The following is a 48,793-nucleotide window of genomic DNA, read 5'->3' as shown; positions in this document are numbered from 1 at the left end:
ACCCTGCTCAGCCACGACGAGGAACTGCGCGTCATCGTGCGCGACCCCGCCAAACTCCCCGACGCGGTCCGCGGCCGCGTCGACATCGTGACCGGATCGCACGGCGATCCCGAGGTCGTCGGCAAGGCCTTCGCCGACACCGACGCGGTCTTCTGGATCGTCCCGCCGGACAGTCAGGCGGTCAGCCTGGAGGCGGCGTTCTCCGGATTCACCCGGGCCGCGGCGGACGCGTTCACCAGCTCCGGCGTCACTCACGTCGTCGGCGTCTCCGCCCTCGGTCGCGGTACGCCGGTCGCCGGCAGCGCGGGACTCGTCACGGCATCGCTGGCCATGGACGACCTCATCGGCGGTACCGGCGTCGCGTACCGCGCACTCGCCAACCCCTCCTTCATGGACAACCTGTTGCGCCAGGTCAGCTCGATCCGGGACCACGGCGTCTTCACCGACACCGTCGCTCCGGACCGGCTGGCTCCGTCCGCCTCCACCGGGGACATCGCTGCCGTCGCGGCCCGCCTCCTGCTCGACCGGTCGTGGACCGGCGTGGACAGCGTGCCGGTGCTCGGGCCCGAGGACATCTCCGCGGCCGACATGGCCCGGATCATGTCCGACGTACTCGGCCGGCCGATCCGGTACGAGCGCGAGACCCTCGAGACCCTGGGCGCCCGGCTGACCGGCTTCGGCCTCGGCGACGCCTTCGTCGGCGGCATGGTCGACATGATGCGCGCCAAGGAGAACGGCCTGGACGACGGCGTCGCTCGCACCGTGGAGAACTCGACGCCGACCACCTTCCGGCAGTGGTGCGAGCACGTGCTCAAGCCTGCCGTCAACGCCTGATCTTCTGGAGAACCTGTGAGTAGAACCGCCCTCATCATCGGCGCGTCCCGCACCCTCGGGCTCGCACTGGCGGCCGAATACCTGCGCCTGGGCTGGGACGTGATCGGTACCGTCCGCGGCGCCGAACGAACCAAGCTGCACGAATTGGCCGACTCCTCCGACGGCCGGCTCGTCGTCGAGTCGCTCGACATCACCTCACCCGAGCAGACCGCTGCCCTACGCGACCGGCTCGCGGATCGTGAACTCGACCTCCTCTTCGTCAACGCCGGCGTCACCCGAGGCAACCTCCCGATCGCCGACGTACCGATGGAGATGTTCACCGAGGTCCTGGTGACCAATGCCCTCAGCCCGTTGCGCGTGATCGAGTCCCTGCGCTCACTCGTCGCCCCAACCGGAACCATCGGCGTCATGTCATCGCGCCAAGGCAGCATCACCTCGAACACGAACGGCGGCCAGGACGCCTACCGGGCCAGCAAATCGGCGCTCAACCAGCTGATGCGCTGCTACGCCGCCCGGTACGCCGATGCCGCCCACACCCTGCTGCTCATGAACCCCGGCTGGGTCAAGACCGACCTCGGCGGACCCGGCGCCCTCCTCACCATCGAGGAGAGCATCCCCGGCGTCGCGGCCACTATCAACGCGCAGTCCGGGAAGCCCGGCCTGCAGTTCCTCGACTACCAAGGCGAGACCGTCCCCTGGTAGATCCCCGCTACTTGAAGGTCTCGGCTGCCTGTTGAAGTTCGGCGAAGTAGGCGGACCAGCCGGCCTCGTCGAGCATGTCGGCGTCGGGGCCGCCGGTGCCGTCGATGAGTTCGCGGATGATGTCGGCGTGGCCCGCGTGGTGGGCGGTCTCGTCGACCATCCGGATCAGCAGCACGCCGAGGGTGGTCTCGCGGCCACCCTCGGGCCAGTGGGCGACGGAGGCGGGTGCGTCGAGGTCGAGCGAGGTGATCGTCTCGTCGGCGAAGGCGCAGGCGCGTTGGTACAGGCCGATCAGATCGTCGCTGGACTCCGACGGGAGCGCCCACATGTCGGCGCCGTCCCAGATCGTGCCGTCCTCCACCCAGGCCAGCTTCTCCGGTGGGGTGCGGCCGAGGGCTTCGCCCAGGTACGTGTACTCCAGGCCGGCCAGGTGTTTCACCAGGCCGAGCAGGTTCGTGCCGGACGGGACGAGCGGGCGGCGCCGGTCGTACTCACCGATGCCTTCCAGCTTGGCCAGCAGGACGGCGCGGGTGGTCTGGAGTTTCTGATGCAGCTCGTTTTTGAGGTCCACGAGAAGGACGCTAGATCAGGGCGCCGACAGTTTTGGAGCACCCGGCGGTACGAACTCGAGGTCCGCGGGAGTGCCGGATTCGATCAGGGCCAGCAGGGCTGCGGTGTCGAGGTGCTCGTCGATGGCGTCGGCCAGCAGATCGAGGCGGGCTTCGCGCTGGGCGGCGAACGAGACGGAGCCGTCGGGAGCGGGCTTGCCGGTCAGTGCGGCGATCTCGGCCAGGAAGGCGTGGCGGGCGGTGTCGTCGTCGAGCAGGCCGTGCCAGATGGTCCCCCAGACGACTCCCGAGCGGCAGCCCCCGGGGAACTCCGACGCCGAGCCCGTCACGGTGACGACGCCGTGGTGGATCTCGTAGGCCGTGGGCGCGGGACGGGCGAGCACCTTCTCGACGGCGAAGGTGGTTGCTACTGGCAACAACCCGAGGCCGGTGTGGTTGCCGCCACCTTCGACGCCCTGGGGATCCGAGATCTCGCCGCCGAGGAGTTGGTAGCCGCCGCAGATCCCCAGCACCGGGCGGCCGTCGGCCACCCGCGAGGCGACGGCGTCGGCCAGGCCGGTCTCGCGGAGCCAGGCCAGGTCCGAGGTGGTTGCGCGCGAGCCGGGCAGTACGACCAGGTCGGCGTCGCGGACCTCCGCAGGGCTTGCGGTGAAGAAGACGCTCGTGGTCGGTTCGACAGCGAGTGCGTCGAGGTCGGTGAAGTTGCTGATCCGCGGGAACCGCACCACGGCGATGGTCAGCACGGACGAGTCCTGGGAGAGCCGCCTGGCCGGAACGTCGAGCGCGTCCTCGGAGTCGAGCCAAAGACCGGGGAGCCAGGGCAGTACGCCGTACGTCGGCCGACCGGTCACCGAGCTCAGCATGTCGATCCCGGGCTGGAGCAGACTCACGTCACCGCGGAACTTGTTGACCACGAAGCCGCTGATCAGTCGCTGGTCGGCCGCGTCGAGCAACGCGACGGTGCCGAACATCGATGCGAACACCCCGCCCCGGTCGATGTCGCCGACAACCACTACCGGTGCCTTCGTGTGTTGCGCGAGGCCCATGTTGACGTAGTCGGATTGGCGCAGGTTGATCTCGGTGGGGCTGCCGGCACCCTCACTGATCACTACGTCGTAGCGCGAGGCGAGGTCGTCATACGCCGCGAATGCTGCCTTTGCCAGCTCAGCCCGCTCCGTGAGGAACCCACGAGCGGTCAACTCGCCCCATGGCTCCCCCATCAGTACTACGTGGCTGCGCCGATCACTGCCGGGCTTGAGCAGCACTGGGTTCATGGCCGCTTCGGGCTCCGCACCGGCAGCCACTGCCTGGATCCACTGGGCACGGCCGATCTCGGCACCGTCCGCGCAGACCATGGAGTTGTTGGACATGTTCTGAGCCTTGTACGGCGCAACACGGACCCCCTGGCGCGCCAACCAACGGCAGAGCCCGGTCACCACGGTCGTCTTGCCCGCGTCGGACGTAGTACCGGCTACTAGGAGGGAACCCACGAGGGTCGATCCTAGTAGCCGGCACTGCGCGACTAACGATCCTGTACGTCGTCAGGCGGTGGCGGTTGCTGGGACTCCGGTACCACCGGAGTGATCCGCCGCCCCTGCGCATCCGTACTGGGCAACCGCGGCGCCGTCCCCTGGAACCGCGTCGCGCCCGCGGCCTCACGGGCCGACAGTGGCTTGGCGATGTTCTCCAGCGACTGCCCTTCCGCGTTGACCCCGAAGAACCACGCGATCAGGCCACCGATCAGCATGACGGCCGCGCCGATGATGTAGCCCACCGTCAGCGGCCCGCGCGGCGGGTTGTCGCCCTCACCGATGAGCGAGGCGAACAGGAACGGCGCGATCACACCACCGGTCAGCTGCGAGATCGCGAAGAAGAACGAGATCGCCTGCCCGCGCAGCTCGATCGGGAAGATCTCGCTCACCGTCAGGTACGCCGACGACGCGCCCGCCGAGGCGAAGAAGAACACCACGCACCACAGCGCCGTCAGCCCGGCCGCGTTCAGCGAACCCGCGTTGAACAGCAGCGCGGTGACGAACAGCACGATGGCCGAGATCGAGTACGTCGCCAGGATCATCTTGCGGCGGCCGATGGTGTCGAACCAGTGGCCGAGCAGCAACGGACCCGCCAGGTTCCCGATCGCGAACGGGAAGAAGTACAGGGCGACGCCGGAGTCGGACAACCCGAAGTACGACTTCAGCACCAGTGCGTAGGTGAAGAAGATCGCGTTGTAGAGGAAGGCCTGGGTGACCATCATCGAGAAGCCGAGGAACGATCTGCTCCGGTAGTCCCGCAACATGATCCGGGCGATCTCGCGATACGTCACCGGCGGGTAGTCGACGACGTTGATCGCCTCGTCGTCGGTCACCGCGCGCAGCTCGCCGCCTTGCCGCCGTACCGTCTCCTCGATCGAGTCGACGGTCCGCTCGGCCTCCTCGACCCGGCCGTGCGTCATCAGCCAGCGCGGGCTCTCCGGAATGTGCCGTCGCAGGTAGATGATCATCAGCCCCATCACCGGACCGACCAGGAAGCACAGCCGCCAGCCCCACTCGACCGGGATGATGTCCTTGTCCAGGAAGACCAGGCCGACCGCGGAGCCGATCAGCGCACCCGCCCAGTACGTCCCGTTGACGCCGATGTCGACGCGGCCCCGGTACTTCGACGGGATCAGCTCGTCGATCGCCGAGTTGATCGCGGCGTACTCACCGCCGATGCCCATCCCGGCCACGAACCGGCACAGCGCGAGCGACCAGAAGTCCCAGGTCAGACCCGCGGCGCCGGAGGCGACCAGATAGACCACCAGGGTGATGATGAACAGGCTCTTGCGACCGAACTTGTCGGTCATCCGCCCGAAGAACAGCGCGCCTACCACTTCACCAGCGAGGTAGATGGACGCCAGCAGACCGACCTCTTTGGTGCTCAGCCCGAGGGTCGCGCCTTCTTTCAGGGTGTTGCCGACCAGGGAGACCAGCTGGATCTCCAGGCCGTCCAGAATCCAGGAGACGCCGAGACCGACGACGATCATCCAGTGGAACCGGGTCCACGGCAATCGGTCCATCCGGGCGGGTACCAGACTCGGTATCGCCTTGCCCTCGTCCAAGGCATGCTCGCTGCTCATTCGCACTCCTCCCGGCCGGCGTCACAGAACAGTCCGTCAGAGCCCGTACCCCCGCAGTCACACCCTCCAAACCCACCAGCACGGCACAAGCTTCGGGAGGCTGGATACAGTGGCTGGCATGGAGAACGAGATCGCGATCACGGACGCCACCGACGCGAGCCGGTACGAGGCGCGCGATGCCGACGGCAACCTGATGGGGTTCGTCGACTACAAGCGGTTCGGCTCGGTGATCGCCTTCCGGCATGCGGAAACGCTGCCCGAGTACCAGGGCCGTGGAGTAGCCGGCAAGATCGCGACCAAGTCGCTCGACGACGCCCGCGCCGCGGGGCTGCGGGTCCGCCCGGCATGCCCGTACTACCAGGACTTCCTGAAGAAGCACACCGAGTACGCCGACCTCGTGGACGCCGAGTGAGTGCGCCCGTGCTCGGCAAGCTGGAGTGGCGGGCGGCCTCCGAAGTACCGGAGTTGCTGGCCGAGCCCGTGCGGGCTGCTCTCGGTGACCTGCCCGCGTGGGCGGTGGCGATCGACCCGACGCTGGCCGACACGGCCGCGTTCTGCGCGGAGTACGACGTACCGATGGCCGCGTCGGCGAACTGCGTGATCGTGCACGGCAAGCGGGCCGGCGAGTCGACCTATGCCGCGGTGATGGTGCTGGCCACCCACCGGGCCGATGTCAACGGCATCGTGCGCAAGCACCTCGGCGTCCGGAAGATCTCCTTCGCGGCGCAGGACGACGCGGTCGGCTCGACCGGGATGGAGTACGGCGGCATCACGCCGATCGGCGTACCGGCTGCTTGGCCGGTACTCGTTGACGAGGCAGTGGCTCAGGCCGGGCTGGTCGTGATCGGCAGCGGGATCCGTGGCTCGAAGCTGCTCGTCGACGGCGCGGACCTGGCCAAGCTCCCGAGCGCCACGGTGCTCGAACTCGCGACTCCCGCCTGAACTCCGGCTAGCATGCTGGGGTGACGGTGGCGGGTGGTGAAGGTGGGCCGACCGCGCTCCGCATCATGCTCGGCGGTCATCTGCGCCGGATGCGCGAGGCCGCGGGGATCAGCCGCGCCGATGCGGGCTGGCAGATCCGCGCCTCGGAGTCCAAGGTCAGCCGGATGGAACTCGGCCGGGTCGGGTTCAAAGAACGCGACGTGAACGACCTGCTCGACCTGTACGAGATGAAGGACGCGCAGGAACGCGAGCGGCTGATGGAGCTGGCCCGCGCCGCGAACAACCCCGGCTGGTGGTCGCGGTACGGCGACGTGATGCCGAGCTGGTTCGGCAACTACGTCGGGCTCGAGGTCGCGGCCAAGCTGATCCGGACGTACGAGCTGCTCTTCGTACCTGGGCTGCTGCAGACCGAGGACTACGCCCGGGCCGTCGTCCAGCTCGGCAAGGCGTACCTGCCGTCCGAGGAGATCAACCAGCGGGTGGCGCTGCGGGTGACCCGGCAGCAGATCCTCACCCGGCCCGATCCGGTCCGCTTGTGGGTCGTGCTCGACGAGGCGGCGCTGCACCGGCCGGTCGGTGGGCGGGACACGATGCGCGAGCAGATCCAGTACCTGATCGAGGCCTCGCAGAAGCCGAACATCACCCTGCAGATCATGCCGTTCAGCAGCGTCGGCTATCCCGACGCCGGTGGCGCGTTCAGCATCCTGCGGTTCCCCGAGGGCGATCTGCCGGACGTCGTCTACATCGAGCACGCGGCCAGCGCGCTCTACCTCGACAAGCTCGAGGACCTGGACGAGTACGCCGCGATCATGGAGGCACTCACGATCGCGGCGGCGCCGGTCAGTGCCACCCCTGCCCTGCTCGCGGAAGCCCTCGAGCGGATGAGCTGAACCTGGGCGGCACCGGCCGGTGACTGGTTGGTGGTTCAGGCGACGCTGAGGTCGACCTTGATGTTGCCGCGGGTCGCGTTGGAGTACGGGCAGACCTGGTGGGCCTGGGCGACGAGTGCCTCGGCCTCGGCGCGCTCCAGGTTCGGCAGGGAGACGACGAGCTCGACCTCGAGGCCGTAGCCGGCGCCGCCGTTGATCGGGCCGATACCGACGGCCGCGGTGACGGTCGAGTCGTCGACGTTCTGCTTGGTCTTACGGGCGACCGTCTTCATCGCGCTGTGGAAGCAGGACGCGTAACCGGCCGCGAAGAGCTGCTCCGGGTTGGTGCCGTCGCCGCTGCCGCCCATCTCCTTCGGCGGCGCGAGGGTGACGTCCAGCTTGCCGTCGTCGCTCGCGGTGTGACCCTGGCGGCCGCCCTCCGCGGTGGCGCGGGCGGTGTACAGAACCTTCTCTACTGCGATGGTCATCTTCGATGTCTCCTAGCGGGTGTTTCAGCGAGTGGGGTCGAGCACGAGCTTGCCGACGGTCCGGCGGGCCCGCATGTCTTCGTGGGCGGTGACGATCTCGGACAGGGCGTAGTCGCCGCCGAGGATCGAGCGCAGCTTGCCGTCCTGGACCAGCCCGAACAGCTCGGTGAGCGGGTCGCCCAGCAGCGCCGGGGTCTTGAAGCAGTCGGCCAGCCAGAAGCCGGCGATGGTCTTCGAGCCCTTCATCAAGCGGGCCGGCGCGATCGGCTCGGCCATCTGACGCGACGCCGCACCAAAGGTGACGAGCCGGCCGAAGGTCGCCAGCGCGTCGAAGGACTCGTTCAGGGTCGGTCCGCCGACCATCTCCAGCACGATGTCGACGGGCTTGCCGTCGTTCGCCTCGATGATCCGGTCCTTCAGGCCCTCGGGCTCGCCGTCGATCGCGGCGTCCGCACCGAGCTCGAGGATCTGCTTGCGCTTCTCCTCGGTGGAGGCGGTTGCGATGACGCGTCCGGCGCCCCACAGCTTGGCGAGCTGGATGGCCAGCGAGCCGACTCCACCAGCGCCGGCGTGGATCAGTACGGACTCCCCTGGCTGCATGTGGGTCGAAGTCTTCAACAGGTGCCACGCGCTCGTGCCCTGCACGATCAGCGCCAGTGCATCGGCGTCACTGACGCCTTCCGGTACGTCGAACGCGGCCTGCGCGTAACCGACCGCCTTCTCCGCATAACCGCCGGAGCCGACCAGCGCGACGACCCGGCGGCCGTCCTCGGTGTGACCGACGACCTCGCCACCCGGCGTCAGCGGCAGCTTCGCCTTGGACAGGTAGCTGTTCTCCACCTGGTGGGTGTCGGCGTAGTTCACGCCCGCGCGGTCCACGGTGATCAGGATCTGACCGTCACCCGGCACCGGCTCCGCGATGTCCACCACCTCGAGAACCTCTGGTCCACCGAACTCGCTGATCTGTACCGCTCGCACTGTAGCGCTCCTTCCGGTTGCTTCCTCTACGCTGTACTATACACCGTACGTTATAGAGCCGCACTGTGATCCGGGAGACAGCCAGATGCCAGCCAGCAGCAGAGCCAGGACGCCGCGGAACACGCTCAGCCCCGAGCTGATCGTGCGGACCGCGCTCGACCTGATGGAGGCCAAGGGTCTTCACGCCTTCAGCTTGCGCGGCGTGGCCGGTGAGTTGGGTGTCGGCCCGATGGCGCTCTACACCTACTTCCGTAACAAGGACGACCTGTACGACGCGATCCGCGACCACCTGATGGCCCTGGTGCCCGATGTGCCGCAGGACCTCCCCTGGCTCGACCAGGTCCGCTTCGTCTGCCGCGGCCTGCGCGCCCTGATGCTGCAGCACCCTTGCCTTGCGCAACTACTCGCGAGCCGCCCGTTGAGCGGCAAGGAGACCGCCCGGGTGGCCGAAGGCCTGCTCGGCGTACTCCGCGCGGCCGGCCTCGAGCCCGAAGCCGCCGCCCGGACGCACACGACCCTGTTCACCTATGTGCTCGGCGCAACGACCTGGGAGATCCAGATGGCCTCCGAGCGCCTCGACCCGGATGCGTGGCGCCGGTTGCGGACGTCGATGGAGTCGCTGTCGGCCCACGAGTTCCCCACCGTCGTCGAGCTCGCGCCGGAGCTCGCCCGGACGTCGGGTGGCGACGAGCAGTTCGACTACGGGCTGGATCTGTTGCTGGCCGGGCTAGCGTCCTGAGCCGGAAGTTCGCGCATACAGCTCCGGTGGTCAGGTGCGTGCATCGCGGTGCTGGAGGAGCGTCCTCGATGCGGAGCATCGTGGATGCTTCGCCAGTGCCGCGAGGTGCGTGCCTGGGCGCCGGAGATGTGCGCGAACTTCCGGCTCAGGACGCTCAGGTCAGAAGACCATCGTGACGATGGCGACGATGCCGATCACGACGATGAGCACGCGCAGGCCGGTCGGCGGCAGCTTGCGGCCGTAGCGGGCGCCGACGAAACCGCCGATGGTGGAGCCGACCGCGATCAGCGCGGCGGCCAGCCAGTCGACATCCGCGACGATGATGAACAGGATCGCGGCGATGCCGTTGACGACCGTGGCGAGCACGTTCTTCAGGCCGTTCATCCGTTGCAGGTTCGCGTCCATGCCGATGCCGAGAATCGCCATCAGGAGGACGCCCTGGGCCGCGCCGAAGTACCCGCCATAGATGCCGGTGAGGAAGACAGCCGGGATCACCCACCAGGCGCCGCGGTGGGTGTGGGTGGGGAGGCTGATCCGCTTGGACAGCCACGGTTGCAGGGCGACCAGGATGCAGCCGAGCAGGATCAGGCCGGGGACGACGGCTTTGAAGGCCGAGCCGGGGAGTTTCAGCAGCAGGACGGCGCCGACGATGCCGCCGAGGAGCGAGGCGGGGATCAGGCGGAGGAGCCGGCCGCGCTGGCCTTCGAGTTCACGCCGGTAGCCGATCGCGCCGGCCGCCGTACCGGGTGACAGGCCGATGTTGTTGCTGACGTTCGCCAGGACCGGTGGGATGCCGACAGCAAGCAACGTGGGGAAGGTCAGCAACGTGCCGGACCCCACCACCGCGTTGATCGTGCCCGCGCCCATACCCGCCACCAGGACGAACAGCGCCTCGAACCATGTCATCGTCGCAAGACTCTACGCACCTGATAGCGATTTCCGATCATCAGTCCGCTCGCTGAACAGGTTTTTGCCGCCAACGTCACACGGCCCCGGCTCATCCTGCGAGCCGGGGCCGTGTGACGTTGCGTAGTACTGAGTCCTACCGCTCCAGCGGCGGACCGTCCTGGACCGGGGAGGTCTGCTCGGGTGCCGAGGTGACTGCCGGGGGTGCCTGCTGGGCAGCGCGGTTGCCGACGGCTGCGTTCTGCGCGGCCGCGATAGCTTCCTGGACCGCGTTGTCGGCCTCGACGACGGCTGCGTCCGGCGTGGCCGCCGACCCGAGACCGCTGTCGACGGACACCGCCTGCGAGTCGCCCAGGTCGGGCTCCGGGAACGGACCCTCGGCCTTCTGGGTGATGCCGGCGATCTGGCCGACGGCGCTGCCGAGGCCTTCCATCGCCTTGCCGATCTCACTCGGGATGATCCAGAGCTTGTTCGAGTCGCCCTGCGCGATCGACGGCAGCATCTGCAGGTACTGGTAGGCGAGCAGGCCCTGGTCGGGCTTGCCGGCGTGGATCGCGTTGAAGACGGTGGTGATGGCCTGCGCCTCACCCTGCGCCTTCAGGATCCGCGCCTCCCGCTCGGCCTGGGCGCGCAGGATCCGGGACTCCCGGTCGCCCTGCGCGGTCAGGATCGCGGACTGCTTCTGGCCCTCGGCCGACAGGACGGCCGACTGGCGCATACCTTCGGCGGTCAGGATCGCGGCGCGCTTGTCGCGGTCCGCGCGCATCTGCTTCTCCATCGAGTCCTGGATCGACGGCGGCGGGTCGATCGAGCGGAGCTCGACCCGGTTGACCCGGATGCCCCACTTGCCGGTCGCCTCGTCCAGGACGTACCGGAGCTTCTCGTTGATCTCCTCGCGCGACGTCAGCGTCTGCTCGAGGTCCATTCCACCGATGATGTTTCGCAGCGTGGTCATCGTCAGCTGCTCGATGGCCTGGATGTAGTTGGAGATCTCGTAGGTCGCCCGGACCGGGTCGTTGACCTGGAAGTAGATGACGGAGTCGATCGACACCATCAGGTTGTCCTCGGTGATGACGCCCTGCGGCGGGAACGCGACCACCTGCTCACGCATGTCGATCGTGTAGCGGACCTTGTCGACGAACGGGGTCAGCAGGTTCAGGCCCGGCTGCAAGCCGACCTTGAACTTCCCGAACCGTTCCACGATGCCCACGGTCTGCTGCTGCACGACCCGAACAGATTTGATCAGTGTGACGACCACCAGTAAGGCGACCAATGCCAGCACTATGAGGAACGCGGTCACGTGACCCTCCCACTCGAAGAACCCTCAGGACGAACAGTCTTTCCTATCGACGGGCCACCGTGTGCAACGGTTCCCTCACGATCGGACCTGCCCATGAAACCGACAGTACTTCGAGCCCGGCGCCGCGCAACCGCGCCACACCACGGCATTGGTCGGCATGTGGCGGCTACCGGGCAAGGGCCCCGATTCGCCTGGCCCTAGCAGCTTATCGGGCCGCTGACGTGAAGCATCAGGCCAGCCGCACGAAAACCCGCCGGCGAACACCGTTTCTTCGGCGACTGACTCTCCACAGCGCGCCAGCCGCCGAACAACCCGCCGGCCGACGCCGGGACGGGCCCATTTCGGCTGAATTTGGGCGGTTCGTCGCGGCGCAACAGCACCGTCCCCGCCGAGGCGCCTGTCTCGCCAAGCCGGCCGGGGGTTGGGGAGGATTTTCTGGAGACCGGGGAGGAAATTGCGCCGATTCGGGGGCAATACCCTCCCTAAACCCCTTATCCCAAAGGGATTTCCCTCCCCAACCGCCTACCCGGCAACTCCCGTCATCACCACGCGAACCGGCCGACTTTGCCATCATCACCCGCGACCCGCCCCGCCTTGCAGTCGTCACCCCGCGACCCGACCGGCTTTGCCAAGGTGACCCTCTGCCTCATACCCCTCCGCGGGATCCGTGTAGCTGCGTCACAGCCGTCCCTGCGTGGCTGCCGGTCAGCGGGGTGGTTCGGAGTCCTTGGGTTCGGTCTTCTCCGGGCCGCGGAGCTCTGGGAGGGTGTGGTCGATGGGCTGGCCGATCGGGTAGACGACGGCGGTGGCGCCGTCGATGGACATCACCTCGACGCGGGTGCCGGGCTGGATGGTGGAGACGTCGTCGTAGGGGCGGGCGGTCCACAGTTCGCCGTTGAGTTTGATCGAGCCGCCGCCGTCGGGGTGGATCTCCTTGACGACGACACCGCTGCGGCCGATCACGTGGGCCGAACCGGTCTTCAGCTCGCCGGTGTGGTGCATCTTGCGGACCAGGAGCGGGCGGATGGCGCCCAGCATCGCGGCGGCCGTCACCAGGCCGACGACGATCTGCAACCAGAGCAGGTGCGGGAACAAGGCGCCTACGCCGGCCGCGGTGATCGCCCCCGCGGCGAGCATCAGCAAGGTGAAGTCGAGCGAAGCCAGCTCCGCCAGACCGAGCACGACGGCGATCCCGAGCCACGCCGCCCAGACGTTGTCCCGCAGCCAATCCATCATCTGCCAACTCTATCCGCGTTCGGGACCTCAGGCAGGTCCATCTGCAGTGTGACGCGGAGAAACAGCTTCTGGATTCAGAGTGCGCGGGCGAAGTACCGGCCGTCGCGGTGGTCGAGGCTGAGGGCGAGGTCGAAGGTGTCACTCAAAGTCTCGGCCGTCAGGGCCTGGTCGATCGGTCCGGCCGAGATCACCCGGCCTTGCTTCAGCAACAACGCATGCGTGAAGCCCGGCGGGATCTCCTCGACGTGGTGCGTGACGAGGACCATCGCCGGAGCGCCTTCGGCGGTCGCGATCGAGCTGAGGGACCGTACCAACTGTTCACGACCCGTAAGGTCCAGCCCGGCCGCCGGCTCGTCCAGCAGCATCAGCTCGGGATCGGTCATCAGCGCGCGGGCGATCTGGACCCGCTTGCGCTCCCCCTCGGACAGCGTCCCGAAGGTGCGGTCGCTCAGGTGGCCGATGCCGAGCTCGGTCAGCAACTCCTTGGCCCGCTGGTGGTCCAGCTCGTCGTACTCCTCACGCCAGCGGCCGAGTACGGCGTACGACGCCGAGACCACCACGTCGGACACCCGCTCCGACTTCGGCAGCCGATCGGCGAGCGCGGCGCTGGTCAGCCCGATCCGCGGCCGCAGTTCGAACACGTCGACCGCGCCGAGCACCTCGCCGAGCAGCCCGACCACACCGGTCGTCGGGTGCATCTGCGCCGCGAGGATCTGCAGCATCGTCGTCTTGCCGGCCCCGTTCGGGCCGATCACGACCCACCGATCGGTCTCCTCGATGGACCAGTCGACGGCGTCCAACAGAACCGCGCCACCGCGCACGATCGAGACACCGGCCAGCTCCGCTACTGCAGTCATAGGACCAAAACTTACGGGGTGGGCCAGCGCGACTCGCGACGGGCCTGCCCGAGTCAGACCGTGGTCGCCCGGATGGGACAATGGGAGGTGTGCTGACCACTGCCGCCTCGGTGCGTTTCACCGTCTGGACCAACGCCATGCTGACCGGCGCCTGCGATCCGGACACCGCCGCGCACCAGATCCTCGGTGAGGACGTCGGGCACCACGTGTCCGGCCTCGCCGCGCACCCCGAGCCGGCCACGTTGCCGGTGGCCCTCAACCTGTTGCGCGCGGCCGGCGCGACCCAGGCGCACCTCGCGCTGCCCATCCCGGGTGACCCGATCGGACTGGCCGGGCCGCCGACCTTCAACGAGGCTGCGTTGGAGACGGGCGAGGCCGTAGTACTGACTGGAGCAGAGATCGGGCTCGTACCTTCGTACGTCGGCCCAGCGGTGCAGTGGACCGTCTTGCCGGCGACCAGTCCGCTGCCGGCCGACTTCGGTGAGGCCGACCGTGGGTTGCGGGCCGCGCTGATCGAGGCGGCCGAGTCGCTCGCCAAGCTCGACGTCGCCAAGTGGAAGCCCGAAGTCGCCGACGCGCTGATCGACATCCGGCGGATCGGGTCGGGCAAGGGCGACGACCTTGCCCCCGGCTACGAAGCTCGCGCGGTCAAGACAGCCGCCACCGCTCGCCGCTGTCTCGCCATCGCGGACGCCGCTCTCGAGGACGACGGCGCGGCCATCACCGGCGCGGAGGCGGATGCTCGTCGCCGTGCGCTCACCGATCTGGCCGCCGCTGCCAGGCGGGCGCTTGTTGCGGCATGTGGACCGCCAACCTCCCGTTAACAATTCATCGGTAGCCTGGGGCCTTGAGATGACAGGACAGGCTGAGCACGAGACGTCGATAGCAGACCGCCCCACGCTGCTGGTCACTTTGACCGGTACCGACCGGCCGGGCCTGACTTCCGCAGTACTGTCGATGCTCGCGTTGCGCGGGCTCGACGTGATCGACGCCGAGCAGGTGGTACTCCGGGGCCGGCTGGTGCTCGGTGTGCTGTTGTCGGCGCCGCGCGACCACAAGGAACTCAAGAAGGAGCTCAAGGCGCTCGCCGAGAACCTCGAGGTCGACATCAGCCTGAAGAAGGGCTTCGGCGACAACGAGCCGCGGCGCAAGGGCCGGACCCAGGTCACGGTGATCGGCAGCCCGCTGACCGCGCAGGGCTTCGCCGCGATCGCCGGCCGGATCGCCGACACCGGCGCCAACATCGACCGGATCAGCCGGATGGCGCGCTATCCGGTGACCGCGATGGAGATCGCCGTCTCGGGTGCCGATCCGGACTCACTGCGGACGGTGCTCGCCCTCGAAGGTGTACGGCAGGGACTGGACGTCGCAGTACAGCCTGGTGGGCTGTACCGGCGGGCCAAGCGGCTGATCGTGATGGACGTCGACTCGACCCTGATCCAGGGCGAGGTGATCGAGATGCTCGCCTCGCACGCCGGCCGGCTCGAAGAGGTCGCGGCGGTCACCGAGCAGGCGATGCGCGGTGAGCTGGACTTCGCCGACTCGCTGCGCAGCCGGGTCGCGACGCTCGAAGGGCTGCCGGCGTCGGCGCTCGACGAGGTGTACGAAGCGATCGTGCTGGCGCCGGGCGCGCGCACGCTGGTCCGGACGCTGAAGCGGCTCGGGTACCAGTTCGCGATCGTCAGCGGCGGCTTCAGCCAGATCACCGACAAGCTCGCCGCCGACCTCGGCATCGACTTCGCCAGCGCCAACGAGCTGGAGATCGTCGACGGCAAACTCACCGGCAAGGTGATCGGCGACATCGTCGACCGGGCCGGCAAGGCTACCGCGCTGCGCCGTTTCGCCGAAACCTCCGGCACCCCGCTGTCCCAGACAGTCGCCATCGGCGACGGCGCCAACGATCTCGACATGCTCGCCGCCGCCGGCCTGGGCATCGCCTTCAACGCCAAGCCGGTCGTCCGGGCCGCCGCCGACACCCACGTGAGCGTGCCTTACCTCGACACGATCCTCTACCTCCTCGGCATCAGCCGCGAAGAAGTAGAAGCCGCCGACGCGGACGCCGATACCGACGCCTGAAACCCAGTTGCCGCCCCGGCGCAGCTGGGTCGAGGATCGTTTCTCGTGCCTACTCCCCCAGTCATGCCAGTCGGATTCACCTGCCGCCCCGCCACGACAGCCGATGCCGCGCCGATCGCCGAGATGTCCGGCGTGGCGGTCGACGAGGTGGAGGCGTCGCTCGAGCGACCCGGCCTCGACGCCTCCGTCGACAGCCTGATGGTTCTTGATCCGGCCGGCGACGTCGCAGCCTGGGCGTGGGTCCGGGGTCGCCGGTCTCAGGTCGACGTCGGGGCGAAGTATCGCGGGCTGGGTCTGGGGAACGGCCTGGTCGAATGGGTCGAGCGCCGGGCTGTCGAGTCGGGTACCGACCGGGTCGCCCAGACGGTCGACGACGAGGACCACGCCGGTACTACGCTCTTGCGAGCGCGCGGCTACGACGTGATCGCGACCAACTGGAAGCTCACCAAGCCCGTCGACGAGGAGCCGCCGCAGCCGGAACTGCCCGCCGGGATCACCATCCGGCCCTTCTCCGGCGAGGACGCGCAGGCGGCGTACCAGGTGATCCAGGACGCCTTCGACGACTGGCAATCGCGTCGCTGGGGCTTCGACGAGTGGGCCCGGATGACCATCGAGCGGACGACCTTCGCGCCCGGGCTCTCCCCCGTCGCCTTCGCCGGCAACGAACTCGTCGGTGCCGCGATCTGCCTGGCGCTCCCCGATTCCGGGGCCGGATACGTCGAACACCTGGCCGTCCGCGCCGACCAGCGCGGCAAGGGCATCGCCCGAGCCCTGATCGCGCGGGCCTCCCTCGACTTCTATCGTCATGGCCGGCCCGACCTGGTGCTGTGGACCCACTCGGGCACCGGCGCGCTGGCCATGTACGAGCGGCTCGGGATGACCGTCCAGCACAGTACGACGGTATTCAGCCGCAAGCTCTGAGCGCGGGGAACGGTCCCTCGCGCGATAGCGGTGACGAGGCGTTGACACGGTGCTATGAGAGCGCTCTCATATGCGTACGCACCCGCCCTGGCGCCGCCTGGTGACGGCGCCTGACCGTGGAGGTCAACCATGCGTTCCCGCCCCAGCAAACCATCCACCCGCCTCCGAGCCGTCCTCAGTGCTCTGCTCGCTCCCGTCCTGGTCGTGACCGCGTTGACGGTCGCGGCGCAGGCCAGTGTTCCGCCGCCGCCCGCGGGGTGGACGACGGTGTGGAGTGACGACTTCAACGGCAACAGCGGCAGCTTGCCGTCGAGTGCCAACTGGATCATCGACACCGGTCACGCCTATCCGGGCGGCCCGGGCAACTGGGGTACCGGGGAGATCCAGAACTACACGAACAGTACGAACAACCTCTCCCTCGACGGCGCCGGCAACCTCCGGATCACGCCTCGCCGCGACGGCGCCGGCAACTGGACGTCGGCCCGGATCGAGACCCAGCGCAGCAATTTCAAGCCGCCGTCGGGTGGCGTGGTCGCGATGGAGGCGCGGATCCAGATGCCCAACGTCACGGGCAACGCGGCGCTCGGGTACTGGCCCGCGTTCTGGGCGCTCGGTTCGCCGTACCGGGGCAACTACTGGAACTGGCCGGGCATCGGCGAGTTCGACATCATGGAGAACGTCAACGGGCTCAACTCGGTCTGGGGCGTGCTGCACTGCGGCGTGAACCCCGGCGGCCCCTGCAACGAGACGACCGGCATCGCCAGCAACCGCGCCTGCCCCGGCAGCACCTGCCAGGCCGGCTTCCACACGTACCGGTTCGAGTGGGACACCAGCATCTCGCCGAACCAGTTCCGCTGGTACGTCGACGGGCAGCAGTTCCACTCCGTCAGCCAAGGGCAGTTGCCGGCCGACACCTGGGCCAACATGACCTCACATGCCGGGTACTTCATCCTGCTCAATGTCGCCATCGGCGGCGCCTTCCCGGATGCGCTCGCCGCGCCGACGCCTCGCGCCGAGACCGTCCCCGATCGGCCGATGGTGATCGACTACGTCGCCGTGTCCACCCGTGGTGGCGGTGGCGATCCGACGACTCCCCCGACCACGCCGCCGACCACCCCACCTGGTGGGGGCGGTAGCGCGTACGGCACCATCCAGGCCGAATCGTTCAGCCAGCAAGGCGGTGTCGGCGTCGAGACGACCACGGACTCCGGTGGCGGGCAGAACCTGATGCAGATCGGGAACGGCGACTGGGCGCTCTACCCCAGCGTCGACTTCGGGAGTTCCGCGGCTCGTCAGTTCGTCGGGCGGGTGGCGTCGGGGGCCGCCGGTGGAGTGAGCGGGCTCGTCGAGGTTCGACTCGACAGCCGGAGCAATGCGCCGATCGGGAGCTTCGCGGTGGCCAACACGGGTGGCTGGCAGAGTTGGCGTAGTGTCCCGGCCAACATCAGCGCGGTCACCGGCGTACACAACGTCTATCTGACCTTCACGAGCGGCCAGCCGGCCGACTTCGTCAACGTCAACTGGTTCACCTTCGGGCACTGAGATGCGGGCGACGAAGGTTCTCGCCGGTGGGGTCGTGCTGATCGCGGCAGCGGCCGCGGTACTGGTTCATCAGCAGGCGCAGGCGACTCCGCAGCCGGTCGATCACTCGAAGATGCATCATGGCGAAGCTCCGACCGCTGCCGAGGCGGCTGCGATGGAGAAGTTGCAGCTGGCACCGGTGCCGGGGTCGGAGTTCCGGGCCGAGTGCAGGAGCAGTCATCGGGCCGGCAACGACCCGATCGTGTTCCCCGGCCAGACCGGCGCATCGCACATCCACGAGTTCTTCGGCAACACGTCGACGAACGCCGACTCGACACTGCAGTCGCTGCGGCTCGGCGGCACCAACTGCAATCCGGTCGCCGACAAGTCGGCGTACTGGACGCCCACCCTCTATCAGAACGGAGTGCCGGTCGCACCCGAACGGGTGACCATCTACTACCAGGGAATCACCGACCGGACGCACGCAACCGCTTATCCACAAGGCCTTCGGTACGTGATCGGCAACGCCGCCGCAACCAGCCCCGACCAGAACCCGGCCGCCCGCTGGTCCTGCGTCGGCCAGAGCCAGTCCAGCCGCGACTTCCTGATCTGCCCACCCGGCTCGAAGCTCGAGAACTACCTCGACTTCCCCACCTGCTGGGACGGCGTCCGCCTCGACTCCCCCAACCACAAGGACCACATGGCCTTCCCCACCGGCCCCACCTGCCCGGCAACCCACCCGGTCGTGGTCCCCCGCCTCGAGTTCCTGATCACCTACCCCGTCAACGGCGGTGGCCTCACGCTAGCCGGAACCCGCAACGGCCAACTCGTCACAACCGCCCCCGGCTACACCTTCCACGGCGACTTCATGAACGCCTGGGACCCGGCCGAACTCCAACGCCGCATCACCAACTGCATCAAGGCCGGCTACATCTGCGGCACCGACGGCAACCCCGTCCAGCAGTAGAACCAGATGGTGCCGGGCCCGTCCCACCCCGGCACCATCTCCTCACTACCCGTCGATCTGCCCCGCGGGTGGGGCGGTGATGGTGACCTGTTTGCCGAACTCGGTGTAAACGGTCGACATCTTCGACCCGCCGAAGGTGAACTCGAGCTTGCGGGGCAAGGAGTCCTGGTCGACCAGGAGGACGGCGGTGATCTCCTTGAGCTTCTCGTCGACGACAGCCCCAGGATCCAGGTACTCACCGAAGGCCTTCGCCGCCGCTGCCTTGGCCGGGTCGATGGTGATCGTGTACTGCGTCGTCCGCGCGCCGTCGACGGTCTCCCCCGGCGCCGACCTGAACTTCGTCGCATAGGCCACCGCCCCCAGGTACTCGTGCGTCAGCACCTGCGCCGAGAGCAGTTCCAGCTCCATACCGACCACCGGGTCCGACGATTCATCGGACGCGGCCTTCGGATCCCACTTCAGCCACGGCTTCGCCGGATCGTCAGTGAGGTCGGTCCCCTTGGCGTAGAGGACTCCGTCGACCCGAAGCAGGGAGTTGCCGTCACTACCGTCAGCTGACACCTCCCCTCCGCCCGGCGCAACCTTCAGGTCGGCTGTGTAGGTCGCTGGGTCGTCCTCGTCGTCCGTCGTCTTCGTGACCGAGTGGAAGGTCCCGCTCTTCAGCAAGGCGGCCTGCACCCTCGGCGCGAGATCCACCTGGGTCAGGGCCGTCTTGGGTTGGTCGGCGACCGGCGTCTTCGCACGCTCGTCAGAACCACCACAGGCGGCCATCGACAGCATCGCGACGGCGACCATCGGTATCAGCAGTTTCTTCATCGGACTGCTACGCGTCGATCAGGGCAGCGGGTGGGGCGGTGATGCTGACCGGGTCGCCGAACTCGGTGAACCGGACTGATTCCTTGGCGGTGCCGAAGGTGAAGTCGAGTTTGTGGGGGAGGTCGTTCTGGTCGACGAGGACCACTGCTGTTACTTCGTTGATCTTCTGGGCGGCTACCACGGCTGTGGTGAGGTAGTCGCCCAGGGCTTTGGCTGCGGCTGCCTTGGGGGCGTCGATGGTGATCGTGTACTCCGTCATCGAGGCGCCGTCGGCTGCCGGCGCCTCGGTGGAGGTGAATTTTGTCGCGTAGGCGGCGCCGGCCAGGAGCTGGTGGGTCAGGGCCGCGGCGGACTGGATCTGGAGTTGTACGCCGGTGAGCGCGGCCATCGGGTCTTTCGCGCCGGCGGTCGGGTCCCAGACCTTCCACGGCTTGGCGTTGTTCTCGGACAAGCCTTCGCCCTTGCCGTAGAACTTGCCGCCGATCCTGAGGACGGTCAGGCCCTGGTCGGTGGTGGCTGCGAGGTCCGTACCGGCAGCGGTCACCTTCAGATCTGACGTCGTGACGACCGGGCCGTCCTCGTCCGTCGTCGTCGCGACCGCATGGAAGGTGCTCTTCTCCTGCAGGGCCGCGGGGACCTTGGTGGCGAAGTCCGCCTGGCTCAGGGCCGCAGCAGGCTTGTCGGCCTTGCCGGCCGGCTTCGGGTCGTCGGAACCGCCGCACGCGGCCGTCGACATCATTGCCGCGGCAACAACCAGCGGCAGCAGGATTCTCTTCACCGACGAAGGATGCCACAACCAACTACCCTCTGTGCCCAACCTGCAGCTAGTTGCAACCACCGTCTCCCACCCCAGACGGCGCGCGCCGCGACCGAAGCGGGCTGATCGGGGTGCAGCGCTTATTCTTCGGCTATGTCTGAACAGCAGGGTGGGGTGACGACGAGCGGGCCTGGGGCCTTGTTCGCCATCGGTGGGGCCGAGGACAAGCTGAAGAAGCGGTTGGTCCTGCAGGAGTTCGTCGAGGCGGCCGGTGGGCCGAAGGCGCGGATCGTGGTCGTTCCGACCGCCTCCGCCCTCGGTCCGGACGTGATCGACGTGTACTCCGCCCTGTTCGCCGCGCTCGGTGCTGCCAGCGTGGTCGGCGTCCGGCCGGAGAACCGCGAGGACGCCGACGACCCCGCCTTCATCGAGCCGCTCAACCAGGCGACCGGCATCTTCATGACCGGTGGCAACCAGCTCAAGCTGAGCGGTGTCGTCACCGGTACCGCGTTCGGCCGCGCCGTCACCGAGGCCCACGCGCGTGGAGCAGCAGTCGGCGGCACGTCGGCCGGCGCCAGCATCCTCGCCGAGCACATGATCGCTTTCGGCCGCTCAGGCGCCACCCCGAGGCAGCGGATGAGCCAGCTGGCCGGCGGGCTGGGCCTCGTCCAGGGTGCCATCGTCGACCAGCACTTCGCCCAACGGAACCGGTACGGCCGCCTGCTCTCGCTCGTCGCGCAATCCCCCGGGCTGCTCGGCATCGGGGTCGATGAGGACACGGCGGCCGTAGTACGGGGCTCTCACCTGGAGGTAGTCGGGCGAGGTGCCGTGACGATCTTCGACGGCAGCCGGATCACCTCCAACGCGCACTACGCGAGCCGGTCCGAGGCGATCCTCGCGTCGGGCGTCGTCCTGCACGTGCTGCCCGCGACCTCGACCTTCGACCTCAAGGCGCGCGTGCTGCTGTCGTTCGGTCCGCAGCCGCCGGCCGAGGAGATCGCGTCGATCGAGGCCGCCGAGGCCGATCTGCGCAAGCTCGCCAAGGAGATCGCCGCCGAGGGCGTCTCCCCCGCGTACTACGCCGAGCGCAAGCGCCGGGCGGGCCGGCGTACCGCGAGGGCCACCCCCGGCGAGAAGGCAGACGCCGCCAAGAAGACAGCGGTCTCCCAGAAGGCGGCGGCGTCGAAGAAGTCCCGGTCGTCGGCGGCGGCCCAGTCCAGACCGGAGGCGACCGAGCCTCTGAGCGCGGGCGCCGAACTCAGCCGACCAGACACCGACCCGCGAGCAGACAGTGGGACAGCATGACCGACACCGCCCCTGACCAGACCCAAGGGACGCCGAGCCCGGACCTGAAGATCATCGAGACGCGGGTCTACCGCGGCCCGAACATCTGGAGCTACGACCCGGCCATCCATCTCGTCGTCGACCTGGGCTCGCTGGAGAACTTCCCGTCGAACACGATCGACGGCTTCACCGAGCGCCTGCTCGAGTACCTCCCCCGGCTGGACCAGCACCACTGCTCGCGCGGCCGCCGCGGCGGTTTCATCGAGCGGCTGCACGAGGGCACCTGGCTCGGCCACATCGCCGAACACGTCTCGCTGCAGCTGCAGCAGGAGGCCGGCCACGACATGCGGCGCGGCAAGACCCGCCAGGTCAAGGGCGTGCCCGGCCGGTACAACATCATCTACTCGTACGCCGATGAGGGCGTCGGACTTGCCGCGGGCGAACTCGCGGTCCGCTTCGTCAACTACCTCGTGCAGCCGACCGAGGACTTCGACTTCACCACCGAGCTGGAGAAGTTCATCAGGATCGCCGAGCGCAGCGCGTTCGGCCCCTCGACGCAGGCGATCGTGGACGAGGCGGTGTCCCGCGACATCCCGTGGATCCGGCTCAACAAGTTCAGCCTCGTGCAGCTCGGTCAAGGCGTGCACGCGAAGCGCATCCGGGCAACCATGACGTCCGAGACCGGCTCGATCGCGGTCGACGTGGCCAGCGACAAGGACCTCACCACCAAGCTGCTCGCCTCGGCCGGCCTGCCGGTACCGCGCTCCGTCTCCGTCCGTGACGTGGACGACGCCGTCTCGGCCGCGAACAAGATCGGCTACCCCGTCGTCTGCAAGCCGCTCGACGGCAATCACGGCCGTGGCGTCTGCCTGAACCTGCAGGACGCGGACGCGGTCCGGGAGGCCTTCCCGATCGCGGCCGAGCAGTCGCGACGCGGCTCGGTGATCGTCGAGAGCTTCGTCACCGGCAAGGACTACCGCTGCCTGATCATCAACGGGCGGATGGAGGCCATCGCCGAGCGGGTACCCGCGCATGTCGTCGGCGATGGCGTCCACACGGTCGCCGAGCTGGTCGACATCACCAACGCCGACCCGCGTCGCGGTGTCGGGCACGAGAAGATCCTGACCCGGATCACGGTGAACACCGCCGCACGTGAGCTGGTGAAGTCGCAGGGCTTCGAGATGGACGACGTACCGCCCGAAGAGACGATGGTGAAGCTGACGCTCACCGGCAACATGTCGACCGGCGGGATCTCCATCGACCGGACCTTCGAGGCGCACCCGGAGAACGTCGAGATCGCCGAAGAAGCGGCCCGGATGATCGGGCTCGACATCGCCGGTATCGACTTCATCTGCCCGGACATCACCCAGCCGGTCCGCGAGACCGGCGGCGCGATCTGCGAGGTGAACGCGGCGCCCGGGTTCCGGATGCACACCAACCCGACGATCGGCGATCCGCAGTACATCGCGAAACCGGTCGTCGACATGCTGTTCCCGCCGGGCGCGACCAGCCGGATCCCGATCGTCGCGGTGACCGGTACGAACGGCAAGACCACCACCTCGCGGATGATCAGCCATGTCTTCAAGGGGATGGGCCGCAAGGTCGGGATGACCTCGACCGACGGCATCGTGATCGACGAGCGGCTGGTGATCCGGTCCGACGCGTCCGGGCCGAAGTCCGCCCGGATGGTGCTGCAGAACCCGCGCGTCGACTTCGCCGTCTTCGAGGTCGCACGCGGCGGGATCCTGCGCGAGGGGCTGGGCTACCAGCGCAACGACGTCGCCGTGGTGCTGAACATCCAGCCGGACCATCTCGGCATGCGTGGGGTGGACACGCTGGAGCAGCTGGCCGACGTGAAGGCCGTGCTGGTCGAGGCGGTGCCGCGCAACGGGTTCGCAGTACTGAACGCCGATGACCCGCTGGTCCGCAAGATGCGGCGGAAGTGCTCGGGCGAGGTCGTCTGGTTCAGCATCGCCGAGTCGGGCAGCGAGGTGCGCGAGTACATCGAGGGCCACTGCCGGCGCGGTGGCCGCGCGGTCGTGCTCGAGCGCTCGGACCTCGGCGACATGATCATCATGAAGCACGGCCGGCGTTCGATGCAGCTGGCCTGGACCCACTTGCTGCCGGCAACGTTCGGCGGCCGGGCGATGATGAACGTGCAGAACGCGATGGCCGCTGCGGCCGCTGCCTTCGCCGCGGGCGCTCCCCTGCACGACATCCGGCAGGGCCTGCGCACGTTCAACACCTCGTACTACCTGTCGCCCGGGCGGCTGAACGAGATCGACGTCGACGGCCGGACCGTCATCGTCGACTACTGCCACAACGCGCCCGCGATGCGGATGCTCGGCGACTTCGTCGACAAGCTCGGCGAGAGCCTGAACGCCTCGTCCGAGCTCGGCCGGCCGTCGCGGATCGGCGTGATCGCGACCGCCGGCGACCGGCGCGACGACGACATGCGTGAGCTGGGCGAGGTCGCCGCGCAGCACTTCGATGTGGTGATCGTTCGCGAGGACGTCCGGCTGCGCGGTCGCCAGGCCGGCAGCACGGCCGAGCTGGTCACCGAGGGCGTGCGGACGGCGATGGAGAACGGCGCCCGCTGCCGCCAGGTCGAGACGGTGCTCGACGAGCTGACCGCCGTACAGCACGCACTGTCCCGGTCGAACCGTGGCGACCTGGTCGTGCTCTGCGTCGACCAGCACCAGCAGGTGCTGTCGCACCTCGAGTCGGTGTCGCACCTCGCGCAGGCCGGCGCTCGCTCCGGCGACGAGGGCGGCGACCCCGACTTCGTGAAGCCGGACGAGTCGGAAGCTGACGAGTCAGAGGAGTGACCAGAGCGTGAGCGGGGACACACGGTGTGTCCCCGCTCTGCTGGGAACTTGGTTGCCGGAAGCATCGTTGGCCTGTCCGTGAAGACGAAGCTGCTGATGGCCGGTCTGGCTGTCGCCCTCCCCTTTCTGCTGTCCTCCTGCGGGTCCTCGTCGAAGGATGCTCCGGTGACCAAGGCGGCGGTGACCACTCCCGGCGTACTGGTCGAGGACGCGTGGGTGCGGGCGACGGTCGGGTCGAAGGACACCTCGATGACGGCGGCGTTCATGTCGCTGACGAATCCAGGCACGACCGACGTCTCGTTGACCTCGGCAACGTCTCCGGTCGCCGGGATGGTGCAGATCCACGAGATGGCGATGAAGGACGGCAAGATGGTGATGCAGGAGAAGGCCGGTGGCATCAAGGTGCCCGCCGGGTCGCATGCGCACCTCGCGCCGAGCGGGGACCACGTGATGTTGATGGGACTCAAGCAGGCATTGAAGCCCGGTGACGAAGTGCCGATCACCTTGAAGTTCTCCGATGGCACGACGCACGACCTGACCGTGCCGGTGAAGGCGTTCACCGAGGAGGAAGAGCACTACCACCCGTCGACGACGCCCAGCACGACACCTTGACCGGACGCCCGTCCCGGCGGCAGCTCTTCGGGTACGCCGGCGCTGCCGCCGCAGGAGCAGCAGTCACAGGTGGCGCCATTGCCCTAGGCAATGACTCCGCCACCCGCTCATCGACCGCCGGGGACTCCGCCGCTGACGGCGGCACCCGCGGCAACGTCGGCCCGTACGGCGATCATCAGCCGGCCATTGCGGCGACCTCGCCTCGCCATGCGGAGCTGGTCGCATTCAAGCTGCTCGGCGGCACCGACAAGGCCGCACTCGGCCGGTTGATGCGCCTCTGGACCAGCGACATCGTCGCTCTCTCCGCCGGGCGACCTGCTCCTGGTGACACAGCACCCGAGCTGGCCATCCCCGGCGTGGCCCTCACCGCGACGGTCGGCTTCGGTCCCAGGGTCTTCACCCTGACCGGTCTGACCGACCGCGCCCCGCGCGGGTTCATCGACGTACCGCCGATGTCCCACGATCGCCTGCAACCCACCTGGACGGGCGGCGACCTACTTGTGCTGGTCGGCGCGGACGACGCGGTCTCAGTCGTGCACGCCATCGGCCGCTTGGTGGCGGACGCAGCCCCCTTCGCCAAACCGCTCTGGCGCCAGACCGGCTTCTGGAACAGCACCGGCCCCGACGGCAAGCCGATCACCGGCCGCAACCTCTTCAACCAGGTCGACGGCACCGGCAACCCAGCACCCGGTACGCCGGACTTCAACAGCACCGTCTGGAACGACGACGGCAGCACGACCCTGGTCGTCCGCCGGATCAAACTCAACCTCGAAACCTGGGACGAACTCACCCGCTCCGAACAGGAACGAGCCGTCGGCCGCAAACTCTCGAACGGCGCACCCCTGACCGGCACCGCCGAACACGACGAGCTCGACCTCGAAGCCCGCGACGGCGACAACCGCTTGGTGATCGCCAAGAACGCACACGCCCGGCTCTCCCACCACTCGGAGAACGACGGCCGCCGCATCTTCCGCAAAAAGGCCTCAACTACGTCCAGGACACCGGCGCCACCCGCGAGACCGGCCTCATCTTCCTCAGCTACCAAGCCAACCTGGTCAGCCAGTTCATCCCCCTGCTGACCCGCTTGGACGCCGCAGACGCCCTCAACGAATGGACCACCACCATCGGCTCAGCCGCCTTCGCAATCCCACCGGGATTCCACGAAGGCGGCTGGCTCGGCCGAGACATCCTGAACTAACCACAGCGACCGCCGAGCTCCACCCCAGCACCCTCAGCCACCCCAGCACCCCCAGCCACCCAGCCACCCAGCACCCTCAGCCACCCCAGCACCCCTAGCCCCTCCCGGCCCCATCTGAGGGGTTAACCCCTCAGGCTGTGGGTTGCCACCCCTGATCCTGAGGGGGCAACCCACCATCTGAGGGGTTAACCCCTCAGATGGGGCGTGGGGGCGGGCGCAGTGGGTGGGGGCAGCCGGGGGGTTCGGCCGGTGCGGGGAGCAACCGAAGGTGGTCGGCGACTCAGCTGGCGCGGAAGCTCAGGAACTTGGTGCTCGGGTAGCTGTGGAAGTTGTTCGCGGGCTCGACGGAAGCCGGGCCCGTGCAGTTGGTGGTGCGGTAGAGGTAGATGTCCTTGGTGCTCCAGTTGAAGAGGGCGCCGGGGACGAAGGGCAGCACCGTGCAGGAGTTGCTCGGGGTCGGATAGAGGACGCTGTTGCCGGTGAAGCTGGTGGTTTCGTAGAAGCAGGCGACGCCTGGCGTGCAGGCGGTCGACGTCGACTGGTCCTGGTACGCCGAAGCCGGCACCACACCGACCGCGACGACGGCCGCGGTTGCGGTGGCTCCGAGGGCGAGACGAAGTTTCACGAGGAGTCCTCCAGGGTTGGGAAGGCGGTTTCCCTGACCCTGGAAAGCCTATAGTTGAGGATTCACCAAAGCGGTTTCTACCGGCGTGCCGGGAGCAGGCGGCGCTTCGGTTCCTCGCGGTCGATCCAGTCCAGGTCGTCGGACAGGACCGCGTCGTTGGTGCGGCCGTCGTCCACCACCGGCGGAGGCGGCGGGGGTGGCAGGGCCCGGACCTTGAGGGCGACCATCGGGATCGCGAGCAGCACGGCCAGCGTCAGCCACGGCCAGTACTCCCGCAGTACAGGCTCGAAGGCGTCGAAGAACGCGTCGGTACCGGCGTTGGCGATCTCGTCCGTCGACTTGCCCTTTGCCGCCGAGACCGCCTGGAGCCCCGCGACGATCGCGAACGACGCCAGGTAGAACGCGATCAGCGGCACCCAGTACACCGCCGACCGCCAACCGCGCCGCCAGCACGCGACGTACAAGACGATCGTCAGGCCCATCGCGACCAGCAGTCCGTTGAGCTGCCAGAGCCAGCGCCAGTCCTGCAGCTCACCGGCCGGCCGCAACGCGTACCAGGCGACCGGCACCGACAACGCAAAGGCCGCCAGCACCGTACTCCGGATGCCCAGGGCACCGAAGAACGCACCCGCGACACTTGCCACCAGCAACAGCGCCAGCAATCCCTTGTCGGACAGGTCATACCCGCTCAGCCACCAGGCGCCCCCGGCAACAACCAGGACCAACGGCGTCGCGATCCGCACCCGCCCGACGATCAGCCCGGCCAGCACTCCCCCGGTGAATCCGCCCAGCACGAGCAGATCCACCCGGGGATCGACGAACGTGGTCGAGCCGGCCGGCAGCCCCTTCAGGTACGTCGGTGCGAAGCCGGCGACGAACCAGGCGACCACCGCCGCCGGTATCGACCACAAGTAGCGCATGGAGAAACCCCGATCCGCCCCGGGCGGTGGAGTCCCGGGGATCAGTGCTGTGCTCGTTCGACCTTCGCCTTCAAGGTCTCCGGGTTATCGACGGTAGCTCCCTCGGACCGCAACCAGGCGTCAAGACTCGCCCGATCCTGCAGAGACATCACCGCGACCACGTCACCGGCCTTTGCTTCCCGGACGAGTGCCTGCGCCGCCTCGAGCTCGGTCGGGAAGGACGGTACGTCGTCGACACCGACCGAACCGGCCCCTTCCCGGAAGACCGCATCGAGTTCCTCGGGCGGTCGGCCACGCAGGTAGTCGCCCTTGTGCCCGATCACCACCCGATCCGCGCCACGAGCGCCGATCGCGCCCATCGCGCTGACCATGTCGTCGGCCCGGTCGCCCGGTGAGCCGAGCGCGAGCAGCAGTCGCCCACCCGGCTGACGGACGCCGTTCATGATCTCCAGCAGCGCTTCGAGACCGGCCTCGTTGTGGGCGAGGTCGATCACGACGGTGAAGTCGCGGACGGAGTACATGTTCATCCGGCCCGGGTTGTTCTCGGCCGGCGAGAAGGTGCTCAGGCCCTCGATCACCGCGGCGCGGGGCAGCCCGAGACCAAGTGCCGCGGAGGCCGCAGCCAACGCGTTCTCGACGTTGTAGTGCGACAGCCCGGACAGCGTCATCGGTACGTCGACGACCTTCAGCAGCGGCTCGGCGTCGCTGGACTGGTCCAGCACGGTGATGAACCCGTCGAGCACCGTCGTCGCCCGGCCGCCCTCGTCGAGCACGCTGCGGATCGACGGCGAGTCGGGATCGCGCGAGAACACCCAGCATTTGGCCGGCGAGTCGAGCCGCATCGCGAACGTCCGCGGGTCGTCGCCGTTCACCACACACCAGCCACGCGGCCGGGTGATCTTGGTGATCACGGCCTTCACCTCGGCGAGCTGGTCGACGGTGTCGATCCCGCCCAGGCCAAGATGGTCGGCGGTGACGTTGGTGACGACGGAGACGTCGTTGTACGCCACGCCGACACCGCGTCGCAGGATGCCGCCGCGCGCGGTCTCGGTGACGGCCAGCTGGACGCCCGGCTGCGACAGCACCTGACCGGCCCCGCTCGGACCGGAGAAGTCGCCGTACTTGACCAGCTCGCCGTCGAAGTACACGCCGTCAGTGCTCGACCAGCCGACGTGCAGCCCGGCCGCGCGACCGATGTGCGCGATCATCCGCGAAGTGGTCGTCTTGCCGTTCGTGCCGGTGACCGCGACGACGGGGATCTTCGGCCGCAGCGTCGGCGGCGCGTCGCCGGCCGGTTCGTTGCGGACCCGATCGCCGACGGACGCGACCAGCTCGGGCAGCTCCTCCGTACCGAAGGCATCGACCACCTCGACGATCGCCTGCCCGAGCGCCCGGGCACGACCCTCGTGCGCCCACGGAAAAGCGACCACGAGCCGATGCACATCGGTCTCGGACCTGACCCGTACGCCGATCCGCCCGATCCCCGCCTCGCGCGCGATCCGCCGGACGATGTGCCCGACCACGCGCACAGCGAACCGCTGCCGGAACCCCGACCCGATCCGCCCGGGCCGGGTCGCGCCGAGCCCGAGGGCCTGCGCATACGCCTTCGCCGCCGGAGCCGGCGCGTCGATCAGGGTCGTCAGGTCGAGCGTGAGCTTGATCGCCGCCCGGCTGAAGTACAGGTTGGCCCCGTCCAGGACGCGGAGCTCTACCAAAGAGGTGGACACAGCTAGGCACCCATCGCGTGAAAGCCGCCGTCGACGTGGATGATCTCGCCGGTGGTGGAGGGGAAGAAGTCACTGAGCAGCGCGACGATCGTCTTGCCGGTCGGTTCGAGGTCGGACGGGTCCCAGCCCAGCGGGGCCTGGTCCAGCCACGGGCCTTCGAACTTCTCGAAGCCCGGGATCGCCTTCGCGGCCAGCGTCTTCAGCGGGCCGGCTGAGACCAGGTTGCAGCGGATCCCCTGCGCGCCGAGGTCCCGCGCGAGGTAACGCGAGGTCGACTCCAGCGCCGCCTTGGCGACCCCCATCCAGTCATAGCCCGGCCAAGCAACGGACGCGTCGAAGGTCAGCCCGACGATGCTGCTCCCCCGGCTCATCAGCGGCGCACACGTCACCGCAAGCGACTTCAGGCTGTACGCCGAGACGTGCACCGCGCGCGACACGTCGTCCCACGGCCCCTCGAGGAACTTGCCGCCGAGGATCGTCTCCGGGTTGCCGTAGGCAATCGAGTGCACGACGCCGTCCAGGCCGTCGACGTGCTCACGGACCGCGTCCGGCAGCGCGGCGAGGTGCTCTTCGTCGGTGACGTCCAGCTCGATCACCGGCGGCGTGACCGGCAGCCGGCCGGCGATCCGTTTGGTGATGTTCAGCGCCCGGCCGAAGTTCGAGATCAGCACCGTGGCGCCTTGTTCCTGCGCCACCTTGGCGGTCGCGAAGCCGATCGAGGAGTCGAGCGTGACGCCCGCGACCAGGATCCGCTTGCCGTCGAGGATGCCCACCGGCATGCCCTTTCTCAAAAGAAGAAGAAGTAGTTAGTTGCCCATGCCGATGCCGCCGTCGACCGGGATCACCGCGCCGGTGATGTAGCCGGCTTCCTCGGACGCGATCCAGCGGACGGCCTTGGCGATCTCCGACACGTCGCCGAAGCGGCCGAGCGGGATCTGGCTCAGGTACAGCTTCTGGGTCTCCTCCGGCAGGACCGCCGTCATGTCGGTCTCGACGAAACCGGGCGCGACCACGTTCGTGGTGATGCCGCGGCTGCCGAGCTCGCGCGCCATCGAGCGCGCCATCCCGATCAGGCCGGACTTGCTGGCGGCGTAGTTGACCTGGCCGGCCGAGCCGAGCATGCCGACCACCGAGGAGATGAAGACGATCCGGCCCCGGCGCAGCCGCAGCATGCCCTTGGCCGCGCGCTTGGCGACCCGGAACGAGCCGGTCAGGTTGGTCGCGATGACCGAGTCCCAGTCGTCCTCGGACATCCGCAGCAGCAGCGTGTCGCGGGTGATGCCGGCGTTCGCGATCAGCACCTCGACCGGGCCCTGCTCGGCCGCGATCGTGTCGAACGCCGCCTCGACCTGCTCGGCGTCGGTGATGTCGCACTTGACCCCGAGGAAACCCTCCGGCGGCTCACCGCTGCGGTAGGTGACGGCGACCTGGTCGCCCGCCTCCTTGAAGGCGGTCGCGATGGCCAGGCCGATGCCCCGGTTGCCCCCGGTGACCAGTACCGATCTCGCCACGTTCCATCTCCTCACAGAAGTGATTCAGCCGCTGTACGGCGCTGCCGGACGAACGGTATCTCCCGCCCCCACCGGTACTGCGAACCGGGCGGCCCCGGCGGTTCGCAGTACCGCTCTCGCCCGCGCAGTACTCAGCTGTCCTCGAGCCGGAAGCCGACCTTCAGCCCGACCTGGTAGTGGTCGATCGCGTTGTCGACGATGTGGCCGCGGATCTGGGTCACCTCGAACCAGTCCAGGTGCCGCAGCGTCTCGCCGGCCCGGGTGATCGCGTTGGTGATCGCCGCGTCGACGCCCTCCTTGGAGGTGCCGACGAGCTCGGTCACGCGGTAGGTGCGGTCGGTCATGACTGTTCCCCTTCGCCTGGGTACGCCGGAACTTCTGCACCGGCGTACCGTTGGGTGTTGGTGAGGAGAATAGATGTCATTGCGCAGTAAGCGGGGTCGCGACGACGCGACCGTCATCTCGGTGACGAGTGCCCAGCCCGGCCGGTCCGAGGACCTGGAGAGCCGCATCTTCCGGTACGCCTGGATGATGTCGTTGCGGGTGGTGTGTTTCGTCGCCGCCGTGATCACCCCCTCGCCGTGGCGATGGATCCTGCTCGTCGGGGCGGTTTTCCTGCCGTCGGTGGCCGTTGTACTGGCCAATGCGCGGCGGACGAAAGAGGTCTCCGGAGCCGAGGTCTACGTGCCGCCGGCCCGGCCACAACTGGGTCAGGATCACGACACCGAAAAGTGATCTGCGTCGGGACTGGATTCTCATGACGGATCCGTGTCAGAATCTGCGTGCTCTGAAGTTCACGGTTGGAATTCAGGGTCTTGATGCGGCGTCGGACGGCTCCCCCCGTGGCTGTCCGACGTCGCTTCATTTTGCCCAGGCTATTGATTATTGAGTGGTCAGGAACAATTGCCTGTACCGACCTGAAAGACCCCTGGGAGACCCCGCTGTGACCGACGAAGCTCTACCGTCCACCTGCTCTGCAAGGGGATGCGGCAACCCCGCGACCTGGGCGTTGTTGTGGAACAACCCGAAGATCCACACCCCCGACCGGCGCAAGACCTGGCTGGCCTGTGACGAGCACAAGCAGAGCCTGTCCGACTTCCTCGGCGCGCGTTCTTTCCTGCGCGAGGTGGAGGCTTTCCCGGCGCCGAAAGCCTGACGCCGGAGTGCGTTACACCGGAAAAAGTAAATTTCCGGTTCAGAAAGGTCAGCCGCCGATCGCGGACATCGGCCGGACCGGCTGCAGAAAGCTCGGGTCGTTGATGCCATGACCGGGCAGTTTGCCGCGCATCGCCCGGCGCCAGCGATCGGCCAGTTCGTCGTCGTCGGCGCCGTCGCGCAGCGCCGTCCGGAGATCCGATTCGGTCCGGGCGAAGAGGCAGTCGCGGACCTGGCCGTCGGCGGTCAGCCGGACCCGGTCGCAGTCACCGCAGAACGGACGCGTGACGCTCGCGATGATGCCGACGGTGGTCTCGTACCCGCCGACGGTGAAGGACTCGGCCGGAGCGCTCCCGCGCGCCGCCGCGTCGGTCGGCGACAACGTGAACCGCTCGCCGAGGAGTGCGAGGATCTCGTCCGCGGTCACCATCTGGTCCCGGGTCCAGCCGTGCTGGGCGTCCAGCGGCATCTGCTCGATGAACCGCAGCTCGTAGCCGTGGTCGAGGCAGAACTGCAGCAACTCCGGCGCCTGGTCGTCGTTCACGCCGCGCATGAGGACGGCGTTGACCTTCACCGGCGTCAGGCCGGCATCGTGGGCCGCGGCAAGACCTGCCAGTACGTCCTTCAGCCGGTCGCGCCGGGTCATCTGCTGGAAGGTGTCCGGCCGGACAGTGTCGAGGCTCACATTCACCCGGTCCAATCCGGCCTCGCGCAACGCGGTCGCCTGGCGGGCCAGGCCGATGCCGTTGGTGGTGATCGACAACTGCGGGCGGGGCTGGAGCTTCGCCGTCCGGGTGACGATGTCGACCACGCCGCGACGCAGCAGCGGTTCGCCGCCGGTGAAACGGATCTCGTCGACGCCGAGGCGGGTGACCGCGATCTCGATCAGCCGGACGATCTCGTCGTCGGTCAGCAGTTCGGGCTTGGCGAGCCAGTCCAGGCCCTCTTCGGGCATGCAGTAGGTACAGCGCAGATTGCAGCGGTCCGTGAGGGACACGCGCAAGTCGGTGGCGACCCGGCCAAAGTTGTCGGCGAGGCCTGTCTGGGTCGTGCTGGGCGCTGTCATCCGGGCCAGCTTACGTCGCAGGTAGCAGCCGACGGCCGGGCGTTTCGGTGGATGGCTTAAGTTCGAACCGTGCGTCGTCTGATGAATGTCCGGTGGATCGCCACTGCGCTGGTGATCCTCCTCCTGTCCGGGGTGTGCGTGGAGCTCGGCCGATGGCAGCTGCACCGGCTGGACGCCCGCAAGGCGCGCAACGAGGTCACCCGGACGAACCTGGCCGCTCCGGCGGCGCCGCTGGCCGAGATCGTCGGGCCGCAGCGCGTGATCGGTGAGCAGCACGACTGGCGCACAGCGGTCGTCACGGGTCGGTACGACGCGAGCAAGCAGGTCGTGATGCGGTACCGGAACGTCAACGACCGCCCCGGGTTCGAGATCGTCACCCCGTTGCTCCTGAGCGACGGGAGCGCCGTACTGGTCGACCGGGGTTTCTTGCCCAAGCAGGGCGGCGAGCTGGCGCCCAGCAGCATCCCGGCCGCGCCCACCGGCGAGGTCACCGTCACCGGCCGCCTTCGGCGCAGTGAACGTGGCGGGCACACCAGCGGCGGTACGCCGGACAACGGGACTGCCCGGCTCATCAACGGACCTGACTTCGCACCTGTCCTCGGCCTGACGCTTTATGACGGGTACCTGACGGTGGAGCAGCAGGTGCCGGCCGCGGACCCGGCTTTCGGCGGGTTCCCGGGGCCGGAGATCGACGACGGACCGCACTTCTTCTACGCGTTGCAGTGGTTCTTCTTCGCCCTGCTGGCGATCGGCGGGCTGGTCTACTTCTCCCGGCGCGACGTGACGGGTGACAACGCCAGTACAGACAGTGAGTCCGAGGCGCCGGCGGAGTCGTTGCCCTCTGCAACGACGGCGACTGGGGCACCGCGGGGTCCGGGCGGTTCGTAGTACCGGCTTGCCGTTGCCTGCGGCTACCACCGGCGTGTCGGGGCCTGTGCACACGGTGATCGCGGTTCCGACGCTGGTGGCAACGACCTTGCGGTGAGACGGCAGTCCATGGAGTGAGATCGTTGCCATCTCGCGCGGCGCGCGCGGCGGCGAGATCAGGCGGCGTCAGGCAGGATGGAGCCGTGGACCTAGGACTCGAAGATCGCATCTACATCGTCACCGGCGCCAGCGGTGGGCTGGGCTTCGCCACCGCGAAGGCCCTTGCCGCGGAAGGCGCCCGGCTGGTCATCTCCAGCCGCAACGAGGAGTCGATCTCCCGCGCGGCGGCCGAGCTCGGAGACAACGTCGTCGGCATCCCCGTCGACAACGCCGACCCGGAGAGCGCCGAGCGGCTGGCCGCGACCGCGGTCGCCAAGTGGGGTGCCCTGCACGGCGCCCTGATCAGCGTCGGCGGGCCCCGGCCTGGTACGGCGATGGACACCGAGGAGGACGACTGGCGCGCAGCCTTCGACAGCGTCTTCCTGGGCGGTCTCCGCATCGCTCGCTCGGTTGCCCGGGCCGGCACGGACGGTACGTCGATCGCCTTCGTGCTCTCCTCATCGGTGAAGTCGCCGATCTCGGGACTGGCGATCTCCAACGGACTGCGCCCGGGCCTCGCGATGATCGCCAAGACGCTCGCCGACGAGCTCGGGCCGAACGGCGTCCGGGTCAACGGGCTGATGCCCGGCCGGATCGCGACCGACCGGCTGAAGGAGCTGGACGGCAAGGCCGCCGATCCCCTCGCCGCCCGGCGCGCCGCGGAGAAGGCGATCCCGCTGCGCCGCTACGGCGAGCCGGACGAGTTCGGCCGGGTGGCGGCGTTCGTGCTCTCCCCCGCCGCGTCCTACCTGACCGGCGCCATCATCCCGATCGACGGCGGCGCCCTCCGCGCCATCTGAGCTCTACGACCACTTCCGCTCGTTCGGAGCTCTACTCCTCGACGTCCTTGGGCCGGTCGCGGTCCTTGGACGGCTGCACGCGCTTGGGCTCGCCCGGCATCTTCGGATACTCGGGCGGGTACGGCATGTCGCCCTCGCCGAAGTCGCGTTCGTGCTTGGCAGACAGCTCCAGCAGCGACTCCAGCGAGAACGCCTTCTCGCCGACCGCCGCATGCAGATCACCGACCTCCGCGAAGCGGGCCGGCATCGTCAGTACGTCGAAGTCGTCCGGCACCACCTCAGAGACTTCCTCCCAGCGCAGCGGAGCCGAGACGCGGGCCCGGGCGTTGGGACGGACGGAGTACGCCGAGGCGATCGTGCGGTCGCGGGCCATCTGGTTGTAGTCGATGAAGACGCGTTCGCCACGCTCCTCCTTCCACCAGTTCACCGTGACCTGGTCCGGCATCCGGCGGGACAGCTCGCGGCCGACCGCGATGACGGCACGGCGGGCCTGGACGAAGTCCCAGCGCGGTTCGATCGGGACGTACACGTGCAGGCCGCGACCACCCGACGTCTTCGGGTAGCCCTCCAGGCCGTGCTCGGCCAGCAGCTCACGGAGTACCGGAGCTACCACTGCCGCGCTCTTGAAGTCCGTGCCCGGCTGAGGGTCGAGGTCGATCCGGAGCTGGTCCGGCGAGTCGAGCTCGGGGCGGCGGACCGGCCAGGGGTGGAAGGTCAGGGTGCCGAGGTTGACCGCCCAGGCGACCACGGCCAGCTCGGTCGGGCAGACCTCGTCGGCGGGCCGGCCGCTGGGGAACTTGATCGTCGCCGTCTCGACCCAGTCGGGCGCGCCCTTGGCGACCCGCTTCTGGTAGAACGCGTCGCCCTTGTTGTCCATCCGGGTGGACAGCTTGGCGCCCTCGAACCAGCCGCCCGGCCAGCGCTCCAGGGTGGTCGGCCGGTCCCGGAGCGCGCCCAGGATGCCGTCGCCGACCGCGACGAAGTAGTTCACGATGTCCAGCTTGGTGAGCCCGCGGTCCGCGAAGTACGGCTTGTCCGGATTGCTCACCCGGACGGTCCGTCCCTCGATCTCGAGCTCGATTGCCTTGGTCGCCGCCATGCCGGTGACGCTACCGGCCGCCGGGGACCAAATGCCGTCACCCCCACGGAAAAGGGAAGTTTTCTCAACCCCTGGCCACCCTAGGTGACCGGGCGGTAACGTACCCGCACCTCGTTCCTGGGGCGTGAGGCCCCCGGGACACTCTTGAAGGAGCACGAGGATGAAGAAATCCGCCCTGCTCGCCGCTGCTACCGCAGTGGCGACCTCAACCGCCCTAGGGCTCGGCGCCACCACGGCCACCGGCGCACCGAAGGCAGACCCGGGCACCACCCCCGCCGCAGCGGTCGCCCGGGCCAAGGCTGCGATCTCAGAGAATCTCGGCACGCTCAGAGCCACCGGCGCCGACGCCTTCCTCGTGAAGGACGTCATCCTGGACGCCGACGGCACCAGCCATGTCCGGATGGACCGGACGATCGGTGGTCTGCCGGTGCTCGGTGGCGACGTGGTCATGCACCAGGCCAAGGACGGCGCTCTCAAGAGCGTCAGCCAGACCCTCACCCAGTCGGCCGACGTCAGCCGCACGCCCAAGGTCAGCATCGCCACCGCCCTCGCCAAGGGCGTCACCGGCGGTCTCAAGGCCGAGGGCAAGCCGTCCCTGGTCATCGAAGCCCGCAAGGGTGCGCCACGGCTCGCCTACCTGGTCACCAGCGGCGGCACCCAGGCCGACGGCACCCCGAGCAACGTGACCACGACGATCGACGCCCTGACCGGCGCCAAGCTCGTCAGCGAGCAGCACATCGAGACGGTCACCGGCGACGGCAAGAGCCTGTACTCCGGAACCGTGCCGATCGACACCACGGCCGTCAGCGGCGGGTTCAACCTGACCGACCCGGTGCGCGGCGGCGGGACGACCCTCGACGCGCAGAACAAGACCGACTCGATCCTGTGCCAGCTGTTCGGTCTCGGCTGCCCGACGGCGGTCAAGTTCCTCGACGCGGACAACCACTGGGGTACCGGCCTGAACACCGACCGGGCCTCGGCCGCGGTGGACGCGCACTACGGCGCGGCGACCACGTTCGATTACTACAAGAACATCCACAACCGCAACGGCATCTTCAACGACGGCAAGGGCGTCCCGAGCCGCGTCCACTACGGCACGAACTACGTGAACGCCTTCTGGGACGGCAAGAAGATGACGTACGGCGACGGCGACAACGTCGTCGCGGGCCCGCTCGTCTCGATCGACGTGGCCGGCCACGAGATGTCCCACGGCGTCACCTCGGCGACCTCCAACCTGACCTACTCCGGTGAGTCCGGCGGCCTGAACGAGGCGACCAGCGACATCTTCGGGACCTCGGTGGAGTTCTACTCCAACAACGCGAACGACCCGGGCGACTACTACATCGGCGAAGAGATCATGAAGGACCGGCCGGCCCTGCGGTTCATGGACAAGCCGAGCAAGGACGGCAACTCGGCCGACTGCTGGTCGTCCGGCGTCGGCAACCTCGACGTGCACTACTCGTCGGGCGTGGCCAACCACTTCTTCTACCTGCTGTCCGAGGGCACCGGCGCGAAGACCATCGGTGGCCTGCCGCACAACTCGACCAGCTGCAACGGGACGACCTTCGGCGGGATCACGCAGGCCAAGGCCGCCAAGATCTGGTACCGGGCGCTGACGACGTACTTCACCACCGGTACGACGTACGCCCAGGCGCGGGTCGCGACGCTCAACGCGGCCACCGACCTGTACGGCGCCGCCAGCGCCGAGCGGGCCGCCGTGGCGACCGCGTGGTCGGCGGTCAGCGTCAACTGAGTCTTGTGATCGCCGGGCCCTGTCCCACTGGGGCGGACAGGGCCTGGCGATTGCGGGACGCTTACGTAGGCGGACGCCATGGGGTTTTGGTTGACCGGCCGCCGATAATGGGGACATGACAGAGAGCACCAGGCAGTACGCAGTACAGAAGTCCGACGAGGAGTGGCGCGCGAAGCTGTCCCCGGCGGAGTTCCAGGTCCTCCGCAAGGCCGGTACCGAGCGCCCGTTCACCGGCGAGTACACCGACACCAAGACCATCGGCGTCTACAAGTGCCGTGCCTGCGACGCCGAGCTCTTCCGCAGCGAGACCAAGTTCGACTCGCACTGCGGCTGGCCGTCCTTCTTCGCCCCGCTCGCCGAGGACCGGGTCGAGTACATCGAGGACCACGACCTCGGCATGAAGCGGGTAGAGGTCCGCTGCGCCAACTGCGGCTCCCACCTCGGCCACGTCTTCGAAGGCGAGGGCTACGGCACCCCCACCGACCTCCGCTACTGCATCAACTCCGTCAGCCTGTCCCTGACCCCGGCGGAGTAGTCAGCCCAGCAGAGCCGCGCGGTTCGTCAGGATGTACGAGACGGCCGCGCGGTAGCCCCCGGCGTGATCCTCGTCCCGGTGTACGTCGAACGCCGGGTTCCCGGCTCTGACCTGCTGCTCGATGTTCGCCGCGTGCGACAGCAGTCGGATGACGATCAGATCCAGCACCGCCGACGGTTCCACGCCCAGCGCGTAGGAGTCGCAGAACAACCGCAACCGCCGGGCCCGATCGGGTTCGGCGCGCCACCCGAACGGCTCCAGCCAGGCCGGCGGATGGAACGGTACGAACTGGTATGCGGCGTACGAGAGATCCCAGACCCGGTTCGACGGGCGGATCGTGTCCCAGTCGATGATGCCGACCACCTGGGCGCCCTCGAAGAGCAGGTTCCAGGGCGCGAGGTCGTGATGACCGATGCAGTCGATCGCCAGTGGTGCGGCCACCTCCAGGTCGTTCCAGGCCGTTGGGTCGACCGGCTCGAAGCCAGCAGTCGCGTCGTGCAGCCGGCGGATTGCACGGGCTACGTTGACCAGCGCTTCGTCCGAGCGGAGGTCGTCGCTGAGCGGCGGGTGGCCCGCTGTGCCAGGCAGGTACGAGAGCGTCTCGGTGTCTTCGTCGGCTTCGAGGAAACGTGGTGACAGCTCGAAACCGGCCTGCTCGAGGTGTTGGAGCAGGGCGTGGGTGTTCGCGGTGCTGCGGCGGCGGTGGATCGAGTCGGCGCGGCGTACCGGCTTGGAGAAGCGGCCGCCGGGGAGGACCTCGTCCATCAGATCGGGGTGGCGAGGGCTACTGGGTTGTTGTCCGGGTCTGAGACGTAGGCCTGGCGTTCACCCCAGGGCATGGTGGCCGGCTCCTGGAGGATCGGGTAGCCGGCCGCTCGGAAGGATTCGACGGTGGCTGCGACGTCGTCCACGTAGACGAAGAGTTCGAAGCGGGGGGCCGTGCCGACGGTGATGCCCAGTTGGGCTTCGGGCCAGTTGGAGTCGGCGATTCCCAGCGAGGAGTCGCCGCGTTCGAGGCCGACGTAGTGGGGGTCGCCTTCGAGGGGGAACTGGTAGCGGGACTCATAGCCGAGCAGGGCGTAGAACTCCAGCGACCGGCGGACGTCGGTGACGTACAGGACCGGGAAGGCCTTGCGTTCCATCGTCACGCCAGGTTCGCGATCAGTTCACTCAGCCCGGTCCGCTTGCCGGTGTAGAAGGGGACCTCCTCGCGCACGTGCCGCCGGGCCGTCGACGCGCGCAGGTCGCGCATCAGGTCGACCATCCGGTGCAGCTCGTCGGCCTCGAAGGCGAGCATCCACTCGTAGTCGCCGAGTGCGAAGGACGCGACCGTGTTCGCCCGTACGTCGGGGTAGCCGCGGGCCATCTTGCCGTGCTCCGCGAGCATGAACCGGCGCTCCTCGTCGGGCAGCAGGTACCACTCGTAGGACCGCACGAACGGGTAGACGCAGATGTAGGCCCGCGCCTCCTCGTCGGCCAGGAACGCCGGGATGTGGCTCTTGTTGAACTCCGCCGGCCGGTGCAGCGCGAACTGCGACCAGACCGGCGCCAGGTGCCGGCCGAGCCGCGAGCGACGCAGCGCGTGGTACGCATCCTGCAGGGCGTCGGAGGTCGGGGCGTGCCACCAGACCATGAAGTCGGCATCGGCGCGGAAGCCCTCCACGTCGTACCAGCCGCGGATCACCACGTCCTGGTCGGCGCCGAGCTTGCCGAGCAGTTCGTTGAGCTCCACCACGAGCTCCTCGCGGTCCGCCTCGCCGAGCGGCGTCTCCACCTTGAACACCGACCACATGGTGTAGCGGATGACATTGTTCAGCTCGCGCGCCTTCGGCTTCGTCTCGGTCACTCAGCCATTGTCGCCAATGGATCTGCCCGACCGTGCCCCGGGTTGGCCCTACTCTTCGTGACAACAGTCACCATCAGGGGGAATCACCATGCGCGGTCTACCCAGAGCGGCCTCGATCCTGATCTGGATCACGGCCCTCGCCTACGTGTTCGTCGCTGCCATGGCGTGGCGCGACTACGCGGTGTACAAGGACGATCTGGCCAGTTGGGACCCCGCGGCGGTCGACTGGGTGGACGTGCTGTTCCTGGTCCCGGCCCTGTCGGCGGCCGTCGTCTTCGTCGTCTGGCTGTGGCGTGCCCGGACGGCTGCGGAGGCGATCAACCCGTGGTTCCCGCATCGTCATGATCGAGGCTGGGTGATCGCGAGCTGGATCGTCCCCATCATCTTCCTCTGGTATCCGCTGCAGGTCGTCACCGACGTCATCGCCGGCAGTACGGGGCAGGTCGAACCAGGCGTACCTGAGAAGCTGCCGGCCGGCAGCAACGTCGTCAACGTCTGGTGGGGCACCTGGATCGCCTACACCCTCGTTGATCTGTTTCCGGTCGGCCCGGACGAAGATCCGACTGCCAGTGACTTCCTCTGGGGTGCAGTGCACCCCACTGTGACCGCAGTGCTGAACGTCGTCTGCGCGGTCTACGCCGTCCGGGTGATCCGGCTGGTCACCGACCTGCAGGCGTCGACGCCTGCAGATGAGCTTGCACCTGGCTTGCCGCCTTACCAGCACTAGCGACGCAGGCAGCGATCCCAACACCCCGGTACGCCGCTCCGCACACAGCCAACCCAGGTTGACCGGCAACGGCCGCCTCAACCCGGTCAACGCGGTCCAGGTGGCCGACGGCGTACTGCGGAAGCCCGCCGCCCCACCTGGTCACCAGCGACCCGACCACCGGCGTCTGCAGGCCCACAGCGGCTCGTAGATCCGCCGCTGCCAGAGCAGTGAGCTCCTCATCCGAGCGCTGGAGCACGTACTCCTCACCGAGCCGCCCGACCGAGCAGCGGAGTACTGCGAGGTCTCCCCCGGCGTCGGCGGACCACTGCCACTTGGCGTGCGAGTAGGTCGACGCCTTGATCGTGCGGCCCTCCACGGACGGCACCAGGAAGCCGGAGCCGGTTGCGGTCGACGGCCAGTCCGCCTTGCGCACCGCGAGCGTGACGATCGCCATGCTCGCGTACTGGATGGCCGCGAGCTCAGTAGCTGCTTGCGGGACCACGTCGGCGAGCATTCGGGCCGCTGGGGCTGCAGGGACGGCGATGACGATCGCATCGGCGTGGAGGAAGGTCGGGGCGGGTACTGGGCCGGTCTCGAGTTCGTAGCCGCCGGCGATCTGGCGGATCCGGCGTACGGTCGCACTGCGCTGGATCTGGACGCCACGGGCTAGCAGGTCCGTCTCCAGGGCGGTGATCAGCCGGTTGATGCCGCCCTTGATGCCTGCGAAGACAGGTGCTCCGGCCGTGTTGCGGCGCTGGCCGATCTCGCGCAGCTCGGAGGTTGCCGCCAGCAAGCTCGGGGCCGTCTTCAGCTTGGCGTAGAGCTCAGGTACCGCGGCCGCCAGCGAGATCTCCTCGGCACGACCGGCGTAGACGCCACCCAGCAGCGGGTCGACGAGGCGGTCCGTCACGGCTGAGCCCATGCGCTCGGCGACAAACCTGCCGATCGCCACGTCCTCTGTCAACGCGGGCGCTGCGAGCTCGGGCTCGTGTGCGACGGCCGCAGCTGCGTCCTCGCCCAGGACGTCGACGGTCGACTTCGGGTCCGTCGGCACGCCCATCACGGTCGGCGGGATCGCGCGGATGCGGTCGCCGATCCAGAGCCCGGCCGAGGTCGTTGCCGGATGCACCAGGTCGTCACCGAGCCCGACGGCCTGGATCAGGTCGACGGCTTCGGGACGGCGCGCGAGTACGGACTCGGCACCGAGATCCACCGGGATGCCTTCCAGTGAAGCCCCCGCCAACTTCCCACCCAGCCGCGGCGAGGACTCAAGGACGGTAATTCGAGGTGGGTTGGGCCCGCCGGCCAAAGCATGAGCCGCAGCCAGCCCGCTGATCCCGCCACCGACGACAACTACCGAGCGCTCCACGACCCCATCAGATCAGACGCCCAAAGCCAGCACGTACTCGATCCCCGGCCGGCCGCCGTACTCCCGCTCCCCGACCCGCACGAAGCCGGTACGTTCCAGCACCTTCTGCGATCCCACGTTGGTCAGATTGGTCCCCGCGCGAAGTTCCTTCAGGCCGTACTCGCCTGCCGCCAGCTCACACAGCTCGCGCACGGCGGCGGTCGCCAGCCCACGCCCGGTCCACCGCTCGGCGATCCGATACCCGAGCTCAGCAGACCCGTCGGCGACATCGACCAGATTCACCCGACCGACTATCTGCCCGTCGTCCTCCACCAGCACATGGAAGTGCAACTCCCCCGCATCCTGATCAATCAGCAGCTCAGCCAGCCGCTCGCCGAACTCAGCGAAGAACGCATCCCCACGATCGGAGATATGAGAGGCGAAGTAGCCCCGGTTCTCCACCTCGAAGGCAAGCAATGCGTCAGCGTGCTCAGCCCGCAATCGCTCAAGGCGAAGCCCCGGAGGCAGCCCCGCGCCGGGCGCAGCCGCTCCGCGGCTGGAGGGGCGTGGCGGGATCGGCGCTGACGACTCAGGCACGGGCCGACTTTTCGTGGACCGCCTTGACCACTCGGTGGAGGACGTCGGGGTCGGTGGTCGGGGGGACGCCGTGGCCGAGGTTGAAGATGTGGCCGGGGGCGGACTTGCCTTCGGCCAGGATCCGGTCGATCTCGGGCTCGATGGCGTCCCAGCCGGCGATCAGCAGGGCGGGGTCGAGGTTGCCCTGGACCGGCTTCGGCGATCCGCCGGCCGCGACGATCCGGCGTACGGCCTCGTCGAGCGGCACTCGCCAGTCGACGCCGACCACGTCCGCGCCGGCCTCGCTCATCAGGCCGAGCAGCTCGCCCGTGTTCACCCCGAAGTGCAGCCGCGGTACGCCGTACTGCTCCAGCGCCGCGAACACCTTCGCCGAATGCGGCTGCACGAACTCCGCATAGTCACGCGCCGACAACCCACCGGCCCACGAGTCGAACAGCTGGATCGCCGACGCACCGGCCTCGATCTGCACCGACAGATACGCGATCGCCACATCCGCCAGCCGGTCCGCCAAGGCGTGCCACAGCGACGGGTCGCCGTGCATCAGCGCCTTCGTCTTCGCGTGGTCCTTGCTCGGTCCGCCCTCGACCAGGTACGACGCGACCGTGAACGGCGCCCCGGCGAACCCGATCAACGGGGTCCCGCCAAGCTGCGACACCAGCCCTTGCACCGACTCGATGATGTACGGAACGTCGGCCTCGGTGACCGGGCGTACCGCGTCCAGACCGGCGAGATCACGGATCGGGTCCGCGACGACCGGGCCCACCCCGGGCTTGATCTCGACGCCGAAGCCGGTCGATTTCAGCGGCAGCACGATGTCGGAGTAGAAGATCGCCGCGTCGACGCCGTAACGGCGTACCGGCTGCAGCGTTATCTCCACGACGAGGTCGGGCCGCATACACGACTCGAGCATCGTCGTGCCTTCGCGGATCGCCTTGTACTCCGGCAGCGAGCGACCCGCCTGGCGCATGAACCAGACAGGCGTGTGCGGGACCGGTTCGCCCCGGGCCGCTCGCAGGAAGGCGGACTCCGGTAAGGCATCGGTAGCGGTGGGTGATTGAGCAGGTTGCGTCACGGGCACAGGACCGATGATCCCATGCCCGGAACCTGTCACCGGCGCGTCGTCACCGGCGTCGGTGAGTAATCAGTCGTAGGCTGCGAAGCATGGGTGCCCGCAAGCAGGTCGACGCGCCACCCGCGGAGTTCGCCGAGGCCCTCACTCAGTTGCGTGAGGCACGGTTCCGGCCCGAGGTGTTCGTCGAGGAAATGCCCGCCCCGCAGCGGATCGCTCCGCACGCGGCGGCGGTCAGTGCCGACGTGACGGTCGACGGTGACGATGTCGCCACCGGCCGGCTGGTCGTCCTCTACGACCCCGCGGGGAACGACGCCTGGCAGTCGACCTTCCGCTGTGTCGCGTATGTGCGTGCCGCCGTCGAACCGGAGATGGTGACGGACGCACTGCTCGGTGGCGTGGGCTGGACCTGGCTGATGGAGGCACTGGCCGACCGGGGCGCGGAGTACCTGGCCCCGAGCGGTACCGTCACCAGGGTGGTATCCGAGAGTTTCGGCGGGATGGCCGATGACGACGCGACGGCTGAGATCGAGATCCGTGCGTCCTGGAGTCCTGTCCCGGGGCCGGACGGGATGGTCGACGTGAGTCATCATGCCGAGGCCTGGGGCGAGGTGCTCTGTACAGCGGCGGGACTCCCGCCGGTACCGCCGGGGGTGGTCGCGATGCCGACCCGGCGCGGTCAGCGGGGCCGATGAGCCCGGCCGAGACCCAGCAGCAGCCGCCTGTCCCGGATGACCCGGCCGAAGACCAGCCACTGCTCGAGCTGCGCGACGGACTGTCCGACGTCATCGACACCGACCCGGCCCTGGCCGAGGTCGTCGAAGCCTTCCGCTCCGGCACCGGCCCGGTGGCCGTCGACGCCGAGCGCGCCTCGGGCTACCGCTACTCGCACCGCGCGTACCTGGTCCAGCTCCGCCGGGAGGGTTCCGGCTCGGCGCTGGTCGACCCGATTCCGTTCGGCGACCTGTCCTCGCTCGGCGACGCGATCGTCGACGCCGAGTGGATCATCCACGCCGCGAACCAGGACCTGGCCTGCCTGGCCGAGGTCGGCATGGTTCCGCAGACGGTCTTCGACACCGAACTGGCCGGGCGGCTTCTCGGTTATCCCAAGGTCGGGCTGGCGTCGCTCGTCAGCGAAGTACTCGGCTACAAGATGCGCAAGGAGCACTCGGCGGCCGACTGGTCGACGCGTCCGCTGCCCGGGCCGTGGCTGATCTACGCCCAGCTCGACGTCGAGATGCTGATCGAGTTGCGCGATGCCATCGAGGCCGAGCTGCGCCGCGAGGGCAAGTGGGAGTGGGCACAGCAGGAGTTCACCGCGATCCTGAGTGCGCCGCCGCGTGAGCCGAAGCCGGATCCGTGGCGACGGACGTCGGGCATGCATCGGGTGCGCAATCGCCGGAGTCTGGCGGTGGTACGGGCGTTGTGGGAGGCACGCGATCAGATCGCGGAGTCTGCTGACATCTCACCCGGGCGCATCCTTCCGGACGCGGCGATCGTCGAGGCGGCCGCAGCGATGCCGGTCGACCGCGACACGTTGCAGAAACTGACTGCCTTCAAGGGGCGCGGCGCACATCGCCACATGCGCACCTGGTGGGAGGCGATCGACCACGCCCGCCGCCTGCCGGACAGTGAACTTCCCAAGCAGGGCCCCCGGTACGACGGACCGCCACCGGCTCGCGCCTGGGCTGATCGCGACCCGGATGCGGCTGCTCGGCTGTCGGCGGCGCGCTCGGCCGTCAGCGAGATCGCCGAAGCCCACCGGCTCCCGACCGAGAACCTGCTCTCCCCGGACACGATCCGGCGACTGGCCTGGACCCCACCGGCCGACGCGGACCTGGCCGCAGTGTCGACGTTCCTGCGCGAGCACAACGCCCGCGACTGGCAGATCGGCCTCACCGCCGAGGTCCTCACCGACGCCCTCGCCACCGAGGCGACTCCGAACGAAACGCTCGAAGAACCTAGTTCTTAGTCTTCGCGCGGACATGCATGCGCTCACCCTGCCGACCGAACAGGCTGAGCACCTCGACCGGTCTTCCGTCCGCGCTGCCGAACCAGTGCGGGACCTTCGTGTCGAACTCCGCCACCTCGCCGGCGCCGAGCACCACGTCATGCTCGCCCAGCACCAACCGCAGCCGTCCCTGCAGGACGTAGAGCCACTCATAGCCCTCATGGCTGCGGAGGTTCGGCTCATTGCCGCGGTCCGGCACGATCAGCTTGTACGCCTGCAGCGGCCCCGGCGCCCGGGACAACGGCACGAACGTCTCCCCACTCGCCGACTTGTGCGGCCTCAGCTGCACTCGCGGATCACCGACCTCCGGAGCCCCGACCAGTTCGTCCAACGGCACCCGGTACGCCGTCGCGAGCGGCAACAGCAACTCCAGGCTCGGCCGGCGTTGCCCGGACTCCAGCCGCGACAACGTGCTCTTCGAGATACCGGTCGTTTCCGCTAGTACCGCCAGCGTGATCCCCCGCTGCGCCCGCAACCGCCGCAGCCGATCCCCCACCTCGTCGAGCACCGCCTGGTACGCCGGTTGTCCGTCCATGTGCAGCAGTGTCCCAGAAACAGCAACAAGAATTGCCGCTCCAGCCACCTGCGCCGCACTGTGCGGACATGACCCCGACCGCCGCCGAGCCGGCAACCCGTGCCTCGATCCCATGGGCCCTGACCGGCCTGTCCTTGTCCATGTTGCTGTCGTCCCTCGGCGTCAGCATCGCCAACGTCGCCCTGCCGACCCTGGCCGACTCCTTCGAGGCCACGTTCCAGCAGGTCCAGTGGATCGTCCTGGCCTTCCTCCTCGCCAGCACCACCCTGATCGTCACCGTAGGCCGCCTAGGCGACCTCACCGGGCGCCGCCGCCTCCTGCTACTCGGCATCTCCGTCTTCACCACCGCCTCGCTCGTGGCCGGCCTCGCCCCCACACTCTGGCTCCTGATCACCGCCAGAGCTGCCCAGGGCCTCGGCGCCGCCGTCATGATGGCGCTCACGATGGCCTTCGTAGGCGACATCGTCCCCAAGGCACGAACCGCCAGTGCGATGGGCCTGCTGGGCACAACCTCCGCGATCGGTACGGCGCTCGGCCCGTCCCTCGGCGGCGTACTGATCGGCACCTTCGGCTGGCGCACGATCTTCCTGATCAACCTCCCACTCGGACTCCTCACCTTCACCCTGACCATCAAGCACCTGCCGGCCGACCACAGCAGGCCTGCGATGCCGGCGCGGCGGTTCGACAACGCGGGCACTGCGGCGCTTGCCGGAACGCTTGCCGCGTATGCGTTGGCGATGACGGTCGGAGGCGACATCGGCGGCGCTCTGGGGTTCGGACGGAGCGCCGGCGTCGTGGGGTTGCTAGTCGTGGCGGTTGCCGGCTTGGCCACCTTCGTCCGGATCGAGACCCGAGCCGCCTCACCACTTGTCCGGCCTGCCGCCTTCCACGACCGCACGCTCAGACCAGTCTGGCCATGAGCGCTCTCGTCTCCACGGTGATGATGGCCACGCTGGTCGTCGGGCCGTTCTACCTCGCCAAGACGTTGGGCCTCAGGGCGGCCGTAGTCGGGCTTGTGCTGTCCGTGGGACCGCTTGTTGCGGCGCTCACCGGCGTACCGGCTGGGCGGGTTGCTGACCGGTTCGGCGTACGGCGGATGACCGTCGCGGGATTGGTTGCGATCGCAGTAGGCGCCGGTGCGCTGGCCGCGCTGCCGGCGAGGCTGGGGATCGTCGGCTATCTGGTGCCGATCGTCGTGATGACCAGCGGCTACGCGACCTTCCAGACGGCCAACAACACCGCCGTACTGACCGATCTCCCGCCCGACCAGCGCGGCGTCGTGTCCGGTCTGCTCAACTTGTCCCGCAACCTCGGCCTGATCACCGGTACCGCCGTGATGGGCGCCGTCTTCGCCGCCACCAACCTGCACTTCACCTTCGCAGTCGCAGCAGCCCTCATAGTCGCCGCCCTCACCCTCGCAATCGCCCGGCCGCGCGCCATCCGGCCACTCGAATCTGCCACCGTCAGCTAGTCGGCGCCGGGCTCGGCACCTACGCGTGGGTGCTGGACGGCCGCGCCGGTGGCCGCTGGGGAGCGACGCGAGGTGCTCAGGACCCGCGCCACCACAGCCGGGTGCAGCAGTGCGGTGGGTGGGTCGGCCAACTGGAGTACGCGATTGAAGGCGCGCGCCACCGGCACCGATATGTGGGCTGCACGGACCACCTGCGCGATGTAGCCGTTCAGCTGGGCAGTACCGGCCGGCCTGTCCCCCACTGTCTCCGGATGGCCGAAGTCCCCACCGACGGCGATGCGCCAGGGTGCTTCGATCACCCGGGCCGCCTTGCGATGGAACCGTCGCGGCAACTCCGGCGAGAGCACCCCAACACCCCGCGCCACCTCCTCCAGCGCAGCAGCCTGGAGCGCCGCCGACGACATCCCCTGCCCGTAGATCGGATCGAAGCTACTCGCCGCATCCCCCAGCGTGACCAGCCCTTGCAGCAACTGCG

General features: G+C 68.5%; 54 protein-coding genes (1 of these 54 running past the window's edge). 27 read left to right on the top strand and 27 right to left on the bottom strand.

Annotated features, from left to right (window positions below):
• Both ABD116_RS31495 and ABD116_RS31490 read left to right on the top strand, forming a co-directional pair.
• Positions 1-834 (top strand): NAD(P)H-binding protein (locus tag ABD116_RS31495; RefSeq protein WP_343978585.1); only part of this gene is annotated, 834 nt, incomplete at its 5' end.
• A gap of 15 nt (positions 835-849) precedes the next feature.
• The gene (locus ABD116_RS31490; protein ID WP_343978582.1) at positions 850-1,536 is read left to right on the top strand and encodes an SDR family NAD(P)-dependent oxidoreductase; all 687 of its coding nucleotides are present in this window, start codon (positions 850-852) and stop codon (positions 1,534-1,536) included.
• A gap of 7 nt (positions 1,537-1,543) precedes the next feature.
• On the opposite strand, the gene ABD116_RS31485 is transcribed toward ABD116_RS31490, so the two are convergent.
• The 3 genes from ABD116_RS31485 to ABD116_RS31475 are packed head-to-tail and all read right to left on the bottom strand — an operon-like array spanning position 1,544 to position 5,220.
• Positions 1,544-2,107, bottom strand: a complete 564-nt coding sequence (locus tag ABD116_RS31485) for a DinB family protein (RefSeq protein WP_343978579.1) — start codon at positions 2,105-2,107, stop codon at positions 1,544-1,546.
• Positions 2,108-2,122: 15 nt separating this feature from the next.
• The gene (locus tag ABD116_RS31480) at positions 2,123-3,595 is read right to left on the bottom strand and encodes a cobyric acid synthase (RefSeq protein WP_343978576.1); all 1,473 of its coding nucleotides are present in this window, start codon (positions 3,593-3,595) and stop codon (positions 2,123-2,125) included.
• Positions 3,596-3,627: 32 nt separating this feature from the next.
• On the bottom strand, positions 3,628-5,220 hold the full coding sequence (locus ABD116_RS31475) for an MFS transporter (RefSeq protein ID WP_343978573.1): 1,593 nt from the start codon (positions 5,218-5,220) through the stop codon (positions 3,628-3,630).
• Between the two features lie 118 nt (positions 5,221-5,338).
• Here ABD116_RS31475 and ABD116_RS31470 point away from each other — a divergent pair, with 118 nt between their 5' ends.
• From ABD116_RS31470 to ABD116_RS31460, 3 genes are all read left to right on the top strand, one after another.
• Complete coding sequence (locus ABD116_RS31470) at positions 5,339-5,632, top strand: GNAT family N-acetyltransferase (RefSeq protein ID WP_343978570.1); 294 nt, start codon at positions 5,339-5,341, stop codon at positions 5,630-5,632.
• Positions 5,629-6,162 (top strand): YbaK/EbsC family protein, encoded by a 534-nt coding sequence (locus ABD116_RS31465; protein ID WP_343978567.1) that lies wholly within the window; start codon positions 5,629-5,631, stop codon positions 6,160-6,162. The genes ABD116_RS31470 and ABD116_RS31465 overlap by 4 nt, the downstream gene beginning before the upstream one ends.
• Before the next feature lie 65 nt (positions 6,163-6,227).
• Positions 6,228-7,052 (top strand): helix-turn-helix domain-containing protein, encoded by an 825-nt coding sequence (locus tag ABD116_RS31460; RefSeq protein ID WP_343979492.1) that lies wholly within the window; start codon positions 6,228-6,230, stop codon positions 7,050-7,052.
• Between the two features lie 35 nt (positions 7,053-7,087).
• On the opposite strand, the gene ABD116_RS31455 is transcribed toward ABD116_RS31460, so the two are convergent.
• Together ABD116_RS31455 and ABD116_RS31450 are read right to left on the bottom strand one after the other, a co-directional pair.
• Positions 7,088-7,519: an organic hydroperoxide resistance protein gene (locus ABD116_RS31455; RefSeq protein ID WP_343978564.1), complete on the bottom strand. Its 432-nt coding sequence runs from the start codon at positions 7,517-7,519 to the stop codon at positions 7,088-7,090.
• A 24-nt stretch (positions 7,520-7,543) separates the two neighbouring features.
• Positions 7,544-8,497 (bottom strand): quinone oxidoreductase family protein, encoded by a 954-nt coding sequence (locus ABD116_RS31450; protein WP_343978561.1) that lies wholly within the window; start codon positions 8,495-8,497, stop codon positions 7,544-7,546.
• 85 nt (positions 8,498-8,582) lie between these two features.
• Here ABD116_RS31450 and ABD116_RS31445 point away from each other — a divergent pair, with 85 nt between their 5' ends.
• Positions 8,583-9,236: a TetR/AcrR family transcriptional regulator gene (locus ABD116_RS31445; RefSeq protein WP_343978558.1), complete on the top strand. Its 654-nt coding sequence runs from the start codon at positions 8,583-8,585 to the stop codon at positions 9,234-9,236.
• Positions 9,237-9,395: 159 nt separating this feature from the next.
• On the opposite strand, the gene ABD116_RS31440 is transcribed toward ABD116_RS31445, so the two are convergent.
• The 4 genes from ABD116_RS31440 to ABD116_RS31425 form a co-directional block, all read right to left on the bottom strand.
• On the bottom strand, positions 9,396-10,142 hold the full coding sequence (locus ABD116_RS31440) for a sulfite exporter TauE/SafE family protein (RefSeq protein ID WP_343978556.1): 747 nt from the start codon (positions 10,140-10,142) through the stop codon (positions 9,396-9,398).
• A gap of 136 nt (positions 10,143-10,278) precedes the next feature.
• Positions 10,279-11,442, bottom strand: a complete 1,164-nt coding sequence (locus ABD116_RS31435; RefSeq protein ID WP_343978553.1) for an SPFH domain-containing protein — start codon at positions 11,440-11,442, stop codon at positions 10,279-10,281.
• Between the two features lie 705 nt (positions 11,443-12,147).
• A complete protein-coding gene (locus tag ABD116_RS31430; protein WP_343978551.1) occupies positions 12,148-12,678 on the bottom strand; it encodes an NfeD family protein in 531 nt (176 codons plus the stop codon).
• Between the two features lie 74 nt (positions 12,679-12,752).
• Positions 12,753-13,535, bottom strand: coding sequence for an ABC transporter ATP-binding protein (locus tag ABD116_RS31425; protein WP_343978548.1), 783 nt, complete (start codon positions 13,533-13,535; stop codon positions 12,753-12,755).
• 80 nt (positions 13,536-13,615) lie between these two features.
• Between ABD116_RS31425 and ABD116_RS31420 the strand changes: the two genes are divergently transcribed.
• The 5 genes from ABD116_RS31420 (at position 13,616) to ABD116_RS31400 (ending at position 19,020) form a co-directional block, all read left to right on the top strand.
• Positions 13,616-14,359: a hypothetical protein gene (locus ABD116_RS31420; RefSeq protein ID WP_343978545.1), complete on the top strand. Its 744-nt coding sequence runs from the start codon at positions 13,616-13,618 to the stop codon at positions 14,357-14,359.
• Between the two features lie 28 nt (positions 14,360-14,387).
• Positions 14,388-15,611 (top strand): phosphoserine phosphatase SerB, encoded by a 1,224-nt coding sequence (gene serB, locus ABD116_RS31415; protein WP_343978542.1) that lies wholly within the window; start codon positions 14,388-14,390, stop codon positions 15,609-15,611.
• A gap of 63 nt (positions 15,612-15,674) precedes the next feature.
• Positions 15,675-16,532 (top strand): GNAT family N-acetyltransferase, encoded by an 858-nt coding sequence (locus ABD116_RS31410; protein ID WP_343978539.1) that lies wholly within the window; start codon positions 15,675-15,677, stop codon positions 16,530-16,532.
• A gap of 129 nt (positions 16,533-16,661) precedes the next feature.
• On the top strand, positions 16,662-18,074 hold the full coding sequence (locus ABD116_RS31405) for a glycoside hydrolase family 16 protein (protein WP_343978536.1): 1,413 nt from the start codon (positions 16,662-16,664) through the stop codon (positions 18,072-18,074).
• A gap of 1 nt (position 18,075) precedes the next feature.
• A complete protein-coding gene (locus ABD116_RS31400; RefSeq protein WP_343978533.1) occupies positions 18,076-19,020 on the top strand; it encodes a DUF1996 domain-containing protein in 945 nt (314 codons plus the stop codon).
• Positions 19,021-19,065: 45 nt separating this feature from the next.
• On the opposite strand, the gene ABD116_RS31395 is transcribed toward ABD116_RS31400, so the two are convergent.
• Both ABD116_RS31395 and ABD116_RS31390 read right to left on the bottom strand, forming a co-directional pair.
• Entirely contained in the window at positions 19,066-19,836 is a 771-nt protein-coding gene (locus ABD116_RS31395) for an SCO4651 family lipoprotein (RefSeq protein WP_343978530.1), read from the bottom strand.
• Positions 19,837-19,843: 7 nt separating this feature from the next.
• Positions 19,844-20,614, bottom strand: a complete 771-nt coding sequence (locus tag ABD116_RS31390) for a hypothetical protein (RefSeq protein WP_343978528.1) — start codon at positions 20,612-20,614, stop codon at positions 19,844-19,846.
• Between the two features lie 132 nt (positions 20,615-20,746).
• Between ABD116_RS31390 and ABD116_RS31385 the strand changes: the two genes are divergently transcribed.
• From ABD116_RS31385 to ABD116_RS31365, 5 genes are all read left to right on the top strand, one after another.
• The gene (locus ABD116_RS31385; protein ID WP_343978525.1) at positions 20,747-21,898 is read left to right on the top strand and encodes a cyanophycinase; all 1,152 of its coding nucleotides are present in this window, start codon (positions 20,747-20,749) and stop codon (positions 21,896-21,898) included.
• Entirely contained in the window at positions 21,895-24,705 is a 2,811-nt protein-coding gene (gene cphA, locus ABD116_RS31380; RefSeq protein WP_343978522.1) for a cyanophycin synthetase, read from the top strand. The genes ABD116_RS31385 and cphA overlap by 4 nt, the downstream gene beginning before the upstream one ends.
• A 78-nt stretch (positions 24,706-24,783) precedes the next feature.
• Positions 24,784-25,317 (top strand): copper chaperone PCu(A)C, encoded by a 534-nt coding sequence (locus ABD116_RS31375; protein WP_343978519.1) that lies wholly within the window; start codon positions 24,784-24,786, stop codon positions 25,315-25,317.
• Positions 25,314-26,396 carry a Dyp-type peroxidase gene (locus tag ABD116_RS31370; protein WP_343978516.1) on the top strand — a complete coding sequence of 361 codons (1,083 nt, stop codon included), beginning with the start codon at positions 25,314-25,316 and terminating at the stop codon, positions 26,394-26,396. The genes ABD116_RS31375 and ABD116_RS31370 overlap by 4 nt, the downstream gene beginning before the upstream one ends.
• Positions 26,345-26,515 carry a hypothetical protein gene (locus tag ABD116_RS31365; RefSeq protein ID WP_343979489.1) on the top strand — a complete coding sequence of 57 codons (171 nt, stop codon included), beginning with the start codon at positions 26,345-26,347 and terminating at the stop codon, positions 26,513-26,515. Before ABD116_RS31370 ends, ABD116_RS31365 begins: the two co-directional genes overlap by 52 nt.
• 280 nt (positions 26,516-26,795) lie before the next feature.
• Here the strand turns inward: ABD116_RS31365 and ABD116_RS31360 are convergent, their stop codons facing one another.
• The 6 genes from ABD116_RS31360 to ABD116_RS31335 form a co-directional block, all read right to left on the bottom strand.
• Positions 26,796-27,140, bottom strand: coding sequence for a hypothetical protein (locus ABD116_RS31360; RefSeq protein ID WP_343978513.1), 345 nt, complete (start codon positions 27,138-27,140; stop codon positions 26,796-26,798).
• Between the two features lie 77 nt (positions 27,141-27,217).
• A complete protein-coding gene (locus ABD116_RS31355; protein ID WP_343978510.1) occupies positions 27,218-28,060 on the bottom strand; it encodes a hypothetical protein in 843 nt (280 codons plus the stop codon).
• A 41-nt stretch (positions 28,061-28,101) separates the two neighbouring features.
• A complete protein-coding gene (locus ABD116_RS31350) occupies positions 28,102-29,787 on the bottom strand; it encodes a Mur ligase family protein (protein WP_343978507.1) in 1,686 nt (561 codons plus the stop codon).
• Positions 29,788-29,789: 2 nt separating this feature from the next.
• Entirely contained in the window at positions 29,790-30,566 is a 777-nt protein-coding gene (gene fabI / locus ABD116_RS31345; protein ID WP_343978504.1) for an enoyl-ACP reductase FabI, read from the bottom strand.
• A gap of 27 nt (positions 30,567-30,593) precedes the next feature.
• Complete coding sequence (gene fabG, locus ABD116_RS31340) at positions 30,594-31,298, bottom strand: 3-oxoacyl-[acyl-carrier-protein] reductase (protein ID WP_343978501.1); 705 nt, start codon at positions 31,296-31,298, stop codon at positions 30,594-30,596.
• Between the two features lie 131 nt (positions 31,299-31,429).
• Positions 31,430-31,642, bottom strand: coding sequence for a dodecin (locus tag ABD116_RS31335; protein ID WP_343978498.1), 213 nt, complete (start codon positions 31,640-31,642; stop codon positions 31,430-31,432).
• A gap of 73 nt (positions 31,643-31,715) precedes the next feature.
• Here ABD116_RS31335 and ABD116_RS31330 point away from each other — a divergent pair, with 73 nt between their 5' ends.
• Positions 31,716-32,033: a DUF3099 domain-containing protein gene (locus tag ABD116_RS31330; RefSeq protein WP_343978495.1), complete on the top strand. Its 318-nt coding sequence runs from the start codon at positions 31,716-31,718 to the stop codon at positions 32,031-32,033.
• A 208-nt stretch (positions 32,034-32,241) separates the two neighbouring features.
• Positions 32,242-32,454, top strand: a complete 213-nt coding sequence (locus ABD116_RS31325; RefSeq protein ID WP_343978492.1) for a hypothetical protein — start codon at positions 32,242-32,244, stop codon at positions 32,452-32,454.
• Between the two features lie 48 nt (positions 32,455-32,502).
• Here ABD116_RS31325 and moaA read toward each other — a convergent pair whose 3' ends face one another.
• Complete coding sequence (gene moaA / locus ABD116_RS31320; RefSeq protein WP_343978489.1) at positions 32,503-33,519, bottom strand: GTP 3',8-cyclase MoaA; 1,017 nt, start codon at positions 33,517-33,519, stop codon at positions 32,503-32,505.
• A gap of 69 nt (positions 33,520-33,588) precedes the next feature.
• Here moaA and ABD116_RS31315 point away from each other — a divergent pair, with 69 nt between their 5' ends.
• Together ABD116_RS31315 and ABD116_RS31310 are read left to right on the top strand one after the other, a co-directional pair.
• Positions 33,589-34,407, top strand: coding sequence for an SURF1 family cytochrome oxidase biogenesis protein (locus ABD116_RS31315; RefSeq protein WP_343978486.1), 819 nt, complete (start codon positions 33,589-33,591; stop codon positions 34,405-34,407).
• Positions 34,408-34,589: 182 nt separating this feature from the next.
• Positions 34,590-35,345, top strand: coding sequence for an SDR family oxidoreductase (locus ABD116_RS31310; RefSeq protein WP_343978484.1), 756 nt, complete (start codon positions 34,590-34,592; stop codon positions 35,343-35,345).
• Positions 35,346-35,376: 31 nt separating this feature from the next.
• On the opposite strand, the gene ligD is transcribed toward ABD116_RS31310, so the two are convergent.
• The gene (gene ligD / locus ABD116_RS31305) at positions 35,377-36,444 is read right to left on the bottom strand and encodes a non-homologous end-joining DNA ligase (RefSeq protein WP_343978481.1); all 1,068 of its coding nucleotides are present in this window, start codon (positions 36,442-36,444) and stop codon (positions 35,377-35,379) included.
• A gap of 160 nt (positions 36,445-36,604) precedes the next feature.
• Here ligD and ABD116_RS31300 point away from each other — a divergent pair, with 160 nt between their 5' ends.
• Together ABD116_RS31300 and msrB are read left to right on the top strand one after the other, a co-directional pair.
• The gene (locus ABD116_RS31300) at positions 36,605-38,197 is read left to right on the top strand and encodes a M4 family metallopeptidase (protein WP_343978479.1); all 1,593 of its coding nucleotides are present in this window, start codon (positions 36,605-36,607) and stop codon (positions 38,195-38,197) included.
• 115 nt (positions 38,198-38,312) lie between these two features.
• On the top strand, positions 38,313-38,732 hold the full coding sequence (gene msrB, locus ABD116_RS31295; RefSeq protein WP_343978476.1) for a peptide-methionine (R)-S-oxide reductase MsrB: 420 nt from the start codon (positions 38,313-38,315) through the stop codon (positions 38,730-38,732).
• Here the strand turns inward: msrB and ABD116_RS31290 are convergent, their stop codons facing one another.
• From ABD116_RS31290 to hemQ, 3 genes are read right to left on the bottom strand one after another with little or no spacing between them, the layout of a single operon-like run.
• On the bottom strand, positions 38,733-39,497 hold the full coding sequence (locus ABD116_RS31290) for a phosphotransferase enzyme family protein (RefSeq protein ID WP_343978473.1): 765 nt from the start codon (positions 39,495-39,497) through the stop codon (positions 38,733-38,735).
• On the bottom strand, positions 39,497-39,874 hold the full coding sequence (locus ABD116_RS31285) for a VOC family protein (protein ID WP_343979486.1): 378 nt from the start codon (positions 39,872-39,874) through the stop codon (positions 39,497-39,499). Before ABD116_RS31285 ends, ABD116_RS31290 begins: the two co-directional genes overlap by 1 nt.
• A 2-nt stretch (positions 39,875-39,876) precedes the next feature.
• On the bottom strand, positions 39,877-40,578 hold the full coding sequence (gene hemQ, locus ABD116_RS31280) for a hydrogen peroxide-dependent heme synthase (protein ID WP_343978470.1): 702 nt from the start codon (positions 40,576-40,578) through the stop codon (positions 39,877-39,879).
• Between the two features lie 88 nt (positions 40,579-40,666).
• On the opposite strand from hemQ, the gene ABD116_RS31275 reads away from it, so the two are divergent.
• Positions 40,667-41,305 (top strand): DUF4328 domain-containing protein, encoded by a 639-nt coding sequence (locus ABD116_RS31275; RefSeq protein ID WP_343978467.1) that lies wholly within the window; start codon positions 40,667-40,669, stop codon positions 41,303-41,305.
• Here the strand turns inward: ABD116_RS31275 and hemG are convergent.
• From hemG to hemE, 3 genes are read right to left on the bottom strand one after another with little or no spacing between them, the layout of a single operon-like run.
• A complete protein-coding gene (gene hemG, locus ABD116_RS31270) occupies positions 41,238-42,656 on the bottom strand; it encodes a protoporphyrinogen oxidase (RefSeq protein ID WP_343978464.1) in 1,419 nt (472 codons plus the stop codon). The genes ABD116_RS31275 and hemG overlap by 68 nt on opposite strands.
• Before the next feature lie 12 nt (positions 42,657-42,668).
• Complete coding sequence (locus tag ABD116_RS31265; RefSeq protein WP_343978462.1) at positions 42,669-43,232, bottom strand: GNAT family N-acetyltransferase; 564 nt, start codon at positions 43,230-43,232, stop codon at positions 42,669-42,671.
• The gene (gene hemE, locus ABD116_RS31260; protein WP_343978459.1) at positions 43,225-44,310 is read right to left on the bottom strand and encodes a uroporphyrinogen decarboxylase; all 1,086 of its coding nucleotides are present in this window, start codon (positions 44,308-44,310) and stop codon (positions 43,225-43,227) included. Before hemE ends, ABD116_RS31265 begins: the two co-directional genes overlap by 8 nt.
• A gap of 83 nt (positions 44,311-44,393) precedes the next feature.
• On the opposite strand from hemE, the gene ABD116_RS31255 reads away from it, so the two are divergent.
• Both ABD116_RS31255 and ABD116_RS31250 read left to right on the top strand, forming a co-directional pair.
• Positions 44,394-44,996: a DUF3000 domain-containing protein gene (locus ABD116_RS31255; protein ID WP_328323152.1), complete on the top strand. Its 603-nt coding sequence runs from the start codon at positions 44,394-44,396 to the stop codon at positions 44,994-44,996.
• Positions 44,993-46,273 (top strand): HRDC domain-containing protein, encoded by a 1,281-nt coding sequence (locus ABD116_RS31250; protein WP_343978455.1) that lies wholly within the window; start codon positions 44,993-44,995, stop codon positions 46,271-46,273. The genes ABD116_RS31255 and ABD116_RS31250 overlap by 4 nt, the downstream gene beginning before the upstream one ends.
• On the opposite strand, the gene ABD116_RS31245 is transcribed toward ABD116_RS31250, so the two are convergent.
• Positions 46,263-46,847, bottom strand: coding sequence for a helix-turn-helix domain-containing protein (locus ABD116_RS31245; protein ID WP_343978452.1), 585 nt, complete (start codon positions 46,845-46,847; stop codon positions 46,263-46,265). The genes ABD116_RS31250 and ABD116_RS31245 overlap by 11 nt on opposite strands.
• 68 nt (positions 46,848-46,915) lie before the next feature.
• On the opposite strand from ABD116_RS31245, the gene ABD116_RS31240 reads away from it, so the two are divergent.
• Positions 46,916-47,767 carry an MFS transporter gene (locus ABD116_RS31240; protein ID WP_343978449.1) on the top strand — a complete coding sequence of 284 codons (852 nt, stop codon included), beginning with the start codon at positions 46,916-46,918 and terminating at the stop codon, positions 47,765-47,767.
• Positions 47,764-48,318, top strand: coding sequence for an MFS transporter (locus tag ABD116_RS31235; protein ID WP_343978446.1), 555 nt, complete (start codon positions 47,764-47,766; stop codon positions 48,316-48,318). Before ABD116_RS31240 ends, ABD116_RS31235 begins: the two co-directional genes overlap by 4 nt.
• On the opposite strand, the gene ABD116_RS31230 is transcribed toward ABD116_RS31235, so the two are convergent.
• Positions 48,315-48,793: the 3' end of an FAD-dependent monooxygenase gene (locus ABD116_RS31230; RefSeq protein WP_343978443.1), read on the bottom strand. It continues 940 nt past the right edge of the window; only the last 479 of its 1,419 coding nucleotides appear in the window; its start codon lies off the right edge, out of view; it ends in the stop codon at positions 48,315-48,317. The genes ABD116_RS31235 and ABD116_RS31230 overlap by 4 nt on opposite strands.

It is taken from the genome of Kribbella koreensis, assembly GCF_039525325.1.
Lineage (GTDB): Bacteria > Actinomycetota > Actinomycetes > Propionibacteriales > Kribbellaceae > Kribbella > Kribbella koreensis.
The sequence above is the reverse complement of the archived record's forward strand: the minus strand, read 5'-3'. Positions and strand labels throughout refer to the sequence as shown.

Coding starts and splice junctions, on each gene's coding strand:
- ABD116_RS31475 (WP_343978573.1), bottom strand. CDS start 5,220: ATGAGCAGCGAGCATGCCTTGGACGAGGGCAAGGCGATACCGAGTCTG.
- ABD116_RS31470 (WP_343978570.1), top strand. CDS start 5,339: ATGGAGAACGAGATCGCGATCACGGACGCCACCGACGCGAGCCGGTAC.
- ABD116_RS31460 (WP_343979492.1), top strand. CDS start 6,228: ATGCTCGGCGGTCATCTGCGCCGGATGCGCGAGGCCGCGGGGATCAGC.
- ABD116_RS31455 (WP_343978564.1), bottom strand. CDS start 7,519: ATGACCATCGCAGTAGAGAAGGTTCTGTACACCGCCCGCGCCACCGCG.
- ABD116_RS31445 (WP_343978558.1), top strand. CDS start 8,583: ATGCCAGCCAGCAGCAGAGCCAGGACGCCGCGGAACACGCTCAGCCCC.
- ABD116_RS31440 (WP_343978556.1), bottom strand. CDS start 10,142: ATGACATGGTTCGAGGCGCTGTTCGTCCTGGTGGCGGGTATGGGCGCG.
- ABD116_RS31430 (WP_343978551.1), bottom strand. CDS start 12,678: ATGATGGATTGGCTGCGGGACAACGTCTGGGCGGCGTGGCTCGGGATC.
- ABD116_RS31425 (WP_343978548.1), bottom strand. CDS start 13,535: ATGACTGCAGTAGCGGAGCTGGCCGGTGTCTCGATCGTGCGCGGTGGC.
- ABD116_RS31420 (WP_343978545.1), top strand. CDS start 13,616: ATGGGAGGTGTGCTGACCACTGCCGCCTCGGTGCGTTTCACCGTCTGG.
- serB (WP_343978542.1), top strand. CDS start 14,388: ATGACAGGACAGGCTGAGCACGAGACGTCGATAGCAGACCGCCCCACG.
- ABD116_RS31410 (WP_343978539.1), top strand. CDS start 15,675: ATGCCAGTCGGATTCACCTGCCGCCCCGCCACGACAGCCGATGCCGCG.
- ABD116_RS31405 (WP_343978536.1), top strand. CDS start 16,662: ATGCGTTCCCGCCCCAGCAAACCATCCACCCGCCTCCGAGCCGTCCTC.
- ABD116_RS31400 (WP_343978533.1), top strand. CDS start 18,076: ATGCGGGCGACGAAGGTTCTCGCCGGTGGGGTCGTGCTGATCGCGGCA.
- ABD116_RS31395 (WP_343978530.1), bottom strand. CDS start 19,836: ATGAAGAAACTGCTGATACCGATGGTCGCCGTCGCGATGCTGTCGATG.
- ABD116_RS31385 (WP_343978525.1), top strand. CDS start 20,747: ATGTCTGAACAGCAGGGTGGGGTGACGACGAGCGGGCCTGGGGCCTTG.
- cphA (WP_343978522.1), top strand. CDS start 21,895: ATGACCGACACCGCCCCTGACCAGACCCAAGGGACGCCGAGCCCGGAC.
- ABD116_RS31355 (WP_343978510.1), bottom strand. CDS start 28,060: ATGCGCTACTTGTGGTCGATACCGGCGGCGGTGGTCGCCTGGTTCGTC.
- fabI (WP_343978504.1), bottom strand. CDS start 30,566: ATGCCGGTGGGCATCCTCGACGGCAAGCGGATCCTGGTCGCGGGCGTC.
- ABD116_RS31335 (WP_343978498.1), bottom strand. CDS start 31,642: ATGACCGACCGCACCTACCGCGTGACCGAGCTCGTCGGCACCTCCAAG.
- ABD116_RS31330 (WP_343978495.1), top strand. CDS start 31,716: ATGTCATTGCGCAGTAAGCGGGGTCGCGACGACGCGACCGTCATCTCG.
- moaA (WP_343978489.1), bottom strand. CDS start 33,519: ATGACAGCGCCCAGCACGACCCAGACAGGCCTCGCCGACAACTTTGGC.
- ligD (WP_343978481.1), bottom strand. CDS start 36,444: ATGGCGGCGACCAAGGCAATCGAGCTCGAGATCGAGGGACGGACCGTC.
- ABD116_RS31300 (WP_343978479.1), top strand. CDS start 36,605: ATGAAGAAATCCGCCCTGCTCGCCGCTGCTACCGCAGTGGCGACCTCA.
- msrB (WP_343978476.1), top strand. CDS start 38,313: ATGACAGAGAGCACCAGGCAGTACGCAGTACAGAAGTCCGACGAGGAG.
- ABD116_RS31290 (WP_343978473.1), bottom strand. CDS start 39,497: ATGGACGAGGTCCTCCCCGGCGGCCGCTTCTCCAAGCCGGTACGCCGC.
- ABD116_RS31285 (WP_343979486.1), bottom strand. CDS start 39,874: ATGGAACGCAAGGCCTTCCCGGTCCTGTACGTCACCGACGTCCGCCGG.
- ABD116_RS31275 (WP_343978467.1), top strand. CDS start 40,667: ATGCGCGGTCTACCCAGAGCGGCCTCGATCCTGATCTGGATCACGGCC.
- ABD116_RS31255 (WP_328323152.1), top strand. CDS start 44,394: ATGGGTGCCCGCAAGCAGGTCGACGCGCCACCCGCGGAGTTCGCCGAG.
- ABD116_RS31250 (WP_343978455.1), top strand. CDS start 44,993: ATGAGCCCGGCCGAGACCCAGCAGCAGCCGCCTGTCCCGGATGACCCG.
- ABD116_RS31245 (WP_343978452.1), bottom strand. CDS start 46,847: ATGGACGGACAACCGGCGTACCAGGCGGTGCTCGACGAGGTGGGGGAT.
- ABD116_RS31240 (WP_343978449.1), top strand. CDS start 46,916: ATGACCCCGACCGCCGCCGAGCCGGCAACCCGTGCCTCGATCCCATGG.
- ABD116_RS31235 (WP_343978446.1), top strand. CDS start 47,764: ATGAGCGCTCTCGTCTCCACGGTGATGATGGCCACGCTGGTCGTCGGG.